50 protein-coding genes and 2 pseudogenes (1 of these 52 cut by a window edge) are annotated in these 53925 nt (G+C 41.1%); 30 read left to right on the plus strand and 22 right to left on the minus strand.

Going from position 1 to position 53925, the window contains the following annotated elements; genetic code table 11:
• The 3 genes from nuoH to sixA form a co-directional block, all read right to left on the minus strand.
• Positions 1-1101, minus strand: partial view of an NADH-quinone oxidoreductase subunit NuoH gene (nuoH, locus tag H6G76_RS11405; protein WP_190699911.1) — the 5' portion only. 18 nt of this gene lie to the left of the window's left edge; only the first 1101 of its 1119 coding nucleotides appear in the window; its start codon is at positions 1099-1101; its stop codon lies off the left edge, out of view.
• Between the two features lie 605 nt (positions 1102-1706).
• A complete protein-coding gene (locus H6G76_RS11410; RefSeq protein ID WP_190699915.1) occupies positions 1707-2843 on the minus strand; it encodes a citrate synthase in 1137 nt (378 codons plus the stop codon).
• Positions 2844-2955: 112 nt separating this feature from the next.
• The gene (gene sixA, locus H6G76_RS11415; RefSeq protein ID WP_190699918.1) at positions 2956-3450 is read right to left on the minus strand and encodes a phosphohistidine phosphatase SixA; all 495 of its coding nucleotides are present in this window, start codon (positions 3448-3450) and stop codon (positions 2956-2958) included.
• Between the two features lie 239 nt (positions 3451-3689).
• On the opposite strand from sixA, the gene H6G76_RS11420 reads away from it, so the two are divergent.
• The 3 genes from H6G76_RS11420 (at position 3690) to H6G76_RS11430 (ending at position 6184) form a co-directional block, all read left to right on the plus strand.
• Positions 3690-4709 (plus strand): ABC transporter ATP-binding protein, encoded by a 1020-nt coding sequence (locus H6G76_RS11420; protein WP_190699921.1) that lies wholly within the window; start codon positions 3690-3692, stop codon positions 4707-4709.
• Between the two features lie 136 nt (positions 4710-4845).
• On the plus strand, positions 4846-5730 hold the full coding sequence (locus tag H6G76_RS11425) for an ABC transporter permease (RefSeq protein ID WP_190699924.1): 885 nt from the start codon (positions 4846-4848) through the stop codon (positions 5728-5730).
• 43 nt (positions 5731-5773) lie between these two features.
• Positions 5774-6184, plus strand: coding sequence for a hypothetical protein (locus H6G76_RS11430; protein WP_190699927.1), 411 nt, complete (start codon positions 5774-5776; stop codon positions 6182-6184).
• Between the two features lie 108 nt (positions 6185-6292).
• Here H6G76_RS11430 and H6G76_RS11435 read toward each other — a convergent pair whose 3' ends face one another.
• Entirely contained in the window at positions 6293-6730 is a 438-nt protein-coding gene (locus H6G76_RS11435; RefSeq protein ID WP_190699930.1) for a peroxiredoxin, read from the minus strand.
• A gap of 192 nt (positions 6731-6922) precedes the next feature.
• Between H6G76_RS11435 and H6G76_RS11440 the strand changes: the two genes are divergently transcribed.
• From H6G76_RS11440 to H6G76_RS11455, 4 genes are all read left to right on the plus strand, one after another.
• Positions 6923-7327 carry an Npun_F0494 family protein gene (locus tag H6G76_RS11440; protein ID WP_190699932.1) on the plus strand — a complete coding sequence of 135 codons (405 nt, stop codon included), beginning with the start codon at positions 6923-6925 and terminating at the stop codon, positions 7325-7327.
• Positions 7328-7596: 269 nt separating this feature from the next.
• Positions 7597-9072, plus strand: a complete 1476-nt coding sequence (cobQ, locus tag H6G76_RS11445; protein WP_190699935.1) for a cobyric acid synthase CobQ — start codon at positions 7597-7599, stop codon at positions 9070-9072.
• A 15-nt stretch (positions 9073-9087) separates the two neighbouring features.
• Positions 9088-9327 (plus strand): 2Fe-2S iron-sulfur cluster-binding protein, encoded by a 240-nt coding sequence (locus tag H6G76_RS11450; RefSeq protein WP_190699937.1) that lies wholly within the window; start codon positions 9088-9090, stop codon positions 9325-9327.
• Positions 9328-9363: 36 nt separating this feature from the next.
• Entirely contained in the window at positions 9364-9561 is a 198-nt protein-coding gene (locus H6G76_RS11455; RefSeq protein ID WP_190700055.1) for a type II toxin-antitoxin system HicB family antitoxin, read from the plus strand.
• Positions 9562-9650: 89 nt separating this feature from the next.
• Here H6G76_RS11455 and H6G76_RS11460 read toward each other — a convergent pair whose 3' ends face one another.
• The 4 genes from H6G76_RS11460 to H6G76_RS11475 form a co-directional block, all read right to left on the minus strand.
• Positions 9651-10115, minus strand: a complete 465-nt coding sequence (locus H6G76_RS11460) for an SRPBCC family protein (protein ID WP_190699940.1) — start codon at positions 10113-10115, stop codon at positions 9651-9653.
• A 24-nt stretch (positions 10116-10139) separates the two neighbouring features.
• Positions 10140-11579 (minus strand): 9,9'-di-cis-zeta-carotene desaturase, encoded by a 1440-nt coding sequence (zds, locus tag H6G76_RS11465; RefSeq protein ID WP_190699943.1) that lies wholly within the window; start codon positions 11577-11579, stop codon positions 10140-10142.
• 349 nt (positions 11580-11928) lie between these two features.
• Positions 11929-12105 carry a CopG family transcriptional regulator gene (locus tag H6G76_RS11470; protein WP_190699945.1) on the minus strand — a complete coding sequence of 59 codons (177 nt, stop codon included), beginning with the start codon at positions 12103-12105 and terminating at the stop codon, positions 11929-11931.
• 1884 nt (positions 12106-13989) lie between these two features.
• On the minus strand, positions 13990-15603 hold the full coding sequence (locus H6G76_RS11475) for a DUF6930 domain-containing protein (protein ID WP_190699947.1): 1614 nt from the start codon (positions 15601-15603) through the stop codon (positions 13990-13992).
• 323 nt (positions 15604-15926) lie between these two features.
• Here H6G76_RS11475 and H6G76_RS11480 point away from each other — a divergent pair, with 323 nt between their 5' ends.
• The 3 genes from H6G76_RS11480 to H6G76_RS11490 all read left to right on the plus strand — a co-directional run bounded on the left by H6G76_RS11480 (position 15927) and on the right by H6G76_RS11490 (position 17205).
• On the plus strand, positions 15927-16283 hold the full coding sequence (locus tag H6G76_RS11480; protein WP_190699950.1) for an iron-sulfur cluster assembly accessory protein: 357 nt from the start codon (positions 15927-15929) through the stop codon (positions 16281-16283).
• A gap of 135 nt (positions 16284-16418) precedes the next feature.
• Positions 16419-16841, plus strand: a complete 423-nt coding sequence (locus H6G76_RS11485) for a hypothetical protein (RefSeq protein ID WP_190699954.1) — start codon at positions 16419-16421, stop codon at positions 16839-16841.
• A 121-nt stretch (positions 16842-16962) separates the two neighbouring features.
• The gene (locus tag H6G76_RS11490) at positions 16963-17205 is read left to right on the plus strand and encodes a hypothetical protein (RefSeq protein ID WP_190699956.1); all 243 of its coding nucleotides are present in this window, start codon (positions 16963-16965) and stop codon (positions 17203-17205) included.
• 200 nt (positions 17206-17405) lie between these two features.
• Here the strand turns inward: H6G76_RS11490 and H6G76_RS11495 are convergent, their stop codons facing one another.
• Complete coding sequence (locus H6G76_RS11495) at positions 17406-18326, minus strand: TIGR01777 family oxidoreductase (RefSeq protein ID WP_190699959.1); 921 nt, start codon at positions 18324-18326, stop codon at positions 17406-17408.
• 171 nt (positions 18327-18497) lie between these two features.
• Between H6G76_RS11495 and H6G76_RS11500 the strand changes: the two genes are divergently transcribed.
• Positions 18498-18845, plus strand: coding sequence for a hypothetical protein (locus H6G76_RS11500; protein WP_190700059.1), 348 nt, complete (start codon positions 18498-18500; stop codon positions 18843-18845).
• Between the two features lie 228 nt (positions 18846-19073).
• Positions 19074-19871 carry a Uma2 family endonuclease gene (locus tag H6G76_RS11505; protein WP_190699962.1) on the plus strand — a complete coding sequence of 266 codons (798 nt, stop codon included), beginning with the start codon at positions 19074-19076 and terminating at the stop codon, positions 19869-19871.
• Between the two features lie 76 nt (positions 19872-19947).
• Here the strand turns inward: H6G76_RS11505 and H6G76_RS11510 are convergent, their stop codons facing one another.
• On the minus strand, positions 19948-20088 hold the full coding sequence (locus H6G76_RS11510; RefSeq protein WP_190700072.1) for a hypothetical protein: 141 nt from the start codon (positions 20086-20088) through the stop codon (positions 19948-19950).
• 832 nt (positions 20089-20920) lie between these two features.
• Positions 20921-21202 (minus strand): annotated as a pseudogene (locus tag H6G76_RS11515) (transposase); the annotation flags it as partial.
• A gap of 804 nt (positions 21203-22006) precedes the next feature.
• Between H6G76_RS11515 and H6G76_RS11520 the strand changes: the two are divergent.
• Positions 22007-24304 carry a DUF1796 family putative cysteine peptidase gene (locus H6G76_RS11520; protein WP_190699965.1) on the plus strand — a complete coding sequence of 766 codons (2298 nt, stop codon included), beginning with the start codon at positions 22007-22009 and terminating at the stop codon, positions 24302-24304.
• Positions 24305-24400: 96 nt separating this feature from the next.
• Here the strand turns inward: H6G76_RS11520 and H6G76_RS11525 are convergent, their stop codons facing one another.
• Entirely contained in the window at positions 24401-25918 is a 1518-nt protein-coding gene (locus tag H6G76_RS11525) for an AMP-binding protein (RefSeq protein ID WP_190699968.1), read from the minus strand.
• 207 nt (positions 25919-26125) lie between these two features.
• On the opposite strand from H6G76_RS11525, the gene H6G76_RS11530 reads away from it, so the two are divergent.
• Entirely contained in the window at positions 26126-27247 is a 1122-nt protein-coding gene (locus H6G76_RS11530; protein WP_190699970.1) for a hypothetical protein, read from the plus strand.
• 348 nt (positions 27248-27595) lie between these two features.
• The gene (locus H6G76_RS11535; protein ID WP_190699973.1) at positions 27596-28120 is read left to right on the plus strand and encodes a PEP-CTERM sorting domain-containing protein; all 525 of its coding nucleotides are present in this window, start codon (positions 27596-27598) and stop codon (positions 28118-28120) included.
• A gap of 260 nt (positions 28121-28380) precedes the next feature.
• On the opposite strand, the gene H6G76_RS11540 is transcribed toward H6G76_RS11535, so the two are convergent.
• The 7 genes from H6G76_RS11540 to H6G76_RS11570 all read right to left on the minus strand — a co-directional run bounded on the left by H6G76_RS11540 (position 28381) and on the right by H6G76_RS11570 (position 38785).
• Positions 28381-31401: a beta-propeller fold lactonase family protein gene (locus tag H6G76_RS11540; RefSeq protein WP_190699976.1), complete on the minus strand. Its 3021-nt coding sequence runs from the start codon at positions 31399-31401 to the stop codon at positions 28381-28383.
• Between the two features lie 108 nt (positions 31402-31509).
• Positions 31510-32250 carry a COG4280 domain-containing protein gene (locus H6G76_RS11545; RefSeq protein WP_190699979.1) on the minus strand — a complete coding sequence of 247 codons (741 nt, stop codon included), beginning with the start codon at positions 32248-32250 and terminating at the stop codon, positions 31510-31512.
• Positions 32247-33365 (minus strand): ABC transporter ATP-binding protein, encoded by a 1119-nt coding sequence (locus H6G76_RS11550; protein ID WP_190699982.1) that lies wholly within the window; start codon positions 33363-33365, stop codon positions 32247-32249. Before H6G76_RS11550 ends, H6G76_RS11545 begins: the two co-directional genes overlap by 4 nt.
• 281 nt (positions 33366-33646) lie before the next feature.
• On the minus strand, positions 33647-33961 hold the full coding sequence (locus H6G76_RS11555) for a hypothetical protein (protein WP_190699985.1): 315 nt from the start codon (positions 33959-33961) through the stop codon (positions 33647-33649).
• 61 nt (positions 33962-34022) lie between these two features.
• Entirely contained in the window at positions 34023-35657 is a 1635-nt protein-coding gene (locus tag H6G76_RS11560) for an iron ABC transporter permease (protein WP_190699986.1), read from the minus strand.
• A 220-nt stretch (positions 35658-35877) separates the two neighbouring features.
• The gene (locus H6G76_RS11565; protein WP_190699989.1) at positions 35878-36888 is read right to left on the minus strand and encodes an iron ABC transporter substrate-binding protein; all 1011 of its coding nucleotides are present in this window, start codon (positions 36886-36888) and stop codon (positions 35878-35880) included.
• A 256-nt stretch (positions 36889-37144) separates the two neighbouring features.
• A complete protein-coding gene (locus H6G76_RS11570; RefSeq protein ID WP_190699992.1) occupies positions 37145-38785 on the minus strand; it encodes an iron uptake porin in 1641 nt (546 codons plus the stop codon).
• A gap of 619 nt (positions 38786-39404) precedes the next feature.
• On the opposite strand from H6G76_RS11570, the gene phnC reads away from it, so the two are divergent.
• The 3 genes from phnC to phnE all read left to right on the plus strand — a co-directional run bounded on the left by phnC (position 39405) and on the right by phnE (position 42174).
• Positions 39405-40202 carry a phosphonate ABC transporter ATP-binding protein gene (gene phnC, locus H6G76_RS11575; protein WP_190699995.1) on the plus strand — a complete coding sequence of 266 codons (798 nt, stop codon included), beginning with the start codon at positions 39405-39407 and terminating at the stop codon, positions 40200-40202.
• 83 nt (positions 40203-40285) lie between these two features.
• Complete coding sequence (gene phnD / locus H6G76_RS11580; RefSeq protein ID WP_190699998.1) at positions 40286-41293, plus strand: phosphonate ABC transporter substrate-binding protein; 1008 nt, start codon at positions 40286-40288, stop codon at positions 41291-41293.
• A 65-nt stretch (positions 41294-41358) separates the two neighbouring features.
• Complete coding sequence (phnE, locus tag H6G76_RS11585) at positions 41359-42174, plus strand: phosphonate ABC transporter, permease protein PhnE (protein WP_313934767.1); 816 nt, start codon at positions 41359-41361, stop codon at positions 42172-42174.
• Positions 42175-42203: 29 nt separating this feature from the next.
• On the opposite strand, the gene H6G76_RS11590 is transcribed toward phnE, so the two are convergent.
• Positions 42204-42572 carry a four helix bundle protein gene (locus tag H6G76_RS11590; protein ID WP_190700001.1) on the minus strand — a complete coding sequence of 123 codons (369 nt, stop codon included), beginning with the start codon at positions 42570-42572 and terminating at the stop codon, positions 42204-42206.
• 85 nt (positions 42573-42657) lie between these two features.
• Complete coding sequence (gene phnF, locus H6G76_RS11595; RefSeq protein WP_190700003.1) at positions 42658-43395, minus strand: phosphonate metabolism transcriptional regulator PhnF; 738 nt, start codon at positions 43393-43395, stop codon at positions 42658-42660.
• Positions 43396-43508: 113 nt separating this feature from the next.
• Here phnF and phnG point away from each other — a divergent pair, with 113 nt between their 5' ends.
• The 11 genes and pseudogenes from phnG (at position 43509) to phnM (ending at position 52323) form a co-directional block, all read left to right on the plus strand.
• Positions 43509-43967, plus strand: coding sequence for a phosphonate C-P lyase system protein PhnG (phnG, locus tag H6G76_RS11600; protein ID WP_190700006.1), 459 nt, complete (start codon positions 43509-43511; stop codon positions 43965-43967).
• Positions 43968-44008: 41 nt separating this feature from the next.
• Positions 44009-44593, plus strand: coding sequence for a phosphonate C-P lyase system protein PhnH (gene phnH, locus H6G76_RS11605; protein WP_190700009.1), 585 nt, complete (start codon positions 44009-44011; stop codon positions 44591-44593).
• Positions 44590-45114 (plus strand): GNAT family N-acetyltransferase, encoded by a 525-nt coding sequence (locus H6G76_RS11610; protein WP_313934768.1) that lies wholly within the window; start codon positions 44590-44592, stop codon positions 45112-45114. Before phnH ends, H6G76_RS11610 begins: the two co-directional genes overlap by 4 nt.
• An 8-nt stretch (positions 45115-45122) precedes the next feature.
• Complete coding sequence (locus H6G76_RS11615; RefSeq protein ID WP_190700066.1) at positions 45123-46316, plus strand: carbon-phosphorus lyase complex subunit PhnI; 1194 nt, start codon at positions 45123-45125, stop codon at positions 46314-46316.
• Positions 46317-46399: 83 nt separating this feature from the next.
• Positions 46400-46801 (plus strand): annotated as a pseudogene (locus tag H6G76_RS36960) (fosfomycin resistance glutathione transferase); the annotation flags it as partial.
• Complete coding sequence (locus tag H6G76_RS11620; RefSeq protein ID WP_242056374.1) at positions 46793-48016, plus strand: alpha-D-ribose 1-methylphosphonate 5-triphosphate diphosphatase; 1224 nt, start codon at positions 46793-46795, stop codon at positions 48014-48016. The pseudogene H6G76_RS36960 and the gene H6G76_RS11620, both read left to right, overlap by 9 nt.
• 36 nt (positions 48017-48052) lie before the next feature.
• Entirely contained in the window at positions 48053-48658 is a 606-nt protein-coding gene (locus tag H6G76_RS11625; RefSeq protein WP_190700014.1) for a phosphonate degradation HD-domain oxygenase, read from the plus strand.
• The gene (locus H6G76_RS11630; protein ID WP_190700017.1) at positions 48655-49494 is read left to right on the plus strand and encodes an alpha-D-ribose 1-methylphosphonate 5-phosphate C-P-lyase PhnJ; all 840 of its coding nucleotides are present in this window, start codon (positions 48655-48657) and stop codon (positions 49492-49494) included. Before H6G76_RS11625 ends, H6G76_RS11630 begins: the two co-directional genes overlap by 4 nt.
• A gap of 41 nt (positions 49495-49535) precedes the next feature.
• Positions 49536-50309, plus strand: coding sequence for a phosphonate C-P lyase system protein PhnK (phnK, locus tag H6G76_RS11635; protein ID WP_190700019.1), 774 nt, complete (start codon positions 49536-49538; stop codon positions 50307-50309).
• A gap of 57 nt (positions 50310-50366) precedes the next feature.
• Positions 50367-51092 (plus strand): phosphonate C-P lyase system protein PhnL, encoded by a 726-nt coding sequence (phnL, locus tag H6G76_RS11640; RefSeq protein WP_190700021.1) that lies wholly within the window; start codon positions 50367-50369, stop codon positions 51090-51092.
• A 94-nt stretch (positions 51093-51186) separates the two neighbouring features.
• Positions 51187-52323 (plus strand): phosphonate metabolism protein PhnM, encoded by a 1137-nt coding sequence (gene phnM, locus H6G76_RS11645; RefSeq protein WP_190700024.1) that lies wholly within the window; start codon positions 51187-51189, stop codon positions 52321-52323.
• 82 nt (positions 52324-52405) lie between these two features.
• Here the strand turns inward: phnM and H6G76_RS37650 are convergent, their stop codons facing one another.
• Entirely contained in the window at positions 52406-52528 is a 123-nt protein-coding gene (locus H6G76_RS37650) for a hypothetical protein (protein WP_277883083.1), read from the minus strand.
• A gap of 694 nt (positions 52529-53222) precedes the next feature.
• Between H6G76_RS37650 and H6G76_RS11650 the strand changes: the two genes are divergently transcribed.
• Entirely contained in the window at positions 53223-53660 is a 438-nt protein-coding gene (locus H6G76_RS11650) for a hypothetical protein (RefSeq protein ID WP_190700027.1), read from the plus strand.
• Positions 53661-53925: the final 265 nt, after the last annotated feature.

Below are 53925 nucleotides of genomic sequence, written 5' to 3' on the forward strand. Positions count from 1 at the left end.
AGGAAAGGCTAATTTCAGGGCGGCGGTTAATAAGAGATTAACCAAGCCAACCGGTAACAAAAACTTCCATCCTAAATCTAGCAATTGGTCAATGCGTACCCGTGGTACTGTCCAGCGCAACAGGATGGCAATAAATATTAGGAAGTAGGCTTTGAGTACGGTCATGGTAATACCCAAAGAAGCTGTGATTACTTGTAATACAGGGTTAGCTTCACTGATACCAAGCAAACTAGCTACGGTGTTGATGGGAATGGGAAAATCCCAACCGCCTAGGTATAGAACTGCTACCAATAAAGCAGAAAGTACTAAGTTCACGTAGGAACTGAGATAGAACAGGGCAAATTTCATGCCTGCGTATTCAGTTTGATAACCTGCTACTAGTTCTTCTTCTGCTTCTGGTAAGTCGAAGGGTAAGCGTTCACATTCAGCTAAGGCCGCAATCCAAAATATGAGGAAGCCAATGGGTTGCCGCCAAATGTTCCAACCCAAGATGCCGTAACCAGATTGCTGATTAACGATATCAACTGTACTGAGGCTGTTAGACATCATAGCGATCGCCAGCACACTCAGCGCCAGTGGAATTTCATAACTAATAGATTGCGCTGCTGCTCGCAACCCTCCTAAGAGAGAGTATTTGTTATTGGATGCATAGCCAGCCATTAACAACCCAATTGGTTGAATACTAGACAAGGCAATCCACAAAAACACCCCCATACTTATGTTGGTAATGACAATATTTTGTCCAAAAGGCACAATCAAATAAGACAGAAATACTGGCAATACAACAATGATTGGGCCGAGGGTAAATAACCAGGGGTCTGATTTGGCTGGTACTATATCTTCTTTAAACACCAGCTTTAAACCATCTGCTACCGGAGCAAGTAAGCCAAAAGCACCGATAAATTCAGGGCCGATACGCTGCTGCGCTGCTGCTGAAATCTTCCGTTCCAACCACACACACACCAACACACCCACTGTTGCCCCAATGAGCATCAGGATCATTGGTAGCGGCATCCAAATTGCTTTGGCTGTGCCAGATGGTAGCCCTAAATCCATCAGGGATTTAATAAAAGTTCCTTGAAGGTCAATTCCTGAGTTCATGTTTTCGCTCGTTAAGTCAGTTGAAGTGTGAATTATGAAGTGTGAAGTATGAAGTATGAAGTATGAAGTAACCCTTTGATGGACTTTCCGTAAGGTATTTTCTACTTCAACATTCAGGCTTCAACCTTCAACCTTCAGCCTTTCTGAGATGACTCCTGATTTAAGATTTGTTGCCATATTCCCATGCCTAGTATATCCTTGCATGGTTTTCAGTCCTTGTAAGTGTACAAGAACTTCTACTTATAGGTAAGATTGATATTCACTATGGCGATTAGGTGCTGGGGATTGAGTATGCTGTTAAGCACCTAAGAGAGCAGTTTAGACCGCAGGGGAGCAGAGGAGCAGGGGAGCAAGGGAGAGGGTTTGAAGTGTTTAGCCACAGTCTCAATAGTGCAACTTGTATGCACAATAGCTTACTAAAAAACTCTTTCCTAGCCTCTAGCCCCTAGTCCCTAGCCCCTAGCGTAAGTAGGCATCAAAAAACTGCCGCTTCCATGCTGGCAACGGTTATAGGCTGCTTATAGGATTTCTGATTCCCCTGAGTAGGAGAGTTGATGCTGACTTTTAGTTGAAGAGATATCAGGTCTTAACTGTCACACTGCCAGTTAACGTTTTTCGATGGGGGTATAAGGAACGTCGTGGTGACCGTTGTATACCTGGGTAGGACGGAAAATCCGGTTTTCTGCTAGTTGTTCTTTCCAGTGCGCTAACCAACCAGCAACGCGAGCGATCGCAAATATTGGTGTAAACAAATCTGTGGGAATACCCATCTTTCTGTACACCAAACCAGAGTAAAAGTCAACATTAGGATAAATCCCTTTGTGAGCAAGTTTCTCCTCAACTACCCGTTCCATTTCTTGGGCAATGTCGTAATACTTATCTGCCCCAAACTTGGCAAATAATTGCTCTGCTAGGTCTTGTAAAATCGTGGCTCGTGGGTCTTTCACTTTGTAGACACGATGCCCAAAGCCCATCAGCTTTTGTTTGTTTTGTAGGCGTTCCTCGACGTAAGGACGGACGTTTTCTACAGAGCCGATTTCTTCCAACATTTGAATTACTTCTTCGTTGGCTCCACCGTGTAAAGGGCCGCCCAAAGTTCCTACAGCACTAGCAACTACTGCATAGGGGTCAGTCAAAGTAGAAGCTGTTACCCTAGCACTAAAAGTCGAAGCATTCATTGTATGCTCAACGTGCAGAATCAAGCAGATGTCAAAGATTTTTGCCGCCAAAGGATCTGGTTCTTTCTCGTTGAGCATATAGAGAAAATTGGCGGAATAATCTAGATCATCACGAGGCTTCACAGGGTCGTTACCCTTACGCATTAACTGGAATGCTGCCACCATTGTGGGGATAGTTGCTATTAAGCGCACAACTGAATCCCGAATGTAAGCAGGATTATGCAAATCTCGCAGGGAGTAAAACAAGCCTAAAGCCGCAGCAGAGGCTTGCAGAGCATCCATTGGGTGACCGCTTTCGGGGAAGCATTTCATCATGTCCCGAATGCGGTATTTAATCCGCCTGTGGTGGCGAACTTCATGCTCAAATGCTTCCAGTTCTTCTTTACTTGGCAATTCACCCCAGATTAAGAGATAAGCAGTTTCCAAAAAGGTACTTTTTGCTGCTAATTCCTCAATCCGGATGCCACGATATTCTAGTATTCCCTTTTGCCCATCTACGTAGCTAATACTCGATTGAGCGGCGGGAATGCCTTCTAAACCAGGCTTGTATTCGCACACCATCATGGCAACACCATTTACTTTGTGAAATATCCAATCACGCTAACTTACCAGAAATTATTTTCACCATAACAGTAGCCTTTCTCACAACAATTCTTCGAGAAGAGTTGAAAAACTGTTATAGCAAGTACTTGGGTGGTGTCAACCAGAACATCTGACTCCGACCCAAAAAAGATCCTGCTTCTGGTAGTTTTACTCCGATCATACCTGCTTTTTTCAGGACGAAGCAGCCTTTCACCTCTCCCCAAAGGAGAATTTCTGCCCAACTACTCAAATCAGGTTCATGGCCGACTAAGGCAAGCTGGGTATTTTGGGAATAATTTTTTGGTTCTAACCAGTAACTCAACCAATTAGAAAGATGCCCCCCTGGGGCGAGGTGAGTAGACTCTTCCAACTGCGAACCCAGTCCGGTGGCGACGAGAATTTCTGCTGTTTGGCGTGCGCGTACCAAAGGACTAGTGACAATCAAATCAAACTGCAAACCCAGCTTGAGGAGACGCTGGGCGACTTTCTCAGTTTTTTGCCGCCCTTCTTTGGTGAGGTGTCGCTCTTCATCTTTAATGCCCGCTTGCCGCTCTTGGGCAATGCCATGCCGAATGAGATACAGTTCCACAATGATAGCCTTAAGTGCTGAGATAGGAGTTACGCCTGATGTTAATTAACATATCCTAATTATTCTCGAATACTATGTACCTAAGTGGTGCTGTTAGGTAGATTTGCACGCGATCGCTTGACATCAACGCCAGCCATAAAATAAGGGAGCCGTATCACAGCGATCGCTTCACATAACACTAGTCAACTACAATATATATAAGACTGTGTTACGAATTGTATAGTTAGGGATTGGCTGTCATGGCTCCCGCCGTTTTAATTCAAAATCTGCAAAAACGCTACGGTACTGTTGAAGCTGTCAAAGACGTTTCTTTTGAAGTAGAACCAGGAGAAATCTTTGGTTTACTAGGCCCCAACGGTGCAGGTAAAACCACTACCCTACGTTCTTTGTGTACGCTCACTACTCCAGATGCAGGCAAAATTGAAGTATCTGGCGTTTCTGTGTTAGATAACCCCAGACTAGCCAGACAAAAACTCGGTTATGTAGCACAGGAAGTCGCCATCGATAAAGTGCTGACTGGAAAAGAACTGCTGCAATTGCAAGCCGCACTTTATCATATCCCTGGCGCAGTGGCGAAACAGCGAATTGAGAAAGTTTTAGATTTACTTGGTTTGCAAGAATACGCAAATAAAAAGACAGGAACTTATTCTGGTGGTTTACGCAAACGCCTCGACTTAGCGGCTGGACTACTCCATGCACCCGATGTGTTGGTATTAGACGAACCAACAGTTGGACTTGACATCGAAAGCCGTTTTGTCGTGTGGGATTTCCTGCGGAAGTTGCGAGCATCAGGAACTACAGTATTAATTACCAGCCATTATTTAGAAGAGATTGACGCACTAGCAGATCGCGTGGCTATTATTGACCGTGGCATTGTCATTGCCACAGGTACACCTTCCCAATTAAAAGATAGGGTAGGAGGCGATCGCATTACCTTACGCATTCGGGAATTTTCCCCCGTTGAAGAAGCCGAAAAAGCCAAAAACCTCTTACAAGCTTTGCCTTTTGTCCAAGAAATCATCATCAACAGCGCGCAAGGTAATTCCCTCAACTTGGTAGTCACTGCCCAAAATGATGCCTTAATTACCATCCAGCAAGCACTCAATAACGCTAGCTTACCAATATTCGGCATCGCCCAGTCTCGCCCTAGCCTTGATGATGTCTACCTCGCCGCTACTGGACGCACATTAATGGATGCCGAATTAGCCGCCGTTGCTAACCGCGATCCCAAAGCCGAAAAGAAGCAAAATATGAGATAGATCTGCTTTGCAGAGTCAATAGTCCAAAGTCCAAAGTCAAGAGTCAATAATCCAGAGTAAAAACCTTAAGACCATTGACCAATGACCGTTAACTATTGACCATTGACCATTGACTAATAACTAATGACAAAATCCTATGAGTGTTACTCCTAAAACTGATATCAACTGGCAGCAAATAGCTTCACCGCAAGCTGTTGATGCTGCACCTAACTTTTTTGGTGATTTGGTACAAGAGACGCTGGCTTTAACTCGTCGCTTGTTTATTCAACTCCAACGCCGCCCCTCAACTCTATTGGCGGGAATTGTTCAGCCTGTGATGTGGTTAGTACTATTTGGTGCTTTATTCCAAAACGCACCTAAGGGCTTATTTGGTAGTACGACAAATTACGGACAATTTTTAGCTGCTGGCGTAATTGTTTTTACAGCTTTTGCTGGAGCATTAAATGCCGGATTGCCTGTGATGTTTGACCGTGAGTTCGGCTTTTTGAATCGTTTGTTAGTCGCGCCTCTAGCATCACGGTTTTCGATTGTCTTTGCTTCAGCCATCTTTATTATTAGTCAAAGCTTGTTGCAAGCAGGCGTAATTGTAGGTGCAGCAGCATTGTTAGGTGCTGGGCTACCGGATGCAGCAGGGTTAGGTGCGATCGCCCTCATAGTTTTCCTTTTAGCTTTGGGTGTCACTGCAATTTCCCTTGGTTTAGCTTTTGCCTTACCTGGTCACATTGAATTAATCGCAGTCATTTTTGTTACTAACCTACCTTTACTATTTGCCAGCACTGCTTTAGCACCTTTATCTTTCATGCCCAAGTGGTTACAAGTTGTTGCCACCCTCAACCCTCTCAGCTACGCCATTGAGCCTATTCGCTACCTTTATCTTCATAACGAGTGGGGACTAGGTAGTGTAGTTATGCAAGCACCTTGGGGTGATATTACCTTTGGCAGTGCTTTATTAATTTTGTTTGGCTTTGCTGTTGTCGCCTTACTAAGTATTCAACCCCAATTACGCCGAACCCTTGCTTAAGATGGAAGCATGGTTTTGTTGGAGTGTATTAAAGAAGAATCTCATGCATAAATCATTTTTTTCAGTTAAAAGCTTCTGTGTGGCAGCATTGGCAGGAATTAGCTTTGCCTCCTTCCTCACAGCACAACCGAGTTTAGCCCAACTAAATACAGTTGAAGCTTATCCTGGTGATAATTCCCAAGATGATAGCAATCCATTTTCTCCTAGTTCAGGTAACTTAAATCCCCTTGACCTGATTCATCGCGCACAATTTGGTAATCTCAACTGGGATGCTCAACAAAAAGATGAAGAACTAAATTCAGCAGTAGCCGAGTTAAACAAAAAACGCGCCAGGCTGAATCAAAACACAAACAATATACCTGGTAATGCTTCTGGACAGGCGGTTCCTGGTTTACCAACAATCACATCTCCAAGTGTGATTTCTCCTGTGCAAATTGTCCCATCACAAAACTGAATTACATTCAAAAACCTCACCTAGCCTGTAAATCCTGAAAAGGAAATAAAGACAAAGGTGAGGTCAAATGGATTTAATCTAAATCCTAAAATTATTTGTTGACAGCAATTATAGACCCAGGGCTGCTAAAACATCGCTGGCGTGGGTAGCTGTATTCACGCTGGCATCAACATGAGTGATTTTGCCGTTAGGATCAATAACGTAAGTAACACGTTTGGCATAACCACCACCATCAACGTCATAAGCTGTGATTAGCTCTTTTTTAGTGTCAGCCAAGAGAGGAAAGTTCAAATTGTATTTTTGAGTGAATGCTTGATGGGACGCTTCATCATCAGCACTAACACCCAAAACAACTACATCTTTGCCTTGATAATCATTTTGAGCATCGCGGAAGCTACACGCTTGTTTGGTGCAGCCTGGAGTGTCATCTTTGGGATAAAAATACAAAACAACTGTCTTACCTGCAAAATCAGACAATGACACAGTGTTGCCGTTAGTATCTTTGACGGTAAATGCAGGTGCATCCGTACCAACTGCTAGAGGCATAATGAACCTTTCCTGTTTGGTGTTTGTTGATGACTTTGAAATTTTACAATAATTTACAATAATTAAATAAGTTAACTGAAAAACAGCTTCAATTATTTTGTTCTAGCGATTTCTACTCAAGAGTAAGTAGCTAGTACAGTAAAATACTATATTTTTAAATTAATCTTTATCCAAATAAAAACACATACACAAATGGCTAACCTTGATTCTCAAACCGCGAAAACCTTCACTTACACGTCTAGCACAGTAGCTAGGGCAGAGCGATCGCTTTTTTGTTCACCTTTTACTATTGGTTTATTTATAGCCATGCGTCAGCAGAGTGTAGCATTAAATGCGATCGCTCTAGAAAATGGTGTCAAACACGGCTATACACAGCGTCCCTTATCAGAACTGACCTGTTATAACACCTTAGACTGGTTAATCCAAGTAGGTGTACTACGGCGAGAAGTCGATGGACAGGGAATTACCGATAGTTTTCGCCTCACCCCTTTAGGTCATCAACTCATAGAAAAGTATCAGGGTAAAAATTGGCCTGCCCCTTCCTGGCAGGATTATCTATACAATGCTGGCATTCGTTGGTTCAGACTGCCTTTTTAGAATTAGAAATCTTAAAGTTAATATTTAGGTTACAAAAGGGAACAATATATCTACGGAAGCATCAAATCCAATATAAATTCTTCATCAACATCTGAGGAACTTTCCGAAGTTTTGATGAGAGTTATTTAAGTAACATAGAGCAGTAGCTTAGGTATGAATATTTTTCTACCTAGAGCTTTGTAAGCTTCTTAGCGTATAACTGTTGATGAGCGGATTGCAATATCATCCGTTGAGATTAAATATTTCACCCTCTTATTAAGATATTAAGTATGAAAGCAATTATGGTAGTGGGTACAACATCCCACGCGGGGAAATCACTGTTAACTACTGCTATTTGCCGTTTGTTGTCGCGGCGTGGTTGGCGAGTGGCTCCCTTTAAAGGTCAAAATATGGCTTTAAATGCTTATGTCACCGCTAATGGGGGAGAAATTGGTTATGCACAGGCGGTACAAGCTTGGGCTTCCGGGGTGGTTCCTTGGGTAGAAATGAATCCAATTTTACTTAAACCCCAAGGCGATATGACCTCTCAGGTAATTGTTAAAGGTAGACCTGTAGGTAAAGTTAAAGCAGCAGATTATTACGAGCAATTTTTTGATATTGGTTGGCGGGCGATAGAAGAATCTCTACAACATCTATCCACAGAATTTGACATACTCGTTTGCGAAGGTGCAGGAAGTCCGGCAGAAATTAACCTTAAGCACCGTGACTTGACCAATATGCGGATAGCAAAATATTTAAATGCACCCACAATCTTGGTAGTTGATATTGACCGTGGTGGTGCTTTTGCCCATGTGGTAGGTACTTTAGAGTTACTTGATCAAGATGAACGAGATTTAATTAAAGGTATAGTTATTAACAAATTCCGAGGGCAGCGATCGCTCTTAGATTCAGGCATCCAATGGTTAGAAGAACGCACGAAAAAGCCTGTGATTGGTGTTCTGCCTTATTTCCAAGAACTATTCCCCGCCGAAGACTCGCTCGATTTACTAGATCGAAAATCGCATAAAGCTCAAGCTGACCTAAATATAGTTGTCATCCGCTTACCGAGAATTGCCAACTTTACTGACTTTGACCCGTTAGAATCAGAGTCCACAGTTTCAGTGAGATACCTCAGTCCCAAACAAGATTTAGGTCATCCAGATGCGGTAATTATTCCTGGTACAAAAACCACAATTGCTGACCTAATCTTATTGCAGAAAAGCGGCATGGCAGAAGCTATTCAAAATTACGCCGCCTCTGGTGGTACAGTTTTAGGTATTTGCGGCGGCTACCAAATGCTAGGACAAATCATTGCCGACCCCGAAGGGATAGAAGGTCAAGCAGGCAGATTTCAAGGTTTGAATTTATTACCTATTAGAACAGTAATTACAGGGCAAAAAATTGCTCGTCAGCGTCAAGTTAGCTCAAACTATCCCCAAATGGGCTTACCAGTCATGGGGTTTGAAATCCACCAAGGGCGATCGCGCATTGAACAAACAGGAGATGGTCAAGCGTATCAACCCTTATTTGATGATGTTAATTTAGGATTAGTAGATAAATGTCAGTCAGTTTGGGGAACTTATCTGCACGGACTGTTTGACAACGGGCCTTGGCGACGTGCTTGGTTAAATCGCCTGCGTCAACAGCGAGGTTTAAAATCCTTGCCCACAGGTGTAGCCAACTACCGAGAACAGCGAGAGCAAATCTTAGATACGCTGGCGGCTGAAGTAGATCGTCATTTAGACTTAACACCCTTTTTGTCATAGTTAGCCGAAAATTTCATGAGTGTTAGCGTTCGATTTTTGCCAGATGATGTCACAGTGAATGCCGAAGTGGGAGAAGCACTTTTAGATGTAGCAGAACGTGCTGGAGTGTTTATTCCCACTGGCTGTCTCATGGGTTCATGTCACGCTTGTACCGTAGAACTTGAAGATGGTGATGTCATCCGTGCTTGTATTTCAGCAGTACCAGCAACAAATGAGGAGTTGACAATACATTTGTTTAGCGACCCAACTTGGTAGTTTTCGCACTTCCAGACAAGTAAACTCAATTACCAAATAATAATTCAGTGGTCACAAGAGGATGATTGCTTCTTGGTAGGGTTTCCTGATTTTACCGGACAGCGTTGGCGGACTCATGGTGATACTTACGAGTTAGCTGTAGCCAATGGAATTGAAGCACTAGAATCTTTGATGATTGCTTATGAAGCTGCGGGTGATCCGCTTCCACAACCAACAGTTTTTAACGCTGCATAATTTGAATTTGCTAATAATATTGTAGAAAAGCTCAGAAATTATATAAATATTCACAACCCCTGTAGAGACGTAGCATTGCTACGTCTCTTTCAAACCTGTTCCTTGTTAGCTGTTGCCTGTTGCCTGCTTAAAGCATATTGCCTAAATCTTTCCAAGTCAGCTTGAATAGTTGACTCTACTGCCCGTCCTAGAAACAAGTTGTCCATAATTTTGCCAATGATGCCGGGGATAGCGTAGGACACAGATAGCTTGACGATACTACTATTGTGGCGATCATAGAAACGAATTGCTCCCTGGTTGGGTAAACCATCAATTGATTTCCATTGAATAATTTGGTTGGGAATAACTTTGAGAATCTGGGATTTCCAAGTAAATTCCAAACCGCCAGTATTGAGTTTCCAAATAGATATATCTGGATTGTCGGGTGGTATTTTCACCGAATCAATCCATTTCATCCACCGGGGCATTTGCTCTAAATCAGCCCAAAGACTCCACACCAAATCAATGGGAGCCTCGACTTCTACCTGTACGCTATGCTCTAGCCAATTTGACATTCGATATTTTTCCTCTGGGGTTCGCTACTGCTTGATAGTCTCTAAAATCACTTTTGCTGCCTGTCTTCCAGAAATTGTCGCTCCTTCCATACTATCGATATAATCTTGCTGGGTATAGCTCCCTGCTAGGAAGAAATTCGGTACTGGAGTCTTTTGATTAGGGCGATATAAGTCCATTCCTGGGGCTTCTCGATAGAGAGACTGGGCAAGTTTGACGACACCATACCAAGTCATGTTGAGTTCGCGTGATGATGGGAAAAGTTCATGCACTTGCTTGAGAACGTGTTGGGCGATCGCTTCGTTACTTTCTTTAATAAATGGATCGCCTGGTGTTAGCACCAATTGCAGCAATGAACCTTGTCCTGGGCGATAGTAATCACTGGGACTAGTTAACGCCAAATCAGCAAAACAAGAAAAGTCTGCATCAGCAGTATACAGCAAGTTATCTATCCCTACGGCATGGTTGAGTTGTTTGCGTTTCTGTGCATCTTGCAGTTCTGTCACCCAACCATCAAAGCGTAACTGTACTGTAGCGACTGGCACTGCCTCTAATTTGTAAATATTGTCAAATTCTGACCACTTCCGCCAATCTTGCGGTAATATGCGCTGAATTCCCGGAATGTCACAAGCACAGACATAGGCATCAGCTGTAATAGTTTCTGTGGTATCACCTTGCGCTACGACTATGCCAGTGACACGGGTTTGCTCACCTTCTTCGGCAAACTGAATTTCTCGCACTTGCCGACGGGTGTAAATTTTCGTGCCTCTGGCTTCTAAATATTCGACGATGGGTTTATGTAAGTAGCCATCAGGAGAACCTTCCAGCATCCGCAATACAGAAGCTTCGCTCCTAACTGCGAAAAACTGGAAGATGGTCAACATACAACGGGCAGAAATATTTTCGCAGTCAATAAATCCTAAAGCGTAAGCGATGGGGTTCCACATCCGTTTGATGCTACCTTCACTACCACCGTGACTGCGGAACCAATCAGCAAAGCTAATTTTATCTAGGTTGCGGATGGTTTTCATCGCCCCGTCGAAGTCTACCAATCCCCTTACTATTGGGCTGGTTCCTAAGGCGATCGCATTTTGTAATTTATCTTGTAAAGATAATTGGGAAGTAGTAAAGAATGCTTTTAACCCATTAAAAGGCGCACCAGTGAAAAAGCGAAAATCTAAAGCACCAATGCGTCCGCCTTTATTAATAAAAGTATGAGTATGTTCTTTGAGGCGTAAATGTGACAACGCCCCGACTTTTTCCATTAAGTCAAACAGTTGGTAGTAGCAGCCAAAAAAGACGTGCAATCCCATTTCTATATGATTGCCATCGCCATCAATCCAACTGCCAACTTTACCACCAACAAACGGACGGGACTCAAAAATCTGGACTTCACAGCCAGCATCGGCTAAATCTACAGCGGTTGCTAGCCCAGCCAATCCCGCACCTACGATTGCAACGCGCATTCCGTCCTACCTCTTCAGTTTCTTTACAAATTGTAACTGGGTTGGGGTCGGAATTTGCGAGTGACATTAAGCCTATTCGCAATGTCTAGCATTCGCTGAGTGAGAAATGATTATTTGTCAGAATTTTCTCAGGAGTCCACCAGTATGTAGATGCACGTGGGTTTCAACCCACTGGTAATAAAATTGCTTTTATTACTTTATTTAGTCCTGAGTACTAAATTTACATTTGAAAAACTTTGTGTTGGGATACACAAAATTTAGTAAAGGTGGACTCAAAAAAGCATGATAGGTACTTTTTAGGAAAAACAGCGAACATCTACGACGCTGTAAAAGCAATTCCATATTTTCCCTATCTATTTGCTTCTTTGTTTTCCTCAGATATCGGTAACCCGCGAATCAGTTCACGAATTACATCTGTTGCTGGTCTACCTGTCTGCTGACAATATTTTTCTAGCTTCTCTGCTTCCTGTGTTGCTAAATTCACAGTAATACGTTTAACGGCCCATTTTTTATTAGTCATTATCATGCTATCTGCTGTATATTAACACCATCAAAACAATAAAAAACTCCAGGCGGGGAGGAATAAGATTATCAGAGTTTGTGTCACGAAACAAGCAATGCTGTAGACACAAAAATTCATCAATTGGACAAACTATTCATTCTTTTCCAATAAGATATAAGAATGGAATTACTATTGTGACAGTAAAAGTCATCAGTGTACATTCATTACTTGTGACGGTTTCATCAATAATGATCTCAAGAAAACGTGACAATCAAATTCGCTCAACTTGTTTGAGATATCTAAGGTTGGCTCAATTAAGAGTGCAAAGTTTTTGAACAAAAGCATTTTTGCTTCTATGTTGTATAACATTAGTCATATTTCTAGAGAGATAATCATATTTAATAACTCAGCCTCTGCCAAGTTAGATAGTTATATAGGTATGGATGTTGGGTGGTTAACTACCTCATAATACGCACCTATAAGTGATCGCTCTCATGGGAATAATGATTTTGCTATTATTAAGTTACTTTCATTTTTGATACTAATTAGGTTAGACATACCACAAATTTAGACTCAGTTTGTAAGTAACTGCTGGGTAATTCTAGACCTTAAATGGAGTAGCTTATACTTCCTTGTAACTAATACTAAAAGTAGTGGCTTCACCATTTAAGGTAGTTAACTAATCATCCTGAAAGCCTCTAATATTTCTTAGGACACTATTTTGTTCCTGCTGTTACACACTATTTCTAGCTTGGTAATTTATCTGCTTGTTTAGTTTAATTAATAAATACTTACTATGTAATGTATCTATTAGATGATTTTCGCTAGTGCTAAGAACAAGTTTGATTTCCTTGGACAAAAATAGCAACAAATTTTTTTTAGTCTACCTCCAGCCCAATCGTAAAAATTATTTATAACTCAAATACTGGATAAGTTATTATTTGCTTGATTTTCATCTGTAAGGCTATTATAACCCTGATATTAGAGGTTTAAAAAATCTTTATTAAATGGCTAATTACGTTATTTTTTAACTTTATAAAAAAAATACAAAGCTAGTGAGACAAAGTTAAAAGTTTGATTAAATTGATAGATACATAAGAGTATTTATAAACAAATAAACATACTTAAGTAATAGTCAGTTATTATTGTAAGGATATAGTTAAGAAAAAAGCTCAATTCAATTTCTATTTGCTGATGTAATATACTTAGCTAGCTACTAGCAAGCTAAGGAATATCTATGCTTTATGAAAAATAGATAAAGTAATTTAGTTAGAACAGCGATCGCATTGTTAGTTGTGAAAATAAGTAATTAATAATTGCAAAAAATGCCCTAATTGTGGCTAACCACAATTAACTAAACATTTAGAAGAGTCTATAAGCTGTTTATCTGTAAGCAAAACTCTTAAACTTCAAGGGATGACAAGTTTTTTTGTCCTCAGCGTAACTCCTATCCGCGTCGGAGAGGGGCTTAAATATTCTTAATTAACAAGTGTTTTTAAGTATCTCCTTTGAGGTGTGGAGAGGGGTTATTTGAATCTGTCGAATTCAAGTTAAACTCAATCGCAGAGTTAGCCTTTACTCAACAAATGATGAATTTATAGCAGTAGCCGGATAGATTAGGAGAAGGTCTAATCATCAAATAAGAACACAAAAAGAATTTCCAGGCTTTTGCTTGCTATAACTCTCTCTTGAATGCAGAAATAAAATGAACAGCCTATTGCTTAATGAGTCTAAGCGATTAAACACCTAAGGGAGCAGGGGATAAGGTTTGAGTCTTTTATTCACAATTTGAATAGTGCAACTTGTAGGCGCAATAGCTTATAAACCCGAATATGGGTACAGTAACAAAAAGGCTACGTCTAAGCTTTACTCCACTCAGCCTTACTACGCTACTAAGTTTTATCGCATTTAGATTTGGGGCATAAGTTGAAGAGTCCCAAGTCCTAAATCTTTAGGTGAAAGAGAACGCGCTTCAAACAAAGCCACCATGTCTCGCAATTGGGGATTTCCACGGGCAGATCCCGTCAGTCCTTTGGCAATGATTAACCCACAGTAGCCTTTGGTATTTTTACACCGTTGATTCCATTTTCTTCGTGCTTCTACATGGATGGGGTCGTTATCTAAAAATTCGCCGAACAGGAACAATTCACCATTTTGAGTTTGTAATAAACCTAAATCGTAGCGATCGCCATCGAAAGGATCGGCACCTGGATTAAAACAAATTGCTTGCAGTCCACCAGCAGCTTCTATACTTTCAATTACAGTCTTAGCTTTGGGACGGGAAGTTTGAATCAAAATTACAGGTAATCCATCGCCTACCTGTTCTATTTCTCCTGATGGATGATAATTTACGCCTTTACGCAGGTATTCCAACATTTCCCAAGATACTACTCCCAAGCTCAGAAAAGAATCTTCGGGAATTAGATCATCTCTCAAAGAACGGAAGATTGGTAAATCTGGTATTTCCATTTCCGATTCTGAGTCATCAAAACCTGCCATTTCTTCTAATTCAGTTGCCAATTGCGGCAGAGAAGACACAGTTACCGATATTGATTTTGTTGCTGCATCTGATTCGGGCAGAGAAATGCGATAGCGTCGGCTCAGTTCGGGGAAAGAATGATCCCGTAACTGCCGACGGTGGTCACGAATAAACCGGCAAAGGCTTTCTAAGGCAACATAAATTACTAGTGCCTCTTCTTCATATAAAACAGACCTCAGTCCTTCAAGAGGGTGAATATTGCCAAAAGTCGGTTCAACTTCTGAGAACTCTACTTCTGCAAAATCATCATCTTCAGCATCTGGACGCTCAAAGGTAAGAAATAGGCAATCTTGCTTGAGAAAGGCTTCTTCTAAATGCCCTTGTGATTCATCAGCTTGTAAAACTGCGGCACGGAAATGCTTGAGGGAATCTTCTGAGCGATAAAACAAAATTCCGTATTCCATGCCCAACATTCCCATGACTGAGGCGTAGAGTGTACCGACATCCCACTTGTTAATTTCTATTGATAAGATTTGCTGTTCTTCTAAAAATTCCCAGGGGGCTGCTTGCCAAATAGCGAATGCTTTTTCTTGCAAAGCTTGGGCATACTGTGGCGGTAAATCTGGGCTTTGGTTATCAATAATTTCTGCAAACCCGCGAAATAATTCATCAATTAAAGGCAATTCTGGCGTGTAGTCGATGACAATATCCAAATCTTGCAATACGCCACGCAGGTAAAATTGAATTTCTCGGTCTCTGACAACAATTTTATGAGGCCTAGCAGGTTTAGCAGGACTATGAGGATGCTCCATTGCCCGCATTAAAGTGCGAACAATGGCTTCGGGGCCGGTTTCGGGAGGTACTACATCCATCCCTCTGACAATACCTTGCGAACCATCAACCCAAAGAATACAATCACCATTAGTCGATGAGTCTAAATGCTGGATCGGTGATGACAATGGACGGCGATCGCCCTCCCATACAGAAGGAATTTGAGATAATTTCTTCAACCGACGACTGGTAGAGCGATTAAAACTTGTCATAGAGTCAGTTAATCAAAGGAAGCAAATTGGAAGTCAACTGTTGGGGATGGCTAGCTGGGGATGAAATTTTCCTAGCTGCATACACCTGAAGAGGAATTGCGACTCAGGCTGCCACAAGGCTTAAATTTTATAGATACCGAATCTTTAAATACACCGAGTCTCTCAATTCTAGAATAAAAAGCTTTGGCTACTTTTGACGGAGTGTTTACAATTGGCAATTTGCGGCCGCAATGTCGCTAGAATATATACAAAAATTACTAATTAAGCCAGCAGCAATCACAAGATTCTATAAGGTTACTGGTTATTCAAGGAGTTAACAAAAGATGACACAAGCAACGCAGCCTCAACAACGCGGCATTCTGTTAAGCGAAACAGCTTTGCGCCAAGTTAAGCTCCTGCAAGAAAAGCAAGGCCAAGACTTGTGCTTGCGGGTAGGAGTGCGCCAAGGCGGATGTTCTGGAATGTCTTACATGATGGATTTTGAGGACACTAGCAAGATCACCCCTAATGATGAAGTTTTTGACTATGAGGGCTTCCAAATTGTTTGCGATCGCAAAAGCTTACTCTACCTGTATGGTTTAATGCTTGATTATAGCGATGCCATGATTGGCGGCGGTTTTCAGTTCACTAACCCTAACGCTAACCAAACCTGTGGTTGCGGTAAGTCATTTGGTGTGTAGTAAGATTATCCTGTCTTACAAAGTTCTGAGCGGAGAAAGCCTCCGTTCAGCCTTTGTCATTTGTCCTTTGTTATTTGTATTTACTAATGACTAATGACTAATGACTAATGACCAATGACCAATGACTAATGACTAATGACTAACACCGTTGAATCCCTGTTTGATACAGGTTTGGAACGCTATAAAGCTGGTGAAGCAGTGGATTCTTTAATCCCTGTGTTTAAAGAGGTGTGCGATCGCGCTCCGAAAACTGCTGCGGCTTGGATTTGTTTAGCATGGTTGTATTTGCTAGATAACAAGCCTAACTTAGCCTATAAAGCTGCACAAAAAGCAGTAAAGATCAGCCCGCAAGACCCACAAGCTAGAGTGAATATTACTTTAGCTATGTTAGAAACTGGTCAAAAAGGGTTGCGCCAACATATTGATGCTGTACAACAGTTATTCTTGGTGAATCCAGAATGGCGCGATGAAATCAGAGACAGTATTGAAGACGGTCTGACCAGAAAACCAGATTGGCAAAGTCTACAAAAAGTGAAAAAGTGGTTGTTTGAAGATTAGAGACTAGGGGCTAGAGGTTAGAGGTTAGAGGTTAGTTTAAAACTTATCTTACTAAGACCTACAATCATATTAGTCTTAGCCCCTACTCCCTACTCCCTATTCCCCATTCCCTACTCTACAGATGAAAGATAAATTTTTGAGTTGGCTCAACTTGATTTTGGTAGCCGATGTATTTTTGGTTTTATTGGGATTTGGCTGGTTTGCGATCGCTGTTTTGGGTGAAGCCACAGGAGTCAACTTAGGCCTTGATTTGTGGCACAAACTTTGGCAACCAGTATTTAACCCAGCTATTGGCATCCTCATGGGAGGTGCTATTCTCAGTGGGATTGTCAGTTGGGTTTCTCGAAAATTTCAGGCTGATTAATTATTGTTAAGAGTCAATAGTTCAAAGTTTTTTAACCTTGACCAAGTGCCGTTGGGGCGGTGTGTGGGGTGTAGGCTAAGAGATAGCATCGAACCACCCTTGGGATACAAGCCCCGTCTTTTTAAGACGATTGTATTGGTGGGGGTTCCAAGCCTTCTCCAATAACGTCTTCCCTACACCCTGTTCTTGACCATTGACTTTTACTTTAAAATCTGCTTTAAAGCTGGTTGCAAATTAGGATACTGAAACTGAAAACCAGAATCTAAAGTACGTTTAGGTAAAACTTGCTGACCTTGTAAAACAACAATCGCTCCGTCTCCTAAAAGTGCTTCAATTGCAAAAGCCGGAACAGGCAACCATGAGGGACGATGCAATACTTGTCCTAAAGTGTGGCTGAGATCGTTCATGCGGACTGGATTTGGAGCAGTGGCATTGTATACTCCTTCCATGTCTGACTTATTTAAAGCTTGCAAAATCAGATTTACTAAGTCGTCAATATGAATCCAAGAAAACCATTGACGACCACTGCCAATTGGCCCACCAGCAAACAGTTGAAAAGGTGGAATCATTTTTGCTAAAGCTCCACCATTGCCGAGAACAATACCAAAACGAAGAATTACCAGCCGCACACCAGCATCTTTAACTTTTGTTGCTTCTGCTTCCCAGGTTTGGCAGACTTGGGCAAGAAAATCATTACCAGAGACACTAGCTTCATCAAAGGTAGCGGTTTCACTTGTGCCATAGTAACCAATTGCCGATGTATTTACTAACACTCTGGGTTTGGGATTAGCTTTAGCTATGGCTTCAACTATTTTCTGCGTACCTAACTGACGACTATTCAGAATTTCTTGCTTGCGTTCTGGTGTCCAGCGTCCTTCACCAATTGGTTCTCCGGCAAGATTAACTACAGCTTCGCAACCGGCAATTTTATCTTGCCAAGTGCCAGATTTATTTGGTGTATAAGCAGTAATTTCTACATTAGGAAAATTTTCTCGCGGAAAAACCTTTTGAGCAAAGCTAGGGTTACGAGTTAACACCAACACTTGCTCACCTTGTTTGTGAAGTCTTTCTACCAAAGAATGACCAACTAATCCTGTTGCTCCAGTAATTGCTACTTTCATAATCCACCTCCACCAAAGACTTATTGTAAAGTTTTTTGGCGATTAGCGATTAACCTATAGATAGCTTTTTGCCAATACTTAGTAGCGTTGTGTAATCAATTTGTAATTATTTACCGTTTAGCGGCTTCGGTATTATACGATGGACGGAGTGTTGCAAAGCTTGGGGCTATTATGGCTCGCTATACTTGTTCATTTACTATTTCCATTAATGTTGACAATCTCCAGCCATTACTTTTAGACCTTTTACAAAACTGTGATTTAGAAATTCAATATTACAACCATGATTACATCCTGGCTCGTGAGATTCCAGGTAATATTCCGTTTTCTAAATTGGTCAAGGTTGAAGTATTCATTGAGAAATCAACTGCTACTGAGACTGAAACCCGAATGAGTATTGTGATTAAAAATGAGGAACTACCACTCCAACTGCATAATCATTGCCGGGAAATATTTGATTTTGTAAAACAAGCCATTGAACAGAATCGCTATTGGCATTTAATTGAAAGCATTGCCGGATAATTTAGATATGTTTGCTTTTGATTAAGATGTTTTTTGTGATTAGTTTTAGGCAACGCTGACTCTGAGAAATTTGGGTAGTTAAAGACGAATCAGCTTTTTTCATCTTGAAGTAGTATCAAATAGATGAGATCGCCTTTGTTTTCTGTTGTATCCTCGTCATTCAAAGCCTGCCATTTCCTTCTTGTAATATAGATATATTCGCTGCGGGCTACCCACTGGTGAACAGCCATGTCAGAAACTACTTTACCTATAACCCTGATTGAACTTCCGCCTACCCAAGCGGAACTTCCCTATGATGATGGTATTCCAATGGAAAGCGCAAGGCACAAAGCCCAGATGGACTTGCTGATAGATGCCTTAATTCCTTGGTTATCACAACGAGAAGATGGGTTCGTTGGCGGGAATATGTTTGTTTACTACAGTTTGGCGCAGGTAAAAAACAAAGATTTTAAAGGGCCAGACTTTTTTGTAGTCTTGGGTGTGCCTAAAGGTGAACGCAAAAGTTGGGTTGTTTGGGAAGAAGGAAAAGCACCCGATGTTGTGATTGAATTGCTTTCAGATAGTACAGCCGCCGCAGACAAAAACGAGAAAAAGCTGATTTATCAAAATCAAATGCGCGTACCAGAATATTTCTGGTATGACCCTTTTAACCCAGATGATTGGGCAGGTTTTTCTATCCAACAAAGAGTTTATCAACCTCTGGTTGTTAATGAACGCAATCAACTGCTAAGTGAATCTTTAGGTTTGGCATTGCAGCGTTGGCAAGGAAATTATAAAGGAATTGATGCGACTTGGTTACGCTGGGCAACTTTAGAGGGAGAATTACTGCCAACACCGGAAGAACAAGAACGCCACTACGCCGAACAAGAAAGCCGCCGCGCCGAACAAGAACGTCAACGAGCCGACAGAGCAGAATCGCAGTTGTTACAAACTGTACGCAACTTAATAGCGGGTGGAATGACTGTGGAACAGGTAGCTAATATCACAGGTTTGGATGTCTCGGCGATTGAACAACTGCGCTTTTAGGAGTATAGGCGATCGCTCTCAATTTTAGTTAGCGATATATGCGATCGCATTAATAAAACTGTTTAATCGCACCTATTTATTTTGGTGCAACTATGCTTTGACGAACAGTACGCTTGCGTAGGCGTAGCCCGTCGTAGACATCGCTTTTTCGAGTACCCCCAGCCTTCTGATATTCATGGCTGTTGCTACCATATTTATAAGCAATACCACGCAACATTTTTTCAATTACTGATAACTCTATAGTGGACAATTGTTAAAAAAATTGTCATACGTGGAATTGTTGATTTTTCTGAAAAAATTCAAAGTTTAAGTACTTTACGGGCAATTAAAACTACATTTATCTTAGTAGGGTACGTTATAGACGATAGTGTTAACGCAACAGCAGAGATTTACAGTGCTGTACTCTCACCAAATAGCCAGCAGAGATTTGCGGTGCGTTGCTACAAAAATACAGACTGCGCGAAATACCCAAACGTCAAGGCGGAAGTTGCTACAGCCTGCGCGAAACACCGAAACGTCAAGGCGGAAGTTGCTGCAAGGATGACGTAAGTGACTACAAGGAGTAACTCAACCTTATCCAAGAATTATTAGTTTGGATTTGAATGATTGTGCAGGAAGTTTTTCCATAGTGCGATCGCTAACTACAACTACAGAACCAGATTGAGCAATGGCAAGAAATAATCACAAAAAATTTTTGAAAAAGTATTAATAGGCAGAGCTAGTTTTGCATTTACTTCAAAGGTAATAAATTATGTAAATTTGTCATAAACAAAAGCCTAGCCATGCTATTTGAGCTTTTGATTGCAAGAGCGATCTCTATCTAAGATTAGAAGAGAAAATGCTTTCAAAAAGCCGAAAGTAAGCAAAAATTTATGTAACTTAAATAATTTCGTAAATATACTGATATTGTTTTTATTAATCTAGCATTAATTTGGAAATTATCAAAGATTTAGAATCTGGTGTGCGTTTTAGTGCCGCAGAAGCGTTAGGTAGAATTAGCTATTTTTTTAAAAATCCTCTCTTGAGGAATACTGGTTATTCCGGTACTTTTATGGAGAATTAATAGTAAAATGCCAGTTTAATAAGCTACGTAATCGAAAATTACTAAAATTGCGCAAGCCATACCCAAGTCTTTTAATTAACTTGAGTTTATTGTTAATCCCTTCTACAGTACCACTAGTAGTTCTGCCATCAAAATAACCAACTATTTCCCCAAACTATCTGACCATTGTACCTAGAGTTTTCGGAAAATATGAACGAGCATCAGACATCCAATTTAATAATTGAATGATACTATCTCCCCAAGATGTTGTTGTCTCAAATATTGAGCGTTATTTCTGTAGGTGATGAATAAAGTTAATGCTAGCTATAAAATAAAATGCATTTTAAACTTGTAGCTATTGTAAAAAGGGTACTTGGTTTAAGCTCTTTCAGTAACTTGGCTAAAGGTAAGATTTTAAGGGCGATCGCTCATACTATTTCACGAAAATTTGGTAATGATAGTGAAACATTTAACCAAAACTGCTGACAATTAAGCCATATAATTAAACTTTCCAACTATTTGTGCAGAATTAATCTTTTATTTTTGAATATTCCTCATTGGATTTTTTCAGGTTTACTAAAATTGATTAAATATAAGTTAAGGACTGGTAATCATTATTAAGGAGGTTATAAAAATAGTTTAAAAGTATTTTTAAATCTTTATAAGTTAAGATAATAAGGTAAATTATATTAATAAAAATCTAGGAACATTTCTAAAAGAAACTTTAGTACGAATTCAGCACCCAGGAGTCAGAAGTCAGAATTTAGAAGTATCTATAGGATTAGTAAATTGATTTATCAAATATTTATCTTTATTCTTTAATCATTCTGGCTCCTAAATTTTTACAAACTTTATAATTTCAGAAATCAATTCAAAACTAGTATGGTAATTTTGAGGCTAAAGTAGTTGCTTTCATAAGCTGCTAGCGAAAAGTTGAATTTTTATTTTTTGAAAATATTTATACAACAGCATACTCAGGGTTATTTGTAAAACAGACTTTGGATGTTGTATGTAGTTGTAGGATTGTCAGTGAAAATATTTAGAATTTTCAATCTTCTCTGTAAAATTTTATTCCTAAATCAACAAAAAGTTTATGTATCGATTCCAGGTTAGTGCATACACGCAAACTGGTGAATCTATTGGTCTAGTCGGTTCTACTCTCGAATTGGGGTTGTGGGATATTACTAGATGTGTTCACCTTCGCACAAATGCCAATCGCTATCCTTTATGGTGGACAGACCTAGAAATTGAGATTCAGCCATCTTTAGAGTCAGGTGATTGTCAGAGAGTGGAATACAAATATGTACGTTTCGATGCAAAAGGTCGTTGGCAGTGGGAAGCTCTAGGTTCTAATCGTTGGGTGCCAATCAATAATGACGAGGATGCGGGTACTATTGTTGTGGATGATGGCGCATTCGGTTATTTGCAGCCTTATGGGTTCGGATACATTGAGCAGCCAACGGCGACTACTATCAAGAAACTGCCAGGACAAGAGACAGAAAGTTTAAAAATTGTAGTCATTGGTAGTTCTGTTGCTAATGGCCATAAAGCTTGGTTGTTGAAAGGTTGGGTCTGGCTACTAGAGCAAGCTTTGCAGCAAAAATATGGACATAGAGTAGTAAATCTGTCAGAGGTGGGAGCCAATGTCAGCAGAACGATCGCCCGATTTGGATCAGTAGTTACGCCAGAACAACCGGATGTAGTAATTATTGCTTTGTCTCTGGGTAACGAAGGATTAGCTTACTGTCCTCCTCACGAACGGCGGGCGATACAAAGGCGGTTTGAAAGTGGTTTACAGCAGCTGGTGAAAATGACACGAAAACTAGGAGCGCGCCCAATTTTGGGGGGTTTATATCCCAATGGCGACTATTCTCCTGAGCATCACTGGCTACTAAAAGATACAAACAATCGGATGTTGAATTGGGGTGTGCCGATTTTAGATTGGTTGGCAGCATTAGATGATGGGCAAGGACGCTGGCGAGAGGGTATATCTTTCGACCCAGCCCACCCCAACACTATCGGTCATCGCCTGATGTATGAAGCAATCGACTTGCAATTGTTTAACATTAGCAAAGCCGAATTAGCAAAAGAAAAGCAACACTTCTGGCAGCCGAACGAAATTCCCATTTACCTTGACAATGCAGGCTTTTATGTCTGTGCTTGTATCGAAGAGAAGCGTTTGCGGATCAACAATCCATCAAAATATAGCTACACCATTGCTCCCTATTGGCAAGAACTACAAACTGTACTGCAAGATAAAGCCAGATTGCTTCCAGGTATTTACATCGCCACAAATGCCCCCAAAGGAACACTCCCCTTCTTTGCAGTGCAAGAAGATGGCGCGATCGCCACAACTGTAGAAATATCCCCTGGTATTGATATAGAATACAGTGCCGCCTTCAATCTTTTTGCGCCGAACAACTCACAAGTTTTGTTCTATGACGGGCATCTGGGGATTTTGCAAAAAGACGAGCGCCGTCTTTGGATCATCAACGAATCAGACCACGAGTACAACATCCAACCCATGTGGGCAGAAGTACGGAATGCCCTAAAAGCTATGCCAGCAGGTGTCTATGAAGATCCACTGCATCCCGATATTCCTTTCCGCACGATGATGATTGGCAATTATGGACTAGAAAGTCGGGTGAAAATCCCACCAAAATCTGCTGTCTTATTTCAATATCAGTGTAAATTATCAGATATCAGTCGTGTGGCAATTATCCCTCTGGGCGATCGCTGTGCTGTTCGTATGATGCTGTACAAAATGGAGTATGATGGCCCCGCCTTTCCCTTTGATCTGACGCGTACTACCAATATTGCAGATATTGCAGATATCATCGAAAACGGTTTTTATGATATGTGGAATCCTAGCTTCCTACATTACAATCCGGAGGCAGGCAGAATTTACCACAGTAAATGGACGGGTTTATCTTTCGCCCACGAAGTTGAAGACACAGACAATCCGAAGAGCGATATGTCTCCCGTTTATGAACGGATGCGCGTTCGTTATACAGCACGTTCTCAACGGTTTTGGTACACAATCGAGAACTGCGACCAGGCACTTTTCGTGCGTACAGGAATTGCTAATCGCGGTGGGGTGATTGATTTGGTGAGCAAACTGGAAAAACAATGCCAGGGTAAACCATTTCAACTCTTGCTACTTTCTCCCCAAGCTAGCGAAGAGTTTTTAAACCTTCCTCATGTGCTGCATTATAATGTCGAGTTTAACCCTGATCGGATGTATGACGACTTGGGACATTGGATGTACTGTACAGAGGTGATGCGAGGAATTTTAGAATCCCTTGGCATATCCAGCAAAAACCTTTTCTGGTGTCCGCCGAATACTCCCAAGGATACTTTAAAACAGGAGAAAAAAACGAGTGCTTGTTAATTTTCAAGCTATAGCAGGGGACAGCTTATAGGTGATAGGTGACAGGGTTAAAAGTCTTTGAGTGTCTAAGTTTTCTCGTCTACTGATGTCCTCACACTACTGGCTATCGCTATAATTCAGGGCTGAGGATGTACGAAATATCTCAACAACTGTCGGCTTAGTCACTTTCCCCATCGCGTTGCGCGGTAGTTCCTCAACTATGAGAATTCGGGTTGGGACTTTATAAACGGCTAATTGTTCTTTTGCCCATTTTCTAAAAGATTCTAATGTCAATTGGCACTGCGATCGCAATACCAACGCCGCGCAGACTCGCTCACCCCACTCAGGATCTGCAACCCCAACCACTGCACATTCCTGAATATCTGGATGCGTTCTGAGTACTTCCTCAATTTCTAAAGCAGAAACTTTATAACCTCCTGTTTTGATAATATCCACACTCATTCTTCCTAAAATGCGGTAATTGCCGTTCTCAACTATGGCAAAATCTCCTGTGCAGAACCAGCCATCTCGAAATGCTTTAGCAGTTGCTTGCGAGTTTTGCCAATATTCTAAAAACACTCCAGGGCTTTTGACTTGGATTTCTCCTGGTGAGCCTGGTGGAACTATTTCTCCAGTTTCATCCACTAATCTAACTTCCACTTGTGGCAAAGGCTGACCTACATATCCTGAGTAACGTTGACCATGTAAAGGGTTTGATAATGCCATGCCAATTTCTGTCATCCCATAGCGTTCCAGCAGAAAATGGCCGCTAATCTTCTGCCACTTTTCTAGAACTTGAACTGGTAAAGCGGCTGAACCAGAAACCATCAGCCGCATTTTTGCACAACTTGCTGACATGGTTTTTTGGCGTTCTTTAGAAGCATTTTCCCAAGCAGCAATCAACTTTACATAAATCGTTGGGACTGCCATAAATAAGGTTAAGTCACTATCGCAAATTCGCTGCCAAACAACTTCTGCATCAAACTTGCTCAACATATGGCATTCCGCCCCAGCCCATAAAGCACAAGTCAGTACGTTAATGATCCCATGAATATGATGTAAAGGAAGTACGTGCAGAATGCGGTCGCTAGAAGTCCATTCCCAAGCTGTGATTAAGCTGGTCACTTGAGCTTGGATATTTTGATGAGTCGTAACTACACCCTTTGCTTTACCTGTTGTGCCGCTTGTATAAAGAATTAATGCACGTCTAGTAATATCTATTTCTGGAAGATGACCAACATGATCAAGAAGCGTTTCTGAAGTGAGAATAAATCGTAAATTTTGTTCAGTAGCTAGAGGACGCAGTATATCTTCAAAGTTCGGATGGGCAATGATAATTGATGCTCCTGAATTGGTAATCACATACTCTAATTCTGGTCGCGGGTGCGAAATACAAAGAGGTACAGCTATTCCACCAGCGCGCCAAATTCCCCACTGCGTCACTACATACTCAAATCCTGGTGGGATCAGAAAAGCAACTCGCTGCTCTTGTAAATCTTCTGTATGATTCAGAAGCCTTGTCGCCATTTGACTTGAAATGTGAAGCAAATCCTGATATGTAAATGCTCCTTCATCTGTAAAAATGGCTATTCTCTCGTTATTTTCTTCAGCACGAGTAATTAAAGGGAGATTCACTTTTTTTTACCAATTTATGCTTTATTTAGTCTAATTACCCAAAGCATATACCAATCTCAAAAGGTACAAACCTGTATGGCACTTATAACCTATTCATAACCAATCTGTAATCCACATCCCGTAGTCTAAATTCCTGACTGGAATAGCGTGAGCAAAAGCTATTTATCCAAAATGCGCTCACGGATTTCAAAAATAATCGAGGATGTAATGATTACCAAGCTTAACTACTTAAAGTTTCGACGCGTCAGTACTATACATTCGTTGTGGAAGATTTGTTTATTGGGTCTGACTTTACCGTTTTTGGTATCTGCCATCAATAGTTTGGTAATTGCCGGAGAGAACGAGAACGCCAACGCACCATACGAGATTGGACTTTGGGGTGATCTGCCCTACTCGGACGCGCAGGAGGTTGGCGTAACAAGATTAATCGACGACATGAATTCCCAAAAACTTGCTTTCACTGTCCATGATGGCGATCTCAAAGCTGGTTCTAACAGCCTTTGCGATAATGCACTATATACTAAAGCACTCGGCTACTTCAACGCTTTGGAAGCGCCAGCAGCCTTTACGCCAGGGGACAATGATTGGACAGACTGCGATCGCCCTTCAAATGGCGGATTTAACTCTCTCGAACGCCTCGACTACGAGCGTGACGTATTCTTCAGCACGAATTTCTCTCTGGGGCAGCGTCGGCTAGCTCAAGAAGTGCAGACAGAACCGTTGTGCCTCGGTGTCAACGGTTCTGTACCTTGCGTTGAGAACCGCCGTTGGACGGTTGGCAGAGTTACCTATGCAACACTCAACATTCAAGGCTCGTGCAATAATCTCTGCGATACTGCCCCTGATCCAGAGGAATACAAGGCGCGGAACGCAGCAAATATTGCATGGATGAAAGAGACTTTTAGAGTAGCAAAAGAACGCAACTCGGCAGCAATCATGTTGATTTCCCAAGGTAGTCCTGGGTGGGATCTGAGCGACCCCACCAGAGCGCCTTTGCGTAATCCGAGGACTCTCGTGCAAACCGATGGACAACCTGATGGCTTCAAGGACTTTCTATTAGCATTGCGCGACGAGGCGATCGCTTTCCGTAAGCCAATTGCTTATGTACATGGGGATTCGCACTACTTCCGTATTGACAAGCCATTTTTAGATACTCAAGGCAGACGACTGGAGAACTTCACTCGTATCGAGACATTTGGCAACAATCAAGCGAATGGCACCAACGATGTACAGTGGCTGAAGGTAAGCGTCGATCCTCGTAGCCGAGAGGTGTTTTCATATCAGCCACAGATTGTTCCTAGCAATCGAGTAGCGGTTCCGGCTCCGTAAAATCAAAAACCACCTACGTCATGTAGGTGGAGAGAGCTACGAGATTATGGGCATCAAAACCCACCATTTGACCTACAGTTATGTTTTATATTTTATTTGAGTAGCGAACAAAGTACTAGATTTAAATCAGTTTTAAAATATGCATAAAATATTGATTAATAATATTTATTCTCTGCATTTAATAATTTTTAAACTTAAGTTTTAAAAAATAAGTTTTAGGATTTTTTACCTTTAATTAAATTTAACTTAAACTCATAATTTTAGATTTAGCTATCTGGGAGTATAAAAACTACTTCGCAGGTTGACATAAGTTTAATAGCGATCGCAGGAATTTAGCTTGAGGTAAACATGAAATTAGTTACCAGATTAACTTTAGTTGCCGCTAGTTTAGCCGTGAGTTTGGCGACTGTAAACCAGCAAGCAGCAGAAGCAGCTACTATAAAATATGCTTTTAATGTCAACAGTGATATATTCGGTGGTAATGGTATTTTTAATTTTGATGACTCAAATTTTAGTGATGAAGCTATTCCCACAGCCCCAGTTCAGTTACTAAATTTCACATTTAATAGTAACCCTCAGACTGTGTACACTCAACTGGATGATTTTGACTATCCAGAACTAGGGCCAGTGGTATTTCAAACTGTAACAGGTCGTTCACCTGTTGGGTTGTCGTATTTATTTAACGATCAAGCTGACTCTACAATCAGTTATGAAATTTCTGGATATGATTTTATTGTAGGCAACCAAACTTTAACTGATGCAGTTTCGTATACTGCCATTCCTGAACCTGCAACTTTAGTTGGCACTTTAACTATTTGTAGCATTGGCTGGCTCACCTCACGAAAAGTTAAATCAGCCAAAAAAGCTGCTTGAAATATAAACAACTATTAACATTTTAAGTTCAATTTAGAAGCCTGGTTTCTTCGAGAAACCAGGCTTCTGTAACAACTATCTTTAACTTAACGTGAGTTCGATGAACCTCTCCCCAACCCCTCTCCGACGCGAAGAGGGGCTAAAACATTGTGATATTTCAACGAAAGATAAGGGTTTCAAAGCCTCTCCCCCTGTGGGGGAGAGGTTTGGAGAGGGGTTTTTTAGCTCCGTCGAACTCACGTTAACTTAACCGTATTTGGTTAGTGGGGTTGTGTTGATATTGACTCTGATTTTGCTAGTAATTGTGCGCGATTTTGGCGGAGATCAGCATGGCTACGTTCTGTGGGATAAGGTATATTTTCGCCTTTAATCCCAGACCAAAGCACACGGTTAAATTTCTCAGGATCTAACTTGTCTTCAACTTCAAAGTAAAAGTCTTTAGTTGCTTGCGCCCACCATTCTTTGTTATGCAAGGATGGTAAAGCAGCCGTCTTTTGGACATTAGGATCTTTGCAAGCTGGGACAAGGTTAGGATCTACAGGTGCAGTACACAAGTTACCAGGTACAACTGCGGTGTAGGGTGTAAAGTTAGGCTCTCTAGTAAAAGCATCGGACATTGGCTTGGCATTGGCATCATTCATACCTAAATAGCCAATTCCCAATAAATCTTCCATTGTCCGCACTATGCTAACAGTATTGTAGTTAGTGCTGACCAGTGCCTTGCGCTTGGTGTAAGGTGAAATGATGTAAGCGACTGAGCGATGACTATCTACGTGGTCAGGGCCATTTTGACAATCATCTTCTAGAATAACGATCGCCGTCTCTTTCCATACAGGAGACTTGGAAATTTTCTCTACCAACAAGCCGACAGCATAATCGTTATCAGCCATTTGCAATGGTACAGTATTTAACCCAGCTACAGCATTGTTAAAGTCGCCAAAGTGGTCGTGAGGCAAACGTACCATTGTCAGGTTAGGCAGTGTATTATTAGCCAGATATTTATCAATATCACGCACAAACTCGTTGTAGAGATAAACATCCGAGTTTTTCATGTCGTAACCCCGGAAATAGTTGTCGGTTTTATCCAACAATACATTTTTGGCGGCTACAGCTTGCTGAATGTTGTCAGCAGCAGGTGTTGGGGAGATGGGAATATAAAGTGGATTGGTAGGATCGGGTTTTGTAGCATCTGCTTGACTAGTGCTGTAGTTACCGTCAGTGTAGAAACCATAATTGCGTACAGTCTTACCAGCACGCAAAGCCGCATCCCAAAGATAACCACCAACAGCATTTGCTGATAATTCACCGTCTCCAATGGGTGCATTGACATCCTTAGTTCCTGGCAAAATTGACGACTGACCGGAAGGATCTAAAACTCCTGTCACCCGTGCATTAAATTGGGAAGGGTTAGAGTTAGTCTGTGGTAACGCAATATTGATATTGCGGTTAGTCCCTTCGTAATCGTAGGTCAAACCGTTAAACCCAGCATTACCATAGAGTACGGACTGCGTTTTTTCGGTGTAATCAGTAGTTCTTCCGTAAGTAGACCAGTTCCAACCTACACCACTAGACTCACCAGAATCGTAGAAGTTATCAAAGGTGACAAAATCTAGAGCTAGCTTGTGATGATTGGGGGAAATGGGTTCTGGCAATAAAGTTAAAGCAGGGTCGCCGTTACCAATAGGTAAATCACCTAGCACTTGGTCATAGGTGCGGTTTTCTTTCAGCACATAAATAACGTGCTTAATCTTCCCTTGCAAAAATCTCATTGTCCGGTCGGGACGGCGATTATCAAAACCGTTGTTTCTGTCTACTTGGCGGGTAAGTGAAGCTAAAGTGCTACCATTAGGAACTGGAATAACTGCAATGCCAGCTTTTTCTAAAGCCCAGTTATATTCGTTTCTAAAGGTAGTGTTGCGGGCTTCACCTGCGGGCGTGGTGCGGCTTTGAGAAGGGTTGGGGCCGGAATTACTCTTGGCGTTGACCACAAAGAGTTTTTTACCATCTTGGCTGACACTAACAGAATTAGGATACCAGCCAGTAGGGATGCGTCCAGCTACCTGACCGGAGCGTAAATCCACCACAGCAACAGCATTCTCACCACCTAAAGTAGTGTAAAGTGTACGACCATCTGGACTGAGGGCTATGGAGTTGGGATTTGCCCCTTTGTATTTATCTTTGGGTCGAGACAGGGATATAGTCTGAACAACGCTATTGCTATTGGTATCGATGACGGAAATTGTGTCACTGTTACCGTTGGCTACATATAGTTTCTTTTGGTCAGCCGACAGTTGGATGTTGTTGGGTTGGCTACCTACAGGGATGCGGGTAATTGTACCAGAGGCAATGTCAACAGCTACTACTTCGTCATCGCGCTGACTGCTGACAAAAACTTTACCGGCTGCACTATTTGTATTCTTAATGGCGACATCAAAGGGGAATTCCCCAGTTGCTATTTTATCGCCTGGTTTAACGAACTTAATTTCTTGAGTTACCTGACGATTAGCAGTATTAACTAGTGAGATAGAGTCATTCTCAAAGTTAGCTGCTACTAGAGTATTGCCATCTTGACTAACTGCTAGACCTGCAACAACTGCACCTGTGGCTGCGGCATTAGCAGGTGTATCCTTTAACAAACCACCGTTGTAAGTTGGAAAGGGGGCGGTTTGGTTAGGGTTATGCCCTAAAAGAATAAATGGTGCATCTGGGACAAATTGACTACCGTTAGCAGTGTAAACATAAACGCGATCGTCAATACCACCGGATACATAAAAGCGTGAGCCATCTTTTGCCCACGCCAAACCATTGTAGGTATTGGGGATATTAATTTGTTGCCGCTTAACTAATTTCCCACTGCTGACATCGAAGACAAATACCCATTCCGCTTTGCGGGTGGTTGTACTAGTGGGTTGACCTGTTGCTGGGTCTAACACCGGATAGGTGAGATCCGCACCAGTATTTTGATCTCTAAAGTTTTGGTTGTAGCCACTGGTTAGCACCAATAGAGTTTGACCATCGGGGCTGAGGGCTGTAGTGACTGCTTCTGCTGCATCAGCGTTATTATCGGCACGCAAACCAGTAGCTAGACGTGCAAAAGTTGAGCCTGGAGCAGCAGCAGGTGTAATTATTTGTCCTGTGGGAAGCAATGCTCCACCTTCGGGTAGTTCACCAACACGGCTATTAGCAAGCTGGGCTGTGACTATTTGGACACTACTTGCTGCGATCGCCACTGCTACCAGTAGGCTGAGTAGAAGATATCGCTTACGCTTGAAATTGAACATTAGCTGTTCTCAGATTAAATTTTTTGCCTACGCAGCCAATACTTCTATTTTCTGGTTAAGAACACAGTAAGAGGAGGTTACTTAAAGAGTGTTTGCTCTTGACATTACCTAACCGATCGCTTCTTCGGGTTTTTGTAAGCTAACTCGCCACCGCCAAATTGCCGAAGCACTTGCCATACCTACACCCCAAGCTAAAGGCAATCCAATAATTGCCCAATGACCACCAGGCCATTCCACATTCAATCCTGCACCCAACCAATAAGTACCAAATCCCATCAGCAGCATTGCAGCGACAAATTTCATGGGTTTAACTGGTACTTGTTGGAGTGGTGTTCTAAATAAAAAGGCTAACACCAATAAACCAAATGTCGCCAAACCAGCACCACTAATTGCTTCTAGCCATTGACTTTCGGCAGCACCTAAAGTTACAACTGCGATCGCTACTTCTACACTATCTAACAACGCACCTTTAAAGGTGGTGACAACAGCAAACCAATTCCAGCCAGATTGATTTTCATCTTTGGCTAGTTGTTCTTCTAAACTATCTTCCCCGCCACCTTTACGCTTTTTGGGAAGACCAGCATAATATCTAACTATAGAACGCGTCCACTTTTGACCAAACAGTAATAATAAAACTCCCGCCACAATTCTGAGAATATCTACAGGAATCAGCGTCAAACTTTTGCCCAATACCAGAGATAGCAGTAATGTTAAGGCAATACCACCGCCTGAGCCTACCAAGGCATTACGCCAACCTGCTAATCTGCCGACAACAATGACTATACCCAGAATTTCGACTAATTCAATTAAAGAGCTTGCAAAACTAGCTAAAACAATTTCCCAATTCATAATGTTTTTTGTTGACTGTTGACTGATGACTGTTGACCGATGACTGATGACTGTTGACTGATGACTGTTGACTGACTGTTGAATAACTTTAAGTTTGCTGTTTCTGCAATTGAGAGATTTACTTGTGTACCAACTGGTAAAGCGATGCTGGCTGGTGTTCTGGCATACAACTTTTTGCCGGAGGGGGTATACAAGCTATATCGGTATTCATGTCCTAAAAAGAAACGTGCCTGAATTTTCATTTCACCATCGCTAGCTGGATGCAAAATGATATCCTCTTCGCGGATCATTAAATCTCCTTGATCATGAGAAATCTGATTTTTTAAGGCAAAACAGCCAATCTCTGTTAACCAGCAATTTCTTTGCAAATGTGCTGGCAAAAAGTTGGCTTGGGTGACAAACTCGGCGACGAAGCGGGAAGCTGGTTGAGTGTAAATTTCTTCTGGTGTGCCTAATTGCTCTAATTTACCATGTTGCATTACCGCCACTTGGTCAGCGATCGCTAAAGCTTCTTGTTGGTCATGGGTAACAAAAATAGCTGATATACTTTGATGTTTGAGAATGGCTAAAACTTCCTCGCGCAATTTCAGCCGTACTTGTAAATCTAGATTGCTCAAGGGTTCATCTAATAATAGAAGCTTTGGCTGGGGAGCTAAAGCACGGGCGAGGGCTACGCGTTGTTGTTGTCCGCCAGATAATTCATGCGGGTAGCGGTTTTCTAAACCTGGGAGTCTGACTAGTGTTAGTAACTCTGCAACTCGTTGACTACGTTCGCTTTTTTTCGCCCTTCGCAAACCAAAGCCAATATTCTCAGCCACCGTTAAATGCGGAAATAAAGCATAATCTTGAAACAGCATTCCTACATGGCGTTGTTCTGGTGGTAGCCAATGACTATTACCAGCAACTAATTGTCCAGCAATTTCTACAGTTCCCACTTGTGGCGACTCAAACCCAGCAATAATTCGTAGGAGTGTAGTTTTCCCGCATCCAGAAGGCCCCAATAACCCCAACACATCCCCTGGTGCTAACGCCAAACTCATTTTATCTACCGCAGGCGCAGTCATTTGAGCAAACTTGAGGGTGACATTCTCCAACTTTAATATTGCTGATGTCATTGAATCTTCCTTTTGGTTGAAAAAAGGGTGTGGGGGTTTAGGGGTTTAAGGGTTTAGGAATATGGGAGGCAAAGCGAGATAGGAAGATGTTGGTTTTCATGAAACTGTTGTGGTTTAGAACTAAAAATTTTAGGTTATGAGTCAATACGGTTCAGTTAGTGAAATTCAAACATTGAAGATCCCCCTAAATCCCCCTTAAAAAGGGAGACTTCAAGAGTATGATTCCCCCCTTTTTAAGGGCAGGCTCAAGGGGATAAAAACCTTAACTGAACTGTATTGGGTTATAAGTGAGAAACTTCGAGTTTCAAGTGAGAATGTTCAGCTTCAAAACGAGAAACTTCAGGTTCTAAGTGAGAACTTTTGAGTTCAGAACAAGAATGTTCAGCTTCAAAACGAGAAATTTCAGGTTCTAAGTGAGAACTTTCGAGTTCAGAACAAGAATACTCAGGTTCAAAACGAAAAACTTCGGGTTCTAAGTGAGAACTTTCGAGTTCCAAGTGAGAATGTTCAGCTTCAAAACGAGAAACTTCAGGTTGTAAGGCTGAAACTTGAAGTTCTGATGCTGACAGTTGAAATTCTAAAGCTAAAATTTTCATCTCTGGTTGTCTTCTTTGCTCCTCTGCTCTCCTGCTTTCTGCTCCTCTACTCTTACTTTCCTCAATCCACCTCCCTTTGCAAACTCCGGCGCACTTCTGGGATAAGTTGTTGATAGCGATTTTGAGATAACACCAAGAACGTGGAACTCATAGAAATGAATAATATGATTAATGCAGCCACCGATGCTTGAGTGTAAGAGACATTTTCTGTTGCTTTCCAAATTTGAGTGGCTAAGGTATCAAAGCCAATGGGAGCTAACAGCAAAGTTACAGGTAACTCTTTAATTGCTTTAAGAAATACTAATGCTGCACCTCCTAAAATTCCTGGTGTGACTAGTGGTAAGGTAATTTCTCGGAAAGTTTGCCCTGATTTTCTGCCTAAACTACGGGCTGATTCTTCTAATTGAGGATTAACTTGCAGTAGTGAACTCCGCACGGTTCCCACAGATTGGGAAAGAAATAACACCAAGTAAGCAAACACGAGCATCGGTAAGGTTTGATATAGCCAAGGCAGATAATTTGCTCCCCAAAATACTAGTGAAAAGGCAACTACAATTCCAGGTAAGCCAAAACCAATGTAACTACAGCGTTCAATAGCTGTAGTGATGCGGCTAGGAAAGCGCACCGCCAAGATAGCGACGGGAATAGCGCAGCAAGTAGCAGCGATCGCAGCTAATCCAGCAGCTATGATGGAGTTCCAGGCTAGTTGTGTGAGTTGTTGCCAAGCAAAAATTTGCTCTGCTTCTGGGCTAGTTAAACCTTGTACTAACCAGAACAAGGTGACAGCGAGAGGTAACAATAAACCGAAGCTAGTGATAACTAAGCAAAACAAAATTGCTGGAATTTTCCAAACTCCCAGCTTGATTAAAACTGGTGGAGCGTAAGATTTATGACTACGACTATAATATGTAGCCCGCGATCGCGTTTTATATTCCAGCCACAGCAACAGCAATACTAAACCCACCAGCATTAAAGCCAGTGTCGCCGCTTGATGGCGGTCAAATGTATAGCGGTACTGCAAAAAAATTGCCCGTGTAAAGGTATCAAACCTCATCACAGAAGTTGTCCCAAAATCCTGCAAGGCATTCAGGGCTACTAATAATCCTCCGGCGACGATGGCTGGACGTAGTGCGGGTAAAGTCATCCGCCAAAAAGTTTCCCGTTGATTCCAGCCCAAACTTCTCGCTGCTTCTTCCATTGCGGGATCGATACCTTGCAAGCCAGCATGGACACTCAGCAATAAGTAGGGATAGGAAAACAGAGTTAATCCTAAAATTGCCCCTGTCCAGCCATAGATTTCTGGTAAAGCTTCCACTCCCAGAGGTTCTAGCCACAGTTGTAACCAGCTACCTTTAGGGCCGAAAGCCGCAATTAACGCAAAACTACCTACATAATCTGGTATAGCTAAGGGTAGTGTCGTAATAATGAGCCAAAATTCTCGCCAAGGTAAATCTGTTCGCAGTGTGAGGAATGCTAGAGGTACGGCGATCGCTGTTGCCAGTATAGTACTAGCAACAGCTACCCCCACACTATTAAACAAAATTTCCACTACGCGCGGACGCAATACCAAATTCAATAACTGCTCCCCACCCACAGCAGACATCCGCATGACTAAATAAGTCAACGGCAAGGTAATTGCCACAGCAATAAACCCAGCTGTAGCTACTAAAAATAAAGGTGGATGGGATTTAGTCATTGGTCAAAAAGAAGGGTGTGGGGGGTAGGGTGTAGGGTGTAGGGGAAATTATTGGGGGCTTCCACCACTAATTAAAGATCGCCAAATCTTTGATTGTGACGGAGGTTTCCAGTTGGCTGCGGGGCAGAGTGTACAAAAATACATTTTTCTCTCTATTCACTACACCCCACACCCTGCACCCTAAACCCTAGTTTCAGTCAACAGTCAACCGTCAACCCCCCTAAATCAACCCTGCTTGTTGAATTAACGACATTGTTCCTTTAAGGTCTGATAATTTACTTAAATCGAGTTTGGGAGGTTGTAATTGCTTAATAGGTAATTGCTTTTGGGCTACAGGGATACCTGTGACTAAGGGATATTCGTAAAAATTTTCGGTGATGAACTTTTGGGTTTCTGGTTTGAGCATATAAGCAATAAACTTTTCAGCATCACTCTGTTGGTCGGTGGTCTTGAGGACTGCTAACCCAGCGACATTAATCAAAGATCCGGCATCGCCTTTTGTATGGTGAATAGCCACAGGAAAATTAGGATTCTTTTTGGTAAAGCGATACAGATAATAGTTATTTACTAATCCCAGAGCAATTTCGCCTCGTCCCAGAGCTTCCACGATCGCGCTATTTTTAGGGTAGGCTTTCGCACCGTTGGCTTTCATGGCTTTTAACCAGTCTAGGGTTTTTTGATCACCCTGCATCAGTCGCATTGCTGTTACGAAAGAAAGAAAAGAGCCGTTTGTCGGCGCCCAGCCAACTTTACCGCGCCATTTAGCATCGCTCAGTTGCATTACACTTTTGGGCAGTTCGTTAGCTTTGACCAGTTTGGTATTATAGTCAATCACCCGCGCTCTGCCGGAAATGCCCACCCATTGCCCAGAAGTAGAACGAAAGCGGGGATCAACTTTGTTGAGCAATTGGTTAGGGAGAGTTACAGTCTGTCCTTCTCTAGCTACAGCACCTAAAGAACCGGCATCTTGAGCGTAAAAAACATCAGCACGGCTATTTTTGCCTTCTTCAATGAGAGCGATCGCTAATTCTGTAGAATCACCATAGCGTACCTCAATATTTAGCCCCAAATCTTTCTTCGCCTTCTCAATCAAGGGACGCATAATTTCTTCGTCCCTGCCTGAATAAACTGTCAGTGTTTTTGGGGTAGCTGCTACTGCAATTCCCACTCCCCAACCCAAAAATACAGCCGTAATTGCAGTAAAGATTTGCCGCGCTTGATGTGAAACCATTAATTAACCTCGAATTCTAAATATTGTTGACTGTTGACTGTTGACTGATGACTGTTGACCGTTAACAGTTAACAAACTTCAACTTCATAGAAATGTGTAATTTAAATCTGTAGAGGATTAACGGTTGATTTTGATAAGGACAGGTTACGCCAAGGTAGTTTCTAAATTAAATTTAGAACATCCCCAGGTTAAGAGTCTTTAGTAACAGTCAACAGTCATCAGTCATCAGTCATCAGTCATCAGTCATCAGTTTTGCCTAGAAACTAAAAGTAGTACGCACTACACCCACATAGATATTAGGGTTGCTGCTGTTACCTTCAGGATTAAAAATAGTAATTAACCCTGGGGTAACAGCAATGTTGTCATTCAGCTTATATCTATAAAAAGCTTCTAAATGATAGGAAATATCATCATCTTGACGGCGATTATTACCAGCTACGAATTGATTGTCAGCAACGTAAGGCGGTACACCAAACACAATACCGCCAAAATTTCCTTCCCTACCCAAATCAGGAAAGCCTAGCTGAACAGCCCAATGCCAAATGTCCGCATTACTTCTAGCAACAGCTGTATTCTCAGCTTGGGCATTGGTGTAGTTGCCCCAAGCCGTGACGGTAAACTTAGAACTAAGTTTGTAATTGGCAGTGACACTATAGTTATTTACAGAAGTTCTAGCACCATTGAATGGGTTATTAGCAAAACCAGTACCAGTGCTACCTGAAACTCCACTACCTCCGGTGTAATAAGCGTTGACATAAGTAAAAGCCAAACTTAATTGTGAAAGCGGCTGAACAGTCACTTGACCTAATGCAGAGTAACTACCATTAAAAATGCCGTTACCATCACTGGGATCATTACCAACACCAGATGGCACAACGTAGCCAGCAGTTAAAGTCAGAAAATTATTAAACTTGTGATTAATAATGACACCAGGCCCTTCTGCGGCGCGATAAATTGGGTTATATCGCCCAAAACGAGACAATGCACCTGAACCACTAGAATCGAAGTTGCGACTAAGACCAGGTACTTCATCAATATATTCCAAGCCTTCGGTTGCGACGCTCACCATTGTGGAGTCGCCTACAGGGAATCGATAAAACAAAGCCGAAACGCTGACATTATTTGATTCATTGCCATCAAAACCTAAACGAGTTTGGTTAGTTCCGGTTACAGCCGTATTGAATGAGGTGATATTTCTCGCTTGTAACCTAACTCTAAGGCGGTCTTTACCAGTGAAGCTACTATCAAAGTTTAACCGGACGCGATCGGCAAAAATTACATTTTCATCAAGTTCTGCTCTGCTACCACCACTATTTTCGGCATCGCTGTTGATGGCTCTATCAGAACCAAACACACTAGCCAATGCAAAAACTGCTTCTCCTCGCAATTTGGTAGTTGTGGAGAATTGTTGTGATTCTATAGCAGCAGTCTGAGCTTCTAAAGCATCTACTCGACCTCGAACAGTTTGCAATTCAGAGGCATATTCTTCTTGTAGCTTTTGCAGTGTTGCTAAGTCTTCTTTATTCACCAAATCGGCTGTACTAGTGGCTATCAGTTCATTTATCCGATCTAAACAAGCATTCAAACCAGCAGCAAACTCATAGCGAGTCAAAGCACGATTACCTCGATAAGTCTGGTTAGGATAGCCTGCTATACAGCCATATCTTTCAACCAGAGATTGCAGAGCAGCAAAAGCCCAGTCTGTAGGTTGGACATCCGAAAGCTGTGAAACTGAAGTTACCTGTCCGATAATTTCAGTACTGCTAAAACTAGACGATTGATTTATTGTGGGTGCTTGATTTACAGGTACTTCAGAACTCATGGCTGGTACTGCAACCATGAATAAGCCTAAAATTGCTGGACTCAATGATAAAGCATTTAACCAAAGCTTCTGCACGGATTTATCCTCACACCTGTTAGAGATTAGTTAAAAGTTATTTTTTCCTAACATTAATTTTTCAATTGATTGATTTACTAATTAATTTGTAATTTCAAAATTCAATTGTAGAAATTTAATGTTATTCAGAAAGTCAATCTTCTCTAAGAATGATTTTTAAATCGACTTTAACAATATCAAAGCACAATTACTTACCAGAAACTAGAGGTTATCTGGAAATAAAAACAATTGTTGTTTTTACCTATACTTAACCAAAAACATAGGTAAAGGTTAAATATTATCTGTATTTTCAGAACTCAAATATCAAGAAATAGCTAATATTTGGTTATCAACATCTTGTTTTCAGCCTTTTAAAGCAATAAAGCTGATTGAGTAGTTCCAAAACTCAAAAATATTTATCGGCTTTGCCATGAGTTAATCTTTTGTTAACTATATGTTAACTAAAAGTCCATAAAACCTATGAATTGAAGAGAACATTAATTATATTGACGTATATATTTATTTGGCTCATTCATTAGACTGATAATTCAGCAATCTAATCATAAATTATCCATTTCTTAATTTTTTGATAACCAAACAAGATTATCTATGTTAATCAGAGACATCTAAATGTCAAAAAATGGGAAGTATAGTAGCTATCGAAGTCAGTAATCTCTCTAAGAGTTTCAAAGGTAAAACAGCATTAAAAAATGTATCTTGCACCATTAATGAGGGAGAAATGGTTGCCCTTATAGGTGCATCTGGCTCAGGCAAATCTACTCTTTTGCGGCATATCAATGGCTTGCATATCGGAGATGCAGGAGCAGTTTATATTTTTGGCACTGTTCTACAAAGCCAGGGAAAATTACATTCTAGTATTAGAGCTTTACGCAGTCAGATAGGCTGTATTTTTCAACAATTTAATTTAGTCAATCGGTTAACAGTTATTGAAAATGTTCTTGTTGGTAACTTAGCACGATTGCCTATTTTGCGCTCACTATTACATTTATTTACCAAAGAAGAAAAAATTCAAGCTCTTGCGGCATTAGATAGAGTAAGCATTATTGAACAAGCTTACAAACGGGCATCTATGCTTTCTGGAGGACAACAGCAACGAGTAGCGATCGCTCGTTGTTTAGTGCAAGGAGCAAAAATCATCCTGGCTGATGAACCGATTGCATCTTTAGATCCTGAGTCGGCGCGGAAAGTCATGGAGTTACTTGTGCAGCTAAATCGCCAAAGCGGAATCACTGTAGTTGCTTCCTTACATCAGATTCAGATGGTGCGTAATTACTTTGATCGAGCGATCGCACTCAAAGATGGAAAAGTCATTTTCGATAGTAAAACCAGTGAACTCAACGATACTAAATTGAATGAACTTTACGGTACAGCCGTTGAAGAACTCGTGCTAAGGGGACATGGCGAACTGATGGTGTAGTCATTCAACTTGTTAACAGTTAACCGTCAACAGTCAACCATAGCAAAGCAGTTTAATATCTTCACCATAGAGGAAATTTATTAATGAATAGACGCTTCTTTATTCAACAAACTTTATTATTTATCCTCACCTTGACTACTGCCAAAGCTTTATCTGCTTGCAGTTCTAATGCTAATACTAACACCGCAGATATCAAAGAAATTAACTTTGGTGTTCTGTCTACAGAATCTCAGGCTAATCAAAAACCTCTTTGGGAACCCTTTGCAGCAGAGATGTCTAAGGAAATTGGTATCCCTGTGAAACCTTTTTATGTTACTCAGTATGCAGCATTAATTGAAGCCATGCGCTTTGGTAAAGTCCAAGCAGCTTGGTTAGGTGGTAAATCTTATGTTGAAGCTGCAAAAATTGCTGATGCTGAAGCCTTTGCTCAAGTTATTGGGGATGATGGTACTAAAGGCTATTACTCTTATTTAATTGTTAACAAAGACAATCCTATTGCTACCGAGGCAAAAGCCGAAGGTGGTGATAAGTATGTAATTAAAAATGCTGCTAAACTTACCTTTGCTTTTAATGACCCTAATTCTACTTCTGGATTTTTAGTACCTAGCTACTACGTTTTTATTAGAAATAATATTGACCCCAAAAAAGCATTCAAACGATTAATTTTTGCGGGAAATCACGAAGCAACTGCCCTTGCTGTCGCCAATAAGCAAGTAGATGTAGCAACAAATAATAGTGAAGCTTTAGGTAGATTAGAATTAACTAATCCCGCAGCCCGTAATAAACTTGAAATTATTTGGAAATCATCAGAGATTCCCAGCGACCCCATTACCTATCGCAAAGATTTACCAGAAGATATTAAGAAAAAACTGCAAAATTTCTTTTATAATTACAAAGATGAAAAAATTCTAAAACCCTTTAAAGTTTCTGGTTTCGCTCCAGCCCAAGATAAAAATTGGAACACAATTAGGGAATTAGAGATTGCTAAAGCAATTCAAGAAACACAAGCGAAAGATAATTTAAGTGAGTCAGATAAAAAACAGAAGATTGCAGAACTTAATCAAGAACTCAAACAACTGCAAACAAATTAATCTGTTAACTGTTGACTGTTAATTGTCAACAGTTATCTAATAGAAAAATCAAAAGTAAACAATCAGTGAAAAACAATCCTTATATTAACACTTCCAAATTAGAAAAAATATTAGAACAAGAAGCGAAATCTGTAACAAAAAGTAGAATTCTGTTTCTTGCAGTGATTGTTGCTATTTTAATTTTCTCTTCTAGACAAAGCGAACTAAATTTTTTGCTACTATTTCAGCGTGGCGATAATATGGCTGAGTATCTCAAGGCATACTTTCCACCTGATTTTAGCGATTGGCAATACTATTTCTCAGAAATATTAATTACTATTTCAATGGGAATTTGGGGAACTTTGATGGCAGCGATCGCAGCTGTTCCTCTATCTATCCTAGCATCTAATAATATGTGTCCGATATGGGTTGTCCAACCAACACGCCGCGTTTTAGATGCTATGCGTGCTATTAACGAAATCGTCTTTGCGCTAATATTTGTAGTTGCTGTAGGCTTGGGGCCATTTGCAGGAGTTTTGGCTTTATTTGTTCATACTGCTGGTACTCTGGGTAAGTTATTTTCCGAAGCAGTAGAATCAATTGAACCAGGCCCAGTAGAAGGAATTAGAGCAACTGGTGCAAATCAAATTCAAGAAGTTATTTATGGTGTAATTCCTCAAGTCATGCCTTTATGGACTTCTTTTACACTTTACAGATTTGAGTCAAATGTACGTTCTGCTTCTGTGTTAGGAATTGTTGGTGCTGGTGGGATTGGCGTTTCACTATATCAGAGTTTTGGTGCATTTGAATACCAAAAAGTCTGTGCAATTTTAATTTTATTAGTTGTTGCTACTGGTGCTATTGATTTACTTTCTGCAAAGGTGAGAGAGTGGTTAGTTTAGGAAAATTGTTGACTGATGACTATTGACTGTTAAGTATTATTGGACTTGTTTTTGAGTGAGTTAAGATAAGCGTTTAATTTAGGTGACAATTCATCGAGAATTGGTTTAATTATATCTATTTGTTCTTGAGTCAAAAGTTTTCGCTTACAAGCAAGTCTTAACCAATACCTTGTTTCATTTAAAGAACCTCTAGCAATTTTTATAAACCTTTGATTATCTTGTAAATTATAACGACCGTTTCCTTCGGCAATATTAGCGCCTATACTATCTGCCGACTTGACAATTTGCTTTCCCACTGTATCTTTTGCAAAGTAATCCCATTTCTGTACAATAAACCAAATTTCATTCGCTAAATTTTCTGATAATTGGTAAACTCGCAAATTTTGAAAGGTTTCCATAATTGTTGATAGTTGACCGTTGACGGTTAACTGCTAAACTAGCCCAAAGAAGTGTTTAATGTCACCAGTCATCAGTCAACAGTCATCAGTCAACTAAATCATTTTCAAAAAATAACTCCATGCGATCGCCTCTTAGTCTAGTCACACCATATTCAATTACATTACCTGTTTGATCAACATTCACAGACTCCGCTAATAGAATGGGTTGATTGAGTGGTATTTGTAACCATTTAGCATCTTGAGGCTGAACTAAACGAGCAGAAACGCAGGTACTACGACGTATATGATCGCATCCATATGCTTGCTGTAAAAATTGAGATATTGATTGTTGTTCTTGCAAAATCTTGATATTTTTCGGGTCTAAAAAATTAGGGAATCGCTTGAGAGGAAAATACCCTGTAGCCATACTTATAGGTTCTTCATCTGCAAAACTTAAACGTTCAATTAACGCTACCGGCTCACCATAAGCTATCTCTAGCCCCGTAGCTACAGCGTTGTCCGCAGGTACTTCTAAAACACGTAGCAGTTGATACCTCGTTTGCCAACCCTGTGCTTTCAAAGTTTGGTTGTAACGAACTCGCTTACCAATCGCATAGCGGATAGTTTTAGCTGCTACAAAAGTCCCGCGTCCTCGGTCAACGCGCAACAATCCTTCATTTTTGAGGAGGGCGATCGCTTGTCTAATAGTATGGCGATTAACTGCAAATTGTTCTGCTAACTTGGTTTCCGTTGGTAATTTTTCCCCAAGTTGATAAATTCCTTGATGAATGTTTTGTCGCAGTTTCTCAGCAATCTGGGCATAAATAGGCATTATTTCATTCATATATCAATTATCAATATTAGATTGTCAACTTGTCAGAATTGCGTTACTGTATTTTCATCTAGATGTCTAGACAAGTTAAGAATAGTTTAAAACAAAATACCACAAACTCACTTATGCCTACTGTGATGCAGCGACAAGCATGGATGGCAACATTAGCTAAATCCGAGTTAGAGCTATTAGAAAAACTAGTAAGCAAATTAGGTACTTTGCCCAACTATAGCTTTTTACGCTGCCCAGAGATTGGTCTAGCAATGGTGCGGGGACGTGCTGGGGGTACAGGAGAGGCATTTAACTTAGGAGAAATTACCATGACTCGCTGTGTCGTGCAATTAGAAAGCCAAACAGAAGAAGCAATCGCTGGATTTGGGTATGTTGCAGGGCGATCGCTTCGTCATGCAGAACTAGCGGCGGTTTGTGATGCCTTACTGCAAACCCCAAACTGGCATGATCAGATTCAGGCTGAAGTCATTCAACCCTTGCAAATCGAATACCACAAGCAGCAAGAAAGGAAGCAACGCGAAGCAGCAGCTACTAAAGTTAATTTCTTCACAATGGTTAGAGGGGAAGGGTGAGAACTGATGACTGTTGACTGTTGACTAATGACAAACGACAAATGACTAAAGTTACTCATTTACCTGGTTTTCAAGATTTGATTCATGATGCCCAGAGGACATTTCGGGCGTTGTTAGATGCTAATGCTAGGCCAGGGACACCTTATCAGATAACTGCTGAAATGAGTGTACCTCTGGGTTTAACGCCTGCTTGTGGGGCTGCTTGTTTGACGCTGCTGGATTTGGATGTTGTGGTATGGTTACAACCAAGTTTTGGCGATCAAGTTAAGGCTTGGTTGTTGTTCCACACTGGCTGTCGTTTTACGCAGTATCCCCAAGAAGCGAACTTTGCCTTAATTCAAGATTTAGCGGTGTTGCCAGAATTATCTATTTTTAACTGGGGGACGGCAGAAAAACCGGAAGCTTCAACAACGCTGTTAGTACAGGTAGAAAGTTTTGAAAAGGGTCAACCTGTAATGTTGACAGGGCCAGGAATTTTAAATCAACAAGCAATTAATCCGACGATTCCGCCTCACTTTTGGAAATTCTGGATGCAGAATCACCAAGCCTATCCACAAGGTATAGATGTATTCTTTTTTACAGAAAATGCAGTAATGGGGCTACCACGCACGAGTAATTCAAAATGAAAGAACTGTTACCTGTCACCTGTCACCTATCCCCTAGTTTTATGACTCTTGATATTTGCATTGCTAAAGGTGAGGATTTACCTATATTAAGTAAGCTGTATGCTGACATGGATGGTGAGCCACCCTTACCCAAAGATGAGCTAGAAAAAATATTTGCCCAAATCACACAAGTTCCTAATTATCAAATCTATATTGCCTACTTAAATCAGCAACCTGTAGGTACTTTCAGCCTCCTCTATGCGCCAACAATGATGCACCGGGGATATCACAAATTTGCAGTTCTAGATTCAGTGACAGTCATTTCCTCAATGCGCGGAGAAGGAATTGGTAGGCAAATGGTGAAAGCTGCTATTCAACTAAGTGCTGAGGCTGGGTGTTATAAAATTATGCTTTCTTCTAATTTGAAACGCGATCGCGCCCATCAATTCTATCAATCACTAGGATTCGAGCAGCATGGTTGGAGTTTTAAATGCTTACTTCAACCAAGCCATCACAGTCAACAGTCAACAGTCAACAGTTAACAAAATATATGCCATACGTTGCAGTCAAAGGCGGTGAACAGGCGATTCAAAATGCAGAAGCACTTTTGCAAAGCCGACGCAGAGGTGATCCTGCAATTCCTGAATTGACACTAGATCAGATTGAACAACAGCTGACTCTAGCTGTAGAAAGGGTGATGTGTGAAGGAAGTCTATATGACCGAGAGTTAGCAGCCTTAGCAATTAAACAATCGTGGGGTGATTTAGTCGAAGCAATTTTCTTGTTACGTGCATATCGTACAACGCTACCTCGCTTTTACTACAGCCAACCCTTAGATACTGCTAAGATGCAGATTCAACGCCGCATTTCCGCCATTTTCAAAGATGTACCAGGAGGGCAAAGGTTAGGCCCTACCTTTGACTACATCCACCGCCTACTAGACTTTAAGTTAGTAGCAGAAAGGCAGGTTCCTACAGCACCAGAAGCAGAAGCAATTACAGAACAGGTTCCGCGTGTAATTGACACTCTAGATCGGGAAGGATTGATGCAAGCAGAAGAGGAGCAGGGGAGCGGAGGGGCAGGGGAGCAGAGGAGCAGGGGAGCAGAGGAGCAGGGGAAAGATTTTAATTACTCTACTCAGCCATTTGATTTAACTCGTCAACCATTAACCTTTCCGGCTGGACGGGATGCGAGATTACAAAATTTAGCGCGTGCAGATGAAGGTTTTTTGCTATCACTGGCGTACTCTACACAACGAGGTTACGGCAGAAACCATCCTTTTGCTGGAGAAATTCGGATGGGAGAAGTAGAGGTAGTAATTTGCCCAGAAGAATTGGGATTTGAAGTAGCGATCGCAGATATTACTGTCACCGAAGTACAAATGGTTAATCAGTTTAAAGGTAATAAAGAATTACCTGCACAATTTACTCGTGGCTATGGACTCACTTTTGGATACAACGAACGCAAAGCTATGTCGATGGCGTTGGTAGATAGAGCAATGCGCGCCGAAGAATTAGGAGAAACAATTCAAGGCCCAGCCCAAAATCCCGAATTTGTACTTTCTCACTCCGACAATGTGGAAGCCCAAGGTTTTGTCCAACATCTCAAACTTCCACATTACATTGACTTTCAATCCGAGTTAAATTTAGTGCGGAAAATTCGACAGCAACAAGAAAATAATAAATCTTCAGATTTAGCTGTTACGCCATTAGTATTTTCTAACGCAAAGGAAAGCGGAGGTTAACGCTAAGTTACGCAGAGGTTTTATCTTACTATTTTCCAAAATAATTAATGTAAGTTTTTTGACCTTTACACCCTCTTTCAATAATGATTACAGGAATTAACCATATTACTTTGTCTGTATCTGACTTGGAGAAGTCGTTTAGCTTTTATACGGAGATTTTAGGTTGTCAAGCGATCGCTCAATGGCAAACAGGTGCATATTTACTAGCGGGTAACTTGTGGTTATGCCTATCTTTAGATCCTAACACCCACACAAATCCTTTAAAAGAATACACTCATATTGCTTTTAGTATCCCTGAAGATAAGTTTCAGGAATATAGCGATCGCCTCAAAGTTTTAGGTGTCAAACAGTGGAAAGAAAATACAAGTGAAGGCGATTCCATATATATTCTCGACCCCGATTACCACAAGTTAGAACTTCATGTAGGTGATTTATCTTCTAGAATTGCTGCTACTCAAAAAGCTCCCTATAAAGGCATGAAATTTTTTACTAAATCAGTCAACAGTCAACAGTCAACAGTCAACCATCAAACTAATACAAAAATTTCTATCCAAGGAGTAGATGTATTAACTCCTGATGGTTGGCTAAAAGATGCCACAGTTTTAATTGAAGATGGACAATTTACTAGTATTGATCAGGCAGTTAGTCCTAATGGATTTCATTTGGTAAATGCTCAAGGACTCCAGATGTTGCCAGGAATTATTGACTTGCATGGTGATGCTTTTGAAAGGATGATTTGCCCCCGCCCTGGAGTTAATTTTCCTTTACCAATAGCGATCGCTGATAATGACCGTAACCTCTTAGCATCTGGTATCACCACTTTTTACTGCTCAATCACTGACTCTTACGAACCAGGTTTACGCAGCCGCGATTCGGCTCGTGATTTAATTGAATTTATTTTAGGACAAGGAAAAAGCGTTTTAAATTGCGACCATCGCATTCATATTCGCCACGAAGAGGCAAATATAGCAGGACATCAAGAGTTGTGTGATTGGATGATATCTGGTAAGGTGCATCTTTTGTCTATCAACGACCATCTACCACCACCAGGAAATCAAAAGAGATTGAACCGCTATGTTAATAGTGTGAAGCAAAGATCATCTATGTCTATAGAAGAGATTGAAGAATTAATCCACCAAGTTACAGCACGGCGACATGAAGGCGATGCACAAATAAAAGAACTGGTAGATTTAGCCCATATACATAATATTCCTCTTGCTTCCCACGACGATGATAGTCTTGAAAAAGTCTTACTCAGTCAACAACGCCGAGTAGCGATCGCAGAATTTCCCGCCACTGTAGATTTAGCAGCAAAGTCTCGTGAGTATGGCGCAGCAGTCCTTATGGGCGCACCTAACTTAGTGCGTGGTGGTTCTCACTTAGGTTTAATGAGTGTAGCTGAGGCGGTAAAAAATAACGTCCTCGATTGCCTTTGCTCAGATTATCATTATCCTTCCTTGTTTTACGCACCCTTCAAACTGCAAGAATTGGGTTTAATGTCCTTTGAAGAAGCATGGTCATTAGTTTCTAGCCGTCCAGCAGAAGCGGCAGGAATAAGCGATCGCAAAGGTAAAATCGCCCCTGGTTTAGATGCTGATTTCTTGTTGATATCTCCTGATAATTCTTTACCATCTGCGATTGCAGCAATCGCATCTGTTTATGTAGCAGGAAAAGAAGCTGCTAGATATCAAACCCAATAAATTCTCCAGACTATAACCTGTAACCTGTCCCCTAAAATGAAACCTACTATCGAAAGCATTATTAACCTATTCACAGAAAAAGGTTCTCAACTGTATGGTGCAGAAGCCGTCAGTCAGCTAGAACACGCCTTGCAATGTGCTAGCCTCGCTGAAAAATGTGGTCAAAGTCATGAATTAATTACCGCTTGCCTACTCCATGATTTAGGACATTTAACTCATGACTTGGGCAATAATCCAGCCAGCCAAGACATAGACGATAAACATGAACATCGTGCCATACCTTTACTACAAAAGATGTTCAGTCCAGCCGTCACAGAACCGATTAGGCTTCATGTCGTTGCTAAACGTTATCTCTGCTCAGTTGTTCCTGAATATTGGGATAGTCTATCAGCTGCATCAAAACGTAGTTTAGAACTACAAGGAGGTATATTTTCTCCTGAACAAGCCGAACAATTCATTCAACAACCATACGCCCAAGATGCAGTGCAGTTAAGGATTTTCGACGACAAAGCAAAAATAAGCAATCTATCAACACCCGATTTAAATTACTTCATCCCATTTATGACCGCCTCTTTAAATAAGCTGTTAACAGTTAACAGTCATCAGTCATCAGTCAACAGTAAACACTCAACAATCAAATGACTCCCCACTCAGAAACAGGTTTTAACTTTGCCTACCTAGATGAGCAAACAAAGCGTTCCATCCGTCGCGCTTTACTGAAAGCTGTGGCAATTCCAGGACATCAAATCCCCTTTTCTTCCAGAGAAATGCCTATGTCTTACGGTTGGGGTACTGGTGGGATTCAGGTGACGGCGGCTGTGATTGGCCAAAATGATGTATTAAAAGTTATTGACCAAGGTGCAGATGATACTACAAACGCCGTCAATATCCGTCGCTTCTTCAAAAAAGTTTGTGGTGTCCAAACAACAGAACACACACAAGAAGCAACGTTAATTCAGACTCGCCATCGCATACCCGAAACGCCACTCAAAGATGGACAGATTTTAGTTTATCAAGTACCTATTCCTGAACCCTTGCGCTGGCTAGAACCCTCATCTGTAGAGACAGGCAAAATGCACGCCTTAGAAGAATATGGAGCTATGTATGTCAAACTTTACGAAGACATCACCACACATGGACACATTGCTACGTCCTACGACTATCCGGTAATGGTGCATAACCGTTATTTGATGAGTCCTAGCCCCATCCCACGCTTTGACAATCCCAAAATGAATATGAGTCCAGCACTACAATTATTTGGTGCGGGGAGAGAGAAACGTATATATGCAATTCCGCCCTACACCAAAGTTAAGAGCCTGGACTTTGAAGACCATCCCTTTACGGTAGAAAAATGGGATAAAGCCTGTGAGTTATGCGGTTCCACAGAAAGCTATTTAGATGAAGTAGTCATTGACGACCAAGGTGGGCGAATGTGGATTTGTTCAGATACGGATTTTTGTAGAGGAAATGTTGACTGATGACTGATGACTGATGACTGTTGACTATGGACTAATTACTAATGACTAAACCTCTTTTACAAGTTCAGCAATTGAGTAAGTCTTACGGTGCGATTCAGGCTTGCGATCGCATTTCCTTTAATCTCTATCCTGGGCAAGTTTTGGGTATTGTGGGTGAATCTGGTTCGGGTAAGTCTACTTTGCTGAGTGCAATTGCTAATCATATTTCTGTTGACCAAGGTAATATTACTTATAATAGTCGTAGCGGTGAAGACTTAGAAATTTTTCAACTTGCGGAAGCCAAACGACGGTTGTTAATGCGAACTGAATGGGGATTTGTGCAGCAAAATCCTCGTGATGGTTTGCGAATGCGGGTGAGTGCAGGCGCAAATATTGGCGAACGCTTGCTAGATGTAGGAGTTCGGCACTACGGTAATATTCGAGATGAAGCTTCCCATTGGCTAAGACAAGTAGAAATTGACCCAGCACGGATAGATGATTTGCCAGTGCAATTCTCTGGCGGGATGCAACAAAGATTACAACTTGCCCGTGTGTTGGTAACGCGTCCTCGCTTGATTTTGATGGACGAACCGACAGGTGGATTAGATGTTTCAGTGCAAGCTAGGTTATTGGATTTATTGCGATCGCTTGTCCGCAACTTTCACCTCAGCGTGATTATAGTTACTCACGATATCGGTGTAGTTAGGCTACTAGCACACAGATTACTAGTCATGCAAAAAGGACAAGTAGTGGAATCAGGTTTAACTGACCAAGTGCTTGACGATCCACAACATCCATACACTCAATTACTAGTCAGTGCGGCTTTAATACCTTAAATTGTTGACCGTTAACTGTTAACTGTCAACAGTCAACTCTTTCCCCTATTTTTAACCATGCAATCATTAACTCTTAATCATCCTCCAATAAACTTTTCTAGCCAAGCACTTTTGCAAGTTGAGAATTTGCGAAAAGGCTTTACTTTGCATCAGCAAGGAGGTATTGGGCTACCTGTGCTAGAAGGAGTTTCATTGAGTATTAATGCTGGAGAATGTGTTGCCCTTTCTGGTGCATCCGGTAGTGGTAAATCTACATTTATGCGCTGTTTATATGCTAATTATCGCGCTGATAGTGGTTCTATTTGGGTGAAGCATGAAGAAACTTGGCTAGATTTGTGTCAACTTGAGCCTCACGAAATTTTAGCAGTTAGACAGAAAACTATTGGCTATGTTAGCCAATTTTTAAGAGTAATTCCCAGAGTACCAGCGTTAGAAGTTGCCGCAGAACCACTGTTGGAATTAGGGATAAATATAGATGTTGCCTATAACAAAGTTAAAGACTTATTTTATCGCCTCAACCTTGCAGAAAGACTATGGCATCTTTCTCCTACTACGTTTTCTGGAGGCGAAAAACAACGGGTAAATATTACTCGTGCTTTGGTTGTTGATTATCCAATTTTGCTACTAGATGAACCAACTTCAGCCCTAGATGCAACTAATCGCCAAGTAGTTATTGAACTGTTGCAAGAGCGAAAAGCTAAAGGCTGTGCCTTGATTGGCATTTTTCATGACGAAGAAGTAAAAGCGCAACTTTGTAACCGCGAATTAATTTTTAATCGTTGACTGTTGACGGTTAACCGTTGACTGTTAACTACTAAACTTGCCCAACAAAGTATTTACCGTCACCAGTCACCAGTCAACAATCAACAATTTATTTATGAATGAGCAGATTTACACTAACTACCGTTTACAATTGCCAGATCAAGAACTGCTGGGTACTTTAGTAGTCCAAGATGGATTGATTGCTGATATTCAGCCAGGGGTTGTAAGTCATGGTCAAAATGGTGAGGGAGATTATCTTTTACCCGGATTGATTGAATTACATACCGACAATCTTGAACGTTGTATGTCTCCGCGTCCTGGTATTCGCTGGCCTTTAGAAGCCGCAGCAGTTTATCATGACCGAGATTTAGCCAGCGCGGGAGTAACAACAGTATGTGATGCGATCGCAATTGGCGATGTAGCTGCTGGTTCTCCGCGCTTAACTAACTTTGCGCCAATGATTGATGTTATCTCTCAAGGACAAGCAGCCGGACGCTTTTGCGTGGAACATCGCATTCATCTACGCTGTGAACTGGCGTATGAACAAGTTTATGAGATTACAGCCCAATATGCCGATCATCCATTGTTATCGATGATTTCGCTGATGGATCACACTCCAGGTCAAAGGCAATTTGTCCGGTTAGACAAGTTTAAAGAATATTACATGGGTAAACATGGTGTGACTGTTGACGAAATTGACGAGTTTATTTTAATTCGTCAGCAAAAACAACAAATCTATGCACAGAAAAACCGCAAAGCTTTAGTAGAACTTACCAAAACCAAAAATATTTCCTTAGCCAGTCATGATGATGCAACAGTAGAACACGTCCAAGAAGCATTACAAGATGGAGTAGTCTTAGCTGAGTTCCCCACAACCTTAGAAGCCGCCAAAGCAGCACATAACTTAGGATTACAAGTTTTGATGGGTGCGCCTAATTTAGTGCTTGGAGGTTCTCACTCTGGTAATGTTTCTGCAATGGAACTTGTTTTACACGATTTAGTGGATGTGATTTCTTCTGATTACGTTCCGCAAAGCCTACTGCAATCTATTTTTATGATTGCTGAAAAGACAGGCAAACCTATTTACCAAGCAATGCAATTATTTACTAGCAACCCAGCTAAAGCTATTAATTTATTTAGCGATCGCGGTAGCCTAGAAATAGGCAAAAGAGCCGATTTTATTATTGTTCATAATGATGGTATTGTACCCCGCTTGAAGGCAACTATCTGCCGAGGCGATCGCGTTGCATAATCTGAAAGTGAAAAGATATGAGTTGTAAGATATTTGAGCAAGGCGATCAGACAATAAAAATTGCGATCGCCTGATTGCTCTTTTAACTAGGTTGATTGCTTTCTAAACGAGCTTTTAGCAGTTGTTCTCGATTTCGCCTCAAATCTAGACCATTGCGTTCAACTGGATAGGCAATGTCATCTCCTTTAATACCATTCCACAGCAAGCGATTAAAAGCTTGTGCATCTAGCTCTCAACATCCTGCGCCGAAATGGTCATGCTTCCATCACAACTGCTCAAAGATTTATCTCTCATGATATTGACAAACTTCTTGCTCTTGTGGAATGAAACAGCCCTGGCTTTTTAAGGGGGGTTAGGGGGGATCTTAATCTAAGATGATCTAGACTTAATCGCAATTATTATTTCGGTAGTCGCATTTATAGCTTTTGCGATCGCCGAAATAGCTTTTGCGAACTCATTTGTTATTTTTGCGATCGCCGAAATAGCTTTTGCGAACTCATTTGTTATTTTTGCGAACTCCGAAATAGCTTTTGCGAACTCATTTGTTATTTCTGCGAACTCCGAAATAGATTTTGCGAACTCATTTGTTATTTCTGCGAACTCCGAAATAGATTTTGCGAACTCATTTGCTGATAATACTTATGCTTCCGTAACAAATTGGTATAAAAATGAGTAATAATACGGACAAAATCCAAATTATTTCATGTAATTTTTAGTTACATAAATCCACAAAAGCACTCATCTCAGACAGAAGATTACTCCAGTATGTTGAAAAAGGATTATTGAATAAGGATTCATGTAAGAATAAGTTGTACAAATTTATTTTTGAATGCTTACTAGACGCAGCTTCTATATAAAAATTGTTCAAGTTATTTTTACAAGGCTCCTAAGGATATCTCATGTCTTTAAGAACTCGTGGTTCTAATGCTGTTGACAAAGCTCAACTTCGTCTTGCTTTGCTGAAATCGATTGATGAAAATCTAGACTTGGGACACGGGTTAACTATTGAAGCCTACACCAACTTACTAAACTCTACCCGTGCAATTTTAGAAGCTCATAATACGCTTGTTTCCAATCTGGAAGAATCGCGGAAAACATTAACCCAAATGGACAAAGCCCTCTCTGAAATGTCGGAACGAATGCTAAGTGGAGTTGCAACTGTCTACGGCAGAAATAGTATAGAGTATTCAAAAGCTGGCGGTTCTAATCGCAAACGTAATAAACAATCTAGTTCCAAAGTTACTCCAGTTGTAGCAGTTCTGGCTAATCAACCTACTCAAGTTGCGATCGCAAATGGGTCAACTAATGGCAACGGTAAAACTCCTTTGCTGGGATAATCTATTTAACGTGATGTGCAACTTATTTTTACAACCCCTCTCCAAACCTCTCCCCGAAGCGAAGAGAGGCTTTGAATCTTACTCCCCTTCCCTCGTAGGGAAGGGGTTGGGGGTTAGGTTTGAGAGAAAGTTGCACACGGCGTTATTTAATATAACGTGAGTTCGACGGATGTTAAAAACCCCTCTCCAAACCTCTCCCCTGCAAGGAGAGAGGCTTTCAAAACTTGTTTTTTCGTTCAAAACTAGGAAGATTTATGCCCCTCTC

This window comes from Nostoc sp. FACHB-152 (assembly GCF_014697475.1).
Lineage (GTDB): Bacteria > Cyanobacteriota > Cyanobacteriia > Cyanobacteriales > Nostocaceae > Nostoc_B.

Bases quoted from the DNA above. Each gene is read 5' to 3' on its own strand.
- H6G76_RS11410 (WP_190699915.1), bottom strand. From the start codon at position 2,843: ATGATGGTGTGCGAATACAAGCCTGGTTTAGAAGGCATTCCCGCCGCT.
- H6G76_RS11420 (WP_190699921.1), top strand. From the start codon at position 3,690: ATGGCTCCCGCCGTTTTAATTCAAAATCTGCAAAAACGCTACGGTACT.
- H6G76_RS11425 (WP_190699924.1), top strand. From the start codon at position 4,846: ATGAGTGTTACTCCTAAAACTGATATCAACTGGCAGCAAATAGCTTCA.
- H6G76_RS11430 (WP_190699927.1), top strand. From the start codon at position 5,774: ATGCATAAATCATTTTTTTCAGTTAAAAGCTTCTGTGTGGCAGCATTG.
- H6G76_RS11435 (WP_190699930.1), bottom strand. From the start codon at position 6,730: ATGCCTCTAGCAGTTGGTACGGATGCACCTGCATTTACCGTCAAAGAT.
- H6G76_RS11440 (WP_190699932.1), top strand. From the start codon at position 6,923: ATGGCTAACCTTGATTCTCAAACCGCGAAAACCTTCACTTACACGTCT.
- cobQ (WP_190699935.1), top strand. From the start codon at position 7,597: ATGAAAGCAATTATGGTAGTGGGTACAACATCCCACGCGGGGAAATCA.
- H6G76_RS11450 (WP_190699937.1), top strand. From the start codon at position 9,088: ATGAGTGTTAGCGTTCGATTTTTGCCAGATGATGTCACAGTGAATGCC.
- H6G76_RS11460 (WP_190699940.1), bottom strand. From the start codon at position 10,115: ATGTCAAATTGGCTAGAGCATAGCGTACAGGTAGAAGTCGAGGCTCCC.
- zds (WP_190699943.1), bottom strand. From the start codon at position 11,579: ATGCGCGTTGCAATCGTAGGTGCGGGATTGGCTGGGCTAGCAACCGCT.
- H6G76_RS11470 (WP_190699945.1), bottom strand. From the start codon at position 12,105: ATGATAATGACTAATAAAAAATGGGCCGTTAAACGTATTACTGTGAAT.
- H6G76_RS11475 (WP_190699947.1), bottom strand. From the start codon at position 15,603: ATGACAAGTTTTAATCGCTCTACCAGTCGTCGGTTGAAGAAATTATCT.
- H6G76_RS11480 (WP_190699950.1), top strand. From the start codon at position 15,927: ATGACACAAGCAACGCAGCCTCAACAACGCGGCATTCTGTTAAGCGAA.
- H6G76_RS11485 (WP_190699954.1), top strand. From the start codon at position 16,419: ATGACTAACACCGTTGAATCCCTGTTTGATACAGGTTTGGAACGCTAT.
- H6G76_RS11490 (WP_190699956.1), top strand. From the start codon at position 16,963: ATGAAAGATAAATTTTTGAGTTGGCTCAACTTGATTTTGGTAGCCGAT.
- H6G76_RS11495 (WP_190699959.1), bottom strand. From the start codon at position 18,326: ATGAAAGTAGCAATTACTGGAGCAACAGGATTAGTTGGTCATTCTTTG.
- H6G76_RS11500 (WP_190700059.1), top strand. From the start codon at position 18,498: ATGGCTCGCTATACTTGTTCATTTACTATTTCCATTAATGTTGACAAT.
- H6G76_RS11505 (WP_190699962.1), top strand. From the start codon at position 19,074: ATGTCAGAAACTACTTTACCTATAACCCTGATTGAACTTCCGCCTACC.
- H6G76_RS11510 (WP_190700072.1), bottom strand. From the start codon at position 20,088: ATGTTGCGTGGTATTGCTTATAAATATGGTAGCAACAGCCATGAATAT.
- H6G76_RS11520 (WP_190699965.1), top strand. From the start codon at position 22,007: ATGTATCGATTCCAGGTTAGTGCATACACGCAAACTGGTGAATCTATT.
- H6G76_RS11530 (WP_190699970.1), top strand. From the start codon at position 26,126: ATGATTACCAAGCTTAACTACTTAAAGTTTCGACGCGTCAGTACTATA.
- H6G76_RS11535 (WP_190699973.1), top strand. From the start codon at position 27,596: ATGAAATTAGTTACCAGATTAACTTTAGTTGCCGCTAGTTTAGCCGTG.
- H6G76_RS11540 (WP_190699976.1), bottom strand. From the start codon at position 31,401: ATGTTCAATTTCAAGCGTAAGCGATATCTTCTACTCAGCCTACTGGTA.
- H6G76_RS11545 (WP_190699979.1), bottom strand. From the start codon at position 32,250: ATGAATTGGGAAATTGTTTTAGCTAGTTTTGCAAGCTCTTTAATTGAA.
- H6G76_RS11550 (WP_190699982.1), bottom strand. From the start codon at position 33,365: ATGACATCAGCAATATTAAAGTTGGAGAATGTCACCCTCAAGTTTGCT.
- H6G76_RS11555 (WP_190699985.1), bottom strand. From the start codon at position 33,961: ATGAAAATTTTAGCTTTAGAATTTCAACTGTCAGCATCAGAACTTCAA.
- H6G76_RS11560 (WP_190699986.1), bottom strand. From the start codon at position 35,657: ATGACTAAATCCCATCCACCTTTATTTTTAGTAGCTACAGCTGGGTTT.
- H6G76_RS11565 (WP_190699989.1), bottom strand. From the start codon at position 36,888: ATGGTTTCACATCAAGCGCGGCAAATCTTTACTGCAATTACGGCTGTA.
- phnC (WP_190699995.1), top strand. From the start codon at position 39,405: ATGGGAAGTATAGTAGCTATCGAAGTCAGTAATCTCTCTAAGAGTTTC.
- phnD (WP_190699998.1), top strand. From the start codon at position 40,286: ATGAATAGACGCTTCTTTATTCAACAAACTTTATTATTTATCCTCACC.
- H6G76_RS11590 (WP_190700001.1), bottom strand. From the start codon at position 42,572: ATGGAAACCTTTCAAAATTTGCGAGTTTACCAATTATCAGAAAATTTA.
- phnF (WP_190700003.1), bottom strand. From the start codon at position 43,395: ATGAATGAAATAATGCCTATTTATGCCCAGATTGCTGAGAAACTGCGA.
- phnG (WP_190700006.1), top strand. From the start codon at position 43,509: ATGCCTACTGTGATGCAGCGACAAGCATGGATGGCAACATTAGCTAAA.
- phnH (WP_190700009.1), top strand. From the start codon at position 44,009: ATGACTAAAGTTACTCATTTACCTGGTTTTCAAGATTTGATTCATGAT.
- H6G76_RS11610 (WP_313934768.1), top strand. From the start codon at position 44,590: ATGAAAGAACTGTTACCTGTCACCTGTCACCTATCCCCTAGTTTTATG.
- H6G76_RS11615 (WP_190700066.1), top strand. From the start codon at position 45,123: ATGCCATACGTTGCAGTCAAAGGCGGTGAACAGGCGATTCAAAATGCA.
- H6G76_RS11620 (WP_242056374.1), top strand. From the start codon at position 46,793: ATGAAATTTTTTACTAAATCAGTCAACAGTCAACAGTCAACAGTCAAC.
- H6G76_RS11625 (WP_190700014.1), top strand. From the start codon at position 48,053: ATGAAACCTACTATCGAAAGCATTATTAACCTATTCACAGAAAAAGGT.
- H6G76_RS11630 (WP_190700017.1), top strand. From the start codon at position 48,655: ATGACTCCCCACTCAGAAACAGGTTTTAACTTTGCCTACCTAGATGAG.
- phnK (WP_190700019.1), top strand. From the start codon at position 49,536: ATGACTAAACCTCTTTTACAAGTTCAGCAATTGAGTAAGTCTTACGGT.
- phnL (WP_190700021.1), top strand. From the start codon at position 50,367: ATGCAATCATTAACTCTTAATCATCCTCCAATAAACTTTTCTAGCCAA.
- phnM (WP_190700024.1), top strand. From the start codon at position 51,187: ATGAATGAGCAGATTTACACTAACTACCGTTTACAATTGCCAGATCAA.
- H6G76_RS11650 (WP_190700027.1), top strand. From the start codon at position 53,223: ATGTCTTTAAGAACTCGTGGTTCTAATGCTGTTGACAAAGCTCAACTT.